At 48.6% G+C, this 57671-nt stretch carries 57 protein-coding genes (2 of these 57 cut by a window edge); 44 read left to right on the top strand and 13 right to left on the bottom strand.

The annotated features are described in order from the left end of the window. Positions 1-839 carry the 5' portion of a DUF1700 domain-containing protein gene (locus tag LI015_RS08200; RefSeq protein WP_227124525.1) on the bottom strand. It extends 118 nt beyond the left edge of the window, so 839 of the gene's 957 nt are visible here — the first part of the coding sequence; its start codon is at positions 837-839; its stop codon lies off the left edge, out of view. Then, positions 832-1152: a PadR family transcriptional regulator gene (locus LI015_RS08195; protein ID WP_002567580.1), complete on the bottom strand. Its 321-nt coding sequence runs from the start codon at positions 1150-1152 to the stop codon at positions 832-834. Before LI015_RS08195 ends, LI015_RS08200 begins: the two co-directional genes overlap by 8 nt. Positions 1153-1318: 166 nt before the next feature. On the opposite strand from LI015_RS08195, the gene LI015_RS08190 reads away from it, so the two are divergent. Next, complete coding sequence (locus LI015_RS08190) at positions 1319-3406, top strand: EAL domain-containing protein (protein WP_227124523.1); 2088 nt, start codon at positions 1319-1321, stop codon at positions 3404-3406. A 52-nt stretch (positions 3407-3458) separates the two neighbouring features. On the opposite strand, the gene LI015_RS08185 is transcribed toward LI015_RS08190, so the two are convergent. Then, a complete protein-coding gene (locus tag LI015_RS08185; RefSeq protein ID WP_054354856.1) occupies positions 3459-3893 on the bottom strand; it encodes a MarR family winged helix-turn-helix transcriptional regulator in 435 nt (144 codons plus the stop codon). Between the two features lie 234 nt (positions 3894-4127). On the opposite strand from LI015_RS08185, the gene LI015_RS08180 reads away from it, so the two are divergent. The 4 genes from LI015_RS08180 (at position 4128) to LI015_RS08170 (ending at position 6325) form a co-directional block, all read left to right on the top strand. Then, positions 4128-5138, top strand: a complete 1011-nt coding sequence (locus LI015_RS08180; protein ID WP_227124521.1) for an FUSC family protein — start codon at positions 4128-4130, stop codon at positions 5136-5138. 68 nt (positions 5139-5206) lie between these two features. Then, positions 5207-5332 carry a hypothetical protein gene (locus LI015_RS28195; RefSeq protein ID WP_256168804.1) on the top strand — a complete coding sequence of 42 codons (126 nt, stop codon included), beginning with the start codon at positions 5207-5209 and terminating at the stop codon, positions 5330-5332. After that, positions 5322-5882, top strand: coding sequence for an RNA 2'-phosphotransferase (locus LI015_RS08175; RefSeq protein WP_118018781.1), 561 nt, complete (start codon positions 5322-5324; stop codon positions 5880-5882). Before LI015_RS28195 ends, LI015_RS08175 begins: the two co-directional genes overlap by 11 nt. A gap of 71 nt (positions 5883-5953) precedes the next feature. Further along, a complete protein-coding gene (locus tag LI015_RS08170; protein WP_007037279.1) occupies positions 5954-6325 on the top strand; it encodes a hypothetical protein in 372 nt (123 codons plus the stop codon). An 11-nt stretch (positions 6326-6336) separates the two neighbouring features. Here LI015_RS08170 and LI015_RS08165 read toward each other — a convergent pair whose 3' ends face one another. Then, the gene (locus LI015_RS08165) at positions 6337-7788 is read right to left on the bottom strand and encodes a DUF2079 domain-containing protein (protein WP_119205158.1); all 1452 of its coding nucleotides are present in this window, start codon (positions 7786-7788) and stop codon (positions 6337-6339) included. Beyond that, positions 7785-8093 carry a hypothetical protein gene (locus LI015_RS08160; RefSeq protein ID WP_002567587.1) on the bottom strand — a complete coding sequence of 103 codons (309 nt, stop codon included), beginning with the start codon at positions 8091-8093 and terminating at the stop codon, positions 7785-7787. The genes LI015_RS08165 and LI015_RS08160 overlap by 4 nt, the downstream gene beginning before the upstream one ends. Positions 8094-8215: 122 nt before the next feature. Between LI015_RS08160 and LI015_RS08155 the strand changes: the two genes are divergently transcribed. Then, on the top strand, positions 8216-8839 hold the full coding sequence (locus LI015_RS08155; RefSeq protein WP_054354858.1) for a hypothetical protein: 624 nt from the start codon (positions 8216-8218) through the stop codon (positions 8837-8839). Positions 8840-8987: 148 nt separating this feature from the next. Here the strand turns inward: LI015_RS08155 and LI015_RS08150 are convergent, their stop codons facing one another. From LI015_RS08150 to nadA, 5 genes are all read right to left on the bottom strand, one after another. After that, entirely contained in the window at positions 8988-9794 is an 807-nt protein-coding gene (locus LI015_RS08150; RefSeq protein WP_002567589.1) for a metallophosphoesterase, read from the bottom strand. 13 nt (positions 9795-9807) lie between these two features. Further along, positions 9808-10356 (bottom strand): transcription repressor NadR, encoded by a 549-nt coding sequence (locus tag LI015_RS08145; RefSeq protein WP_002567590.1) that lies wholly within the window; start codon positions 10354-10356, stop codon positions 9808-9810. A 33-nt stretch (positions 10357-10389) separates the two neighbouring features. Then, positions 10390-11247 (bottom strand): carboxylating nicotinate-nucleotide diphosphorylase, encoded by an 858-nt coding sequence (gene nadC, locus LI015_RS08140; protein ID WP_054354859.1) that lies wholly within the window; start codon positions 11245-11247, stop codon positions 10390-10392. After that, entirely contained in the window at positions 11216-12433 is a 1218-nt protein-coding gene (locus LI015_RS08135; RefSeq protein WP_002567592.1) for an L-aspartate oxidase, read from the bottom strand. The genes nadC and LI015_RS08135 overlap by 32 nt, the downstream gene beginning before the upstream one ends. Before the next feature lie 64 nt (positions 12434-12497). Beyond that, entirely contained in the window at positions 12498-13403 is a 906-nt protein-coding gene (gene nadA / locus LI015_RS08130) for a quinolinate synthase NadA (RefSeq protein WP_002567593.1), read from the bottom strand. Positions 13404-13667: 264 nt separating this feature from the next. Here nadA and LI015_RS08125 point away from each other — a divergent pair, with 264 nt between their 5' ends. The 3 genes from LI015_RS08125 to LI015_RS08115 all read left to right on the top strand — a co-directional run bounded on the left by LI015_RS08125 (position 13668) and on the right by LI015_RS08115 (position 18894). Continuing rightward, the gene (locus LI015_RS08125; protein ID WP_227124519.1) at positions 13668-15410 is read left to right on the top strand and encodes a hypothetical protein; all 1743 of its coding nucleotides are present in this window, start codon (positions 13668-13670) and stop codon (positions 15408-15410) included. 165 nt (positions 15411-15575) lie between these two features. Beyond that, complete coding sequence (locus LI015_RS08120; RefSeq protein ID WP_117625844.1) at positions 15576-17798, top strand: penicillin-binding transpeptidase domain-containing protein; 2223 nt, start codon at positions 15576-15578, stop codon at positions 17796-17798. Between the two features lie 82 nt (positions 17799-17880). After that, positions 17881-18894, top strand: a complete 1014-nt coding sequence (locus LI015_RS08115) for a class I SAM-dependent methyltransferase (protein ID WP_117625845.1) — start codon at positions 17881-17883, stop codon at positions 18892-18894. 96 nt (positions 18895-18990) lie between these two features. On the opposite strand, the gene LI015_RS08110 is transcribed toward LI015_RS08115, so the two are convergent. Next, a complete protein-coding gene (locus tag LI015_RS08110) occupies positions 18991-21375 on the bottom strand; it encodes a hybrid sensor histidine kinase/response regulator (RefSeq protein WP_227124517.1) in 2385 nt (794 codons plus the stop codon). A gap of 172 nt (positions 21376-21547) precedes the next feature. Here LI015_RS08110 and LI015_RS08105 point away from each other — a divergent pair, with 172 nt between their 5' ends. Further along, a complete protein-coding gene (locus LI015_RS08105; RefSeq protein ID WP_002567598.1) occupies positions 21548-23281 on the top strand; it encodes a putative bifunctional diguanylate cyclase/phosphodiesterase in 1734 nt (577 codons plus the stop codon). After that, a complete protein-coding gene (locus LI015_RS08100; RefSeq protein ID WP_002567599.1) occupies positions 23268-24038 on the top strand; it encodes an SseB family protein in 771 nt (256 codons plus the stop codon). Before LI015_RS08105 ends, LI015_RS08100 begins: the two co-directional genes overlap by 14 nt. 94 nt (positions 24039-24132) lie before the next feature. On the opposite strand, the gene LI015_RS08095 is transcribed toward LI015_RS08100, so the two are convergent. Further along, complete coding sequence (locus tag LI015_RS08095; RefSeq protein WP_054354861.1) at positions 24133-24585, bottom strand: helix-turn-helix domain-containing protein; 453 nt, start codon at positions 24583-24585, stop codon at positions 24133-24135. 383 nt (positions 24586-24968) lie between these two features. Here LI015_RS08095 and LI015_RS08090 point away from each other — a divergent pair, with 383 nt between their 5' ends. The 19 genes from LI015_RS08090 to LI015_RS08000 all read left to right on the top strand — a co-directional run bounded on the left by LI015_RS08090 (position 24969) and on the right by LI015_RS08000 (position 42878). Then, positions 24969-26219: a polysaccharide deacetylase family protein gene (locus tag LI015_RS08090; RefSeq protein ID WP_319638721.1), complete on the top strand. Its 1251-nt coding sequence runs from the start codon at positions 24969-24971 to the stop codon at positions 26217-26219. 257 nt (positions 26220-26476) lie between these two features. Next, a complete protein-coding gene (locus LI015_RS08085) occupies positions 26477-26878 on the top strand; it encodes an effector binding domain-containing protein (RefSeq protein WP_227124513.1) in 402 nt (133 codons plus the stop codon). A 297-nt stretch (positions 26879-27175) separates the two neighbouring features. Further along, positions 27176-27670 (top strand): hypothetical protein, encoded by a 495-nt coding sequence (locus LI015_RS08080; protein ID WP_002567603.1) that lies wholly within the window; start codon positions 27176-27178, stop codon positions 27668-27670. Between the two features lie 564 nt (positions 27671-28234). Beyond that, a complete protein-coding gene (locus LI015_RS08075; protein WP_002567604.1) occupies positions 28235-28870 on the top strand; it encodes a GNAT family N-acetyltransferase in 636 nt (211 codons plus the stop codon). Positions 28871-29351: 481 nt separating this feature from the next. After that, positions 29352-31220, top strand: coding sequence for a TIGR03960 family B12-binding radical SAM protein (locus LI015_RS08070; protein WP_002567605.1), 1869 nt, complete (start codon positions 29352-29354; stop codon positions 31218-31220). A 5-nt stretch (positions 31221-31225) separates the two neighbouring features. Next, positions 31226-31981 (top strand): TIGR03936 family radical SAM-associated protein, encoded by a 756-nt coding sequence (locus LI015_RS08065; RefSeq protein WP_002573631.1) that lies wholly within the window; start codon positions 31226-31228, stop codon positions 31979-31981. Continuing rightward, the gene (locus tag LI015_RS08060; protein ID WP_227124511.1) at positions 31981-33138 is read left to right on the top strand and encodes a ribonuclease E/G; all 1158 of its coding nucleotides are present in this window, start codon (positions 31981-31983) and stop codon (positions 33136-33138) included. The genes LI015_RS08065 and LI015_RS08060 overlap by 1 nt, the downstream gene beginning before the upstream one ends. Positions 33139-33173: 35 nt before the next feature. Then, positions 33174-34529, top strand: a complete 1356-nt coding sequence (trkA, locus tag LI015_RS08055; protein ID WP_227124509.1) for a Trk system potassium transporter TrkA — start codon at positions 33174-33176, stop codon at positions 34527-34529. Positions 34530-34545: 16 nt separating this feature from the next. Next, positions 34546-35985: a TrkH family potassium uptake protein gene (locus LI015_RS08050; protein WP_002567609.1), complete on the top strand. Its 1440-nt coding sequence runs from the start codon at positions 34546-34548 to the stop codon at positions 35983-35985. A 133-nt stretch (positions 35986-36118) separates the two neighbouring features. Next, positions 36119-36727 carry a hypothetical protein gene (locus tag LI015_RS08045; RefSeq protein WP_227124507.1) on the top strand — a complete coding sequence of 203 codons (609 nt, stop codon included), beginning with the start codon at positions 36119-36121 and terminating at the stop codon, positions 36725-36727. A 184-nt stretch (positions 36728-36911) separates the two neighbouring features. Then, the gene (rplU, locus tag LI015_RS08040) at positions 36912-37220 is read left to right on the top strand and encodes a 50S ribosomal protein L21 (RefSeq protein WP_002567611.1); all 309 of its coding nucleotides are present in this window, start codon (positions 36912-36914) and stop codon (positions 37218-37220) included. A gap of 11 nt (positions 37221-37231) precedes the next feature. Continuing rightward, complete coding sequence (locus LI015_RS08035) at positions 37232-37570, top strand: ribosomal-processing cysteine protease Prp (RefSeq protein ID WP_054354862.1); 339 nt, start codon at positions 37232-37234, stop codon at positions 37568-37570. A 3-nt stretch (positions 37571-37573) separates the two neighbouring features. Continuing rightward, positions 37574-37864, top strand: a complete 291-nt coding sequence (gene rpmA, locus LI015_RS08030) for a 50S ribosomal protein L27 (RefSeq protein WP_002567613.1) — start codon at positions 37574-37576, stop codon at positions 37862-37864. A gap of 61 nt (positions 37865-37925) precedes the next feature. Further along, the gene (gene obgE, locus LI015_RS08025; RefSeq protein WP_002573634.1) at positions 37926-39215 is read left to right on the top strand and encodes a GTPase ObgE; all 1290 of its coding nucleotides are present in this window, start codon (positions 37926-37928) and stop codon (positions 39213-39215) included. 11 nt (positions 39216-39226) lie between these two features. Beyond that, the gene (yhbY, locus tag LI015_RS08020; RefSeq protein WP_002567615.1) at positions 39227-39526 is read left to right on the top strand and encodes a ribosome assembly RNA-binding protein YhbY; all 300 of its coding nucleotides are present in this window, start codon (positions 39227-39229) and stop codon (positions 39524-39526) included. Between the two features lie 42 nt (positions 39527-39568). Next, positions 39569-40213 carry a nicotinate-nucleotide adenylyltransferase gene (nadD, locus tag LI015_RS08015; RefSeq protein WP_002567616.1) on the top strand — a complete coding sequence of 215 codons (645 nt, stop codon included), beginning with the start codon at positions 39569-39571 and terminating at the stop codon, positions 40211-40213. A 4-nt stretch (positions 40214-40217) separates the two neighbouring features. Continuing rightward, complete coding sequence (yqeK, locus tag LI015_RS08010) at positions 40218-40856, top strand: bis(5'-nucleosyl)-tetraphosphatase (symmetrical) YqeK (protein WP_002567617.1); 639 nt, start codon at positions 40218-40220, stop codon at positions 40854-40856. Next, positions 40807-41157 carry a ribosome silencing factor gene (gene rsfS / locus LI015_RS08005; RefSeq protein ID WP_002567618.1) on the top strand — a complete coding sequence of 117 codons (351 nt, stop codon included), beginning with the start codon at positions 40807-40809 and terminating at the stop codon, positions 41155-41157. The genes yqeK and rsfS overlap by 50 nt, the downstream gene beginning before the upstream one ends. A gap of 272 nt (positions 41158-41429) precedes the next feature. Next, complete coding sequence (locus LI015_RS08000) at positions 41430-42878, top strand: GntR family transcriptional regulator (protein ID WP_054354863.1); 1449 nt, start codon at positions 41430-41432, stop codon at positions 42876-42878. Positions 42879-43150: 272 nt separating this feature from the next. Here the strand turns inward: LI015_RS08000 and LI015_RS07995 are convergent, their stop codons facing one another. Next, a complete protein-coding gene (locus tag LI015_RS07995; protein ID WP_227124505.1) occupies positions 43151-44197 on the bottom strand; it encodes a hypothetical protein in 1047 nt (348 codons plus the stop codon). 235 nt (positions 44198-44432) lie between these two features. Between LI015_RS07995 and LI015_RS07990 the strand changes: the two genes are divergently transcribed. The 14 genes from LI015_RS07990 to cooS form a co-directional block, all read left to right on the top strand. Further along, entirely contained in the window at positions 44433-46745 is a 2313-nt protein-coding gene (locus tag LI015_RS07990) for a sensor histidine kinase (protein WP_119205223.1), read from the top strand. After that, positions 46732-47544 (top strand): response regulator, encoded by an 813-nt coding sequence (locus tag LI015_RS07985; RefSeq protein ID WP_227124503.1) that lies wholly within the window; start codon positions 46732-46734, stop codon positions 47542-47544. The genes LI015_RS07990 and LI015_RS07985 overlap by 14 nt, the downstream gene beginning before the upstream one ends. 210 nt (positions 47545-47754) lie before the next feature. Beyond that, positions 47755-48456 (top strand): prepilin peptidase, encoded by a 702-nt coding sequence (locus tag LI015_RS07980; protein WP_117625854.1) that lies wholly within the window; start codon positions 47755-47757, stop codon positions 48454-48456. 4 nt (positions 48457-48460) lie between these two features. Then, the gene (locus LI015_RS07975) at positions 48461-48646 is read left to right on the top strand and encodes a Flp family type IVb pilin (RefSeq protein ID WP_117625855.1); all 186 of its coding nucleotides are present in this window, start codon (positions 48461-48463) and stop codon (positions 48644-48646) included. A 91-nt stretch (positions 48647-48737) separates the two neighbouring features. After that, positions 48738-48908, top strand: coding sequence for a Flp family type IVb pilin (locus LI015_RS07970; protein WP_054354231.1), 171 nt, complete (start codon positions 48738-48740; stop codon positions 48906-48908). 123 nt (positions 48909-49031) lie between these two features. After that, positions 49032-49823, top strand: a complete 792-nt coding sequence (gene cpaB, locus LI015_RS07965; RefSeq protein ID WP_117625856.1) for a Flp pilus assembly protein CpaB — start codon at positions 49032-49034, stop codon at positions 49821-49823. A gap of 5 nt (positions 49824-49828) precedes the next feature. Next, a complete protein-coding gene (locus LI015_RS07960; protein WP_117625857.1) occupies positions 49829-51031 on the top strand; it encodes an AAA family ATPase in 1203 nt (400 codons plus the stop codon). Between the two features lie 15 nt (positions 51032-51046). Beyond that, on the top strand, positions 51047-52351 hold the full coding sequence (locus LI015_RS07955; protein ID WP_330417910.1) for a CpaF family protein: 1305 nt from the start codon (positions 51047-51049) through the stop codon (positions 52349-52351). Between the two features lie 12 nt (positions 52352-52363). Beyond that, a complete protein-coding gene (locus LI015_RS07950) occupies positions 52364-53308 on the top strand; it encodes a type II secretion system F family protein (protein WP_117625859.1) in 945 nt (314 codons plus the stop codon). 17 nt (positions 53309-53325) lie between these two features. Then, complete coding sequence (locus tag LI015_RS07945; RefSeq protein WP_117625860.1) at positions 53326-54051, top strand: transglutaminase domain-containing protein; 726 nt, start codon at positions 53326-53328, stop codon at positions 54049-54051. A gap of 1 nt (position 54052) precedes the next feature. Then, a complete protein-coding gene (locus tag LI015_RS07940) occupies positions 54053-54958 on the top strand; it encodes a type II secretion system F family protein (RefSeq protein WP_117625861.1) in 906 nt (301 codons plus the stop codon). An 11-nt stretch (positions 54959-54969) separates the two neighbouring features. Further along, entirely contained in the window at positions 54970-55317 is a 348-nt protein-coding gene (locus LI015_RS07935) for a DUF192 domain-containing protein (protein ID WP_227124501.1), read from the top strand. A gap of 18 nt (positions 55318-55335) precedes the next feature. Next, a complete protein-coding gene (locus LI015_RS07930; protein WP_227124499.1) occupies positions 55336-56568 on the top strand; it encodes a hypothetical protein in 1233 nt (410 codons plus the stop codon). Positions 56569-56589: 21 nt separating this feature from the next. Then, positions 56590-57671 carry the 5' portion of an anaerobic carbon-monoxide dehydrogenase catalytic subunit gene (gene cooS / locus LI015_RS07925; RefSeq protein WP_227124498.1) on the top strand. It continues 796 nt past the right edge of the window, so only the first 1082 of its 1878 coding nucleotides appear in the window; its start codon is at positions 56590-56592; the stop codon falls past the right edge of the window.

The raw sequence follows: 57671 nt of genomic DNA, 5'->3' as shown, positions 1-57671 counted from the left end.
CAGAGAACAACACCCAGGCTTAGCAGGGCAGGGCCTGCAAAGGGATATCCCTGAACCGTCCATACCAGAAATACTGCCAGAAGATATAATGAAAACAGGGTAAGACATCCATTAAACAATGTCAGGATAAAAAGCAGAATGTTCCAGGTCCAGCGCAAGCAGAAGTACATGCACCACAGGGCCAGGGAAAGGCAGGAGGAGAAAAGAACTCCCAGACCGCATAACATACCCTTTATCACGCGGCATATGGATGATCCGGCGCGTTTAAATGCGTTTCGCACCGTATTTTGGACAGTGCTTTGGTCATGGACATGGTCTGTCCTTGGAACAGGCGGTATCCTGGGAACGCCTGTCTGGGAGTGTTCGGATGATGGTGTGAAGTCTGCTCCGTTTATATTTACAACCTCCATCTTTGTCCTGAGATGACGGAGGAAGCGGGGCCGGCGGGCCGGAATCCGCGAAAAGAAGTTCCGTGTTCTTCCGAACAGGACACCGGTATTCCGTACAGCTGCCGCTGCTATTCTATGTAAGAACCGTCCGGCTGCCCGGGCAATACCCAGAAAGCCGGATCGGGCCCTGCGGATTAAGTCTCTGACTCTCAAAACGGGGGATAGGGTCCGGTTTCCGTTATAATCCGGGTTTACGTGGTATGCCTCCAGAATCTCTGCCGCCAGCTGGCCGAGATCACCGAAATCCCCGATGGCTTCCTCCTCGCTGAGGCCCCTTTCCATCTTCATGTCAATATGCTGGGTGTATTCCTCCAGAATATCCTGCTGTTCCTTTTCTTCCAGCACAGCCAGGCCGTTCTTAAGTTCATCTAAAAACTCTGTTTTATTCATCTCCATGCTCCTTTAAAAATGTACATACTTTCTGCTGGAACTCGTCCCATTCCCGCTCCAGAACATCCCGGTACAGGATGCCGGCGGCAGTCAGATGGTAATATTTTCTGGGAGGCCCTTCCGTGGATTCCCGCAAGTATGTTTCAAAATAATGTTCATTGGTCAGTCTCTTTAAGAGAGGGTAGATGGTCCCTTCATTGACATCAATGACCTTGGATACTTCCTCTACCAGTTCATAGCCATACATATCCCTTTTTCGTACTGATTCAAGGACCACCAGCTCAAGGACTCCTTTTTTAAATTGTGGATTCATGGTCAGTAACCCTCCTTGTGATTACTATATTATACATACTACTATGTATTGTCAAGTACTATAAATAAATTAATACTTAACTTATCCTTAACAAATCTTTCCAAAGCCTGTATAATGATTACGTAGCTGCATTTTTAGAACAATAAGACCTCAGGGGAGGGGAGACATGGAGAGAATCCGTCAATTTCTCAATAAGAATATTTATATATTTTCAGTGCGTCAGGGGCTTTTGCTGACCATTCCATTTTTGATTCTCGGCTCCTTTTCCATGGTCATTATGCAGTTTCCGCTGAAGGCCTGGCAGGAGCTTTTGCCTGGGTTTGCAGGGGGCAGTGTGAAGCTGCTGCTCATGGCTGTGTACCAGGCCACCTTCGGCTCCCTTTCCTTTATCTTTGCATTAATGATATCCTACTCCTACGGGGAAGAGCAGACTGTGTATAAGAATACCCATATATTTTTCCCGGCAGTGGCCCTGTGCTCATTCATTGCATTTACCTATCCATCAGGCGGGCTGTCCATATGGGGGCCGGAGTGGAGCTTTACGGCCATATGCATTACCCTCATCAGCTGCTTCCTCCTGACCGGAATTTACCATTGGGTGGAGGGATACCGTCATCTGTATACCATGGGAGTGGCCTATAATTTCAACGCCTCTATGCAGAGCATGATTCCTGCTGTTGTCACGATTGGGCTGTGCGGGCTTTCCGGCCTGGTTCTGAGTCTGGCTTTTGACGATGTGAATATCATGAATTTCGGTTCTTATCTGTTTCTCAAGCTGTTCGGCCAGATGGGAAACGGCCTGTTTTCCATACTTTTATATATCCTGTTGTCCCATGTGCTGTGGTTTTTTGGAATACACGGGACCAATACGCTGGAGGCTGTATCCCGCAGGCTGTTTGAGTCAGAGGTGACGGCCAACCAGGCTATGGCAGCCCAGGGGCTGGTGCCCACCCATATGTTCAGCAAAACGTTTCTGGATACCTTTGTGTTCATCGGAGGCAGCGGATGTGCCCTGTGCATGGTTCTGGCCCTGTTTCTTGCTGCCAGGAAGAATAATAACCGCAGACTGGCCAAACTTTCCCTTCCTGCGGTTGTATTCAATATCAATGAGTTGGTATTGTTTGGATTTCCCATCATATTCAGTGCAGATATGATTCTGCCTTTTATACTGACTCCTATGGTTCTGTCGGTCATCAGCAGTTTTGCCATGTGGTTTGGCCTGGTGCCCGTGGCTTCCCGGAGTGTGGAATGGACTGTGCCGGTGCTTGCCAGCGGCTATCTGGCAACAGGAAGTGTAAGCGGAAGTCTGCTACAAGCCTTTAACCTGATTGTGGGTACCATGATTTATATTCCCTTTATTAAACAGAGCGAACGGGTCCAGGACCGTGAATTTCTGGGAAAAATCAAGAGACTGGAGGCATCCATGAATGAGGATGAACGCTCGGTTTGGGTCAGGGATTTCCGCTGGAATACCTACGAAAACCAGCAAACAGCCAAGCTGCTGGCGTCAGACCTGGAATATGCCCTGTCCAAGGGAGCTCTGGAGTTATACTACCAACCCCAGGTGAAACGTGACGGAACCCTCTATGGATGCGAGGCACTGCTGCGTTGGAACTACATGGGCCAGGGCTTTGTGTATCCGCCCCTTATCATTGCGCTGGCTGTCCAGGGGGATTTCATCGGATCTCTGGGCATGTATATTGTAGAGAAGGCCTGCCGTGACATGGCGGGGACGCACACTCAGGCAGGCTGCCCGGTATCCTTTTCCGTAAATATCCTGCCTCTGGAGCTGGAGGATCCGTCCTTTGCAGATCAGGTTTTGAGAATTTTGAAGGATACCGGTGTGGAGGGCAGTAATTTGACCATTGAACTGACAGAGCAGGTGGCGCTGAATCCCGGCCCCAATCTGGAACGCCAGTTGGAGAAACTGAGAGAGTCCCGGGTGCGTATCAGCATGGATGACTTTGGAATGGGCCATGGTTCCCTTAACTATCTGAATTCTGCCCATTATGACGAGGTTAAGATTGACGGCTCCCTTATCCGGCGCCTGCCGGAACATACCCAGACATGTGAACTGGTGGGCAACATTATGAACATGTCCCGGATTCTGGGAGTCAGCACAGTGGCTGAGTGCGTGGAGACGCCGGAGCAGATTCAGATGCTGGAGAAGCTGGGATGCAGCATTTACCAGGGATACTATTACAGCAGGCCTCTGCCGCTGGACGCATTCATTGAGTATGTGAAAGGTCTGTAGTGTGTGTCTGGAGCTGGTGGTTTCCGGCAGCCTGGGAGTACAGCTGAGCGTGTCAGTCCAGCCTGGAGAGCACGTCTGACAGTGTCAGCACAGCCTGCTCCAGCCGCTCCATATCTTCAGACCCCAGTTCCTGTTTCAGTTTATCTGCAAAAGAGGTGTCTTTATAAATCGTATTTATCATATAATCCTTGGCGCGGCCAGTCACTTCTATGACGATGCAGCGCCGGTCGTGTTCTGTTGGAAGCCTTCTGACAAAGTCGTGGCTGCACAGGATTTCTATGAGCTTGGTTGCCTGTTGTTTGCTGACATTTAAGTGCCGGGTGAGCTCTGTCATGGTCATGGGACCTTTGCGGAGCAGTACCTGCAGACAGTAATAGGTTTCCAGACTCATCTTATCCTTCATAAATGCCTTGAAGGGTTTATCAATCCTGTAATGCCAATAGGGGAGCAGACGGAGCAGTTCCTCGGTGAAGTTTTTGTTATTCATTTTCTGACCTCCTTGATCCATCTGCAGCCATTCTGCTGAAGGCCGGGATAAAGCCGGCGGGATAAAGCCATCCTGCGCAACCGGATAGGGCCGCCTTATCCGGTCATTGACAAACAGACTGGATATGTTTATAATAATTAGTAAACCAAAGTAGACTATCTATTAAAGTGTACTTAATGACTGCTTTTAGATTACAACATTTTTAAAACAGAATCAAGGGGAAGAAGGATAAGAATGGCGGAAAATGAAAAGAAAAAGAGAACTTTATGGGAACAGGCCGTGGAAAATGCGCTCCATTTTGCATTTAACCTGGCCTTTGTATTTATATTTCAATCCATATTTGGTGTACAGAATGTGCTTCCGGGGGTGGCTATCAGTGTGGGCATGACCATGTTCCCGGATGGATATATCGGGGTGAGGCCCGTGACCATGGCGGGGATTATCATAGGATTGTACTGCGGCTGTGTTATTGCCGGGCAGACAGCCCTGATGCTGCCGGCAGCAGCCCTTGTGATTGATTTTCTTTTTGTCCTTCTTATTATGGCCCTGACCTGTGAACCCACCATGTACAAACCAGCTATCAGTTTCCTGCTGTGCTTCGTGTTCGCACAGTCCACACCTGTACCGCCAGCGGCATTTCCTATGCGTCTGGCAGGCGCAGCAGCAGGTGCTGCAGCGGTGGCGGTTACTACGGTTATCAAGTGGTATTGGCAGGGACACGGGAAGGAAGGACGCGGTTTAAAGGAACAGATAAGGCTGTGCACGGTACGGAAAGGCTATATATTGCGGATGTCTATGGGGATAGCGGCAGCTATGTTTATAGGTATGGTCCTTCACCTGAGAAAGCCCCTGTGGATTAGTATTGTGGTAATGTCCCTGACTCAGCTGCATTACCATGAAACATTGGAGCGCATACGTCACCGCTTTCTCGGAAATGTCCTGGGCATTCTGTTCTTTGTGGTGGTATTCCGCATGCTGGTGCCTGAGAGCTGGGCTTTTGGCATGGTATTGTTTTTGGGATATATCAGTTTTTTTACCTCAGAATATAAATATAAGCAGATTGTCAATGCAGTGTGCGCCATCAATGCGTCTCTGGTGCTCTTAGATACATCCACGGCCATTGAAAACAGGCTTCTCTGTCTGGCAGGCGGGGCATGCATTGTGCTGATTCTGTATCTGGCGCAGAAACTCGGAAGGGGAATCATGGGCCATACAGGAGCTGCGGCGGCCTGCCGTACAAAGTGATGTGGGAGTGTGAACCTGAAGGTACCTGCAGCTTGGCTGTTATATCGGAATCACAGGATGGATATGCGATGATCGGAGGAACAGGGAATGAGGAAAGCATAGATGTACAGGGTACGTTATCTGGTGGAAATAGAAGACAGAGGGGATTGCCGGTTTATAATCATTTGAAAAACAGGAGAGAATATGGGAAATAAAAAAGCAGGAAGCAGCGAAGAAAGGCTGAGCGTATTCCTGAGTCTTGTGCTGCGGCATCAGCCGGAAGCAGCCGGTATCACATTGGACGAACACGGCTGGGCAGATGTGGAGGCTTTGATTCAGGGCATCAGCGGCACAGGCAGGCCGATGGATATGGAGCTGCTGGAGGATATGGTCAGGACGGATGAAAAGGGCCGGTACAGTTTCAATGAAGACAGGACTCTGATACGCGCCAACCAGGGGCACAGTATACCAGTGGATGTGGAGCTGACAGAGACAACACCGCCTCAGGTCCTTTATCATGGGACTGCCAGCCGTTTTGAGCAGGCCATTCTGGAACAGGGCTTAAAGCCTATGAGCCGTCTTTATGTACACTTGTCCGGGGATGCCAAGACAGCATTAACGGTGGGAAGAAGGCATGGAAATCCGGTGGTATTTGAGGTGGACTCCGGCCGCATGAGCCGTGATGGTGAACATTTTTACATATCACAAAACGGGGTATGGCTGACAAAACGTGTAAAGCCGGAATACCTGAAACGGAATATCTGAAATGGAATACCTGTAACCGATGAGTAAAGACGGATGACTGTAAAAGGTCCAAAACATGAAGGTGATGCATTATGAAGAACCCGAAGCGCCGCCGACAGGGATATTTGAGGAGATGGCTGCGGGCCGGTGTCTATGCAGGCGGACATTGTGAATGCTGCAATCAGCCGCTTGTCCTTATTTTCAGATACGATGCTGTCTGCTGTCCCCAATGCAACCAATGGATTGATGAAAAATGCGGTGACCCGGACTGCTGTTTTTGCGGCAGCAGACCGGATACACCGGCAGAATCATTGATATATGAATGCCCGACTATAGGCAAAGACTACTATATAAAAAAGTATGAGAAGAGAAAGCGGCAGTATTTTAAAGGCATGGGGGACCGTGGGCAGGCCGGATGGGACCGCCCTCCCTCACACCCGCTGCCCGTAAAAAGGAACCTGTGAAAATTGAACCATCATTCCACATCCTGCTTTAACAGGGCCACATAGCCGTCCACGGTTCCTGCGGGCTCATATCCCTGTTCCCGGCAGTCTGCCAGAATCTGTTCCAGGTCCTTTTCATAACCCTCTCTTAAGTCCACCACCATATAGTCCGCCGGATGGCTGCTTGTGAGAAGATAGACTTCATCCCGCATGGAAAGCTGGGGGAGGAAGAAGGTGGAGGATTTTACAGAGGCATCCGTGGGAATCTGGTCCAGAAGAGTCCTGGCCTGGGCAGCTTCCTCATGATGGCGGTGATACAGGACGGCATATTTTGACTTACTGTACATCACGCCTCCCATGAGGACGAGGCCGCACAGCAGGCCCCAGGCACAGACAGTGGCCGGAAGCCGTCCGTCATACCCGTCACCTCCTTTGCGCCTGCGGCCGGGTGCATTTTTTATATCCCGGAAATTCACCAACGCCAGATAAATGAGCAGGGCTCCTGAACCGTAGGTATACTGAAAGTATATGGAGTGCTGGTATATATAATTGGACATCAGGTTGATGAGTACAAAGGGGATGAGCAGTGTCCATTTCTGCCAGTCTTTTGTCATGAGCGGAAGGAAACCCAGCGGAAGGAGCATTTCAAGGAAGAACATGATTTTATCCTTCACCGCAATCTGGGACAGCACATAGGCAGGATTGACCAGTATGGTTTTAAACATGCTGGCCAAGCCCAGACGTTTATCCGATATGAAATTGTCAAACCGGTTAATCATGGCCCCGTCCCCAAACCGGTTGATATACCAGACAGCCATGCAGAAATATGCGCATGACGCAAGAAAGACAATGGCTCCCCAACGGTACTGTTTTTTCCAAAGGAACAGGTAAAGTCCGATACAGGCCGCATAGACAGGAGCATCCTCCTTCACCATAAGGAGAAGTGCGGCAGAGGCCAGCATGGATTTAAAATGGCCTGTTTCCAAAAAGTACATGCACCAGAGAATAATGACGGCCAGGAATTTATTTTCGTGGAAATCGTAAAAACATCCGCCCATAAACGCTGGGTAAAAACAGTACATCAGACCGAAACACAGGGTTTGCAGGCGGGTGAAGCAAAATGTCCTGGCCAAAAGACACAAGGGAACCATTCCGCTTATGACAACAAGGGACTGGAGCACCAGCAGGGTCTCAGGACGGGGGACTAATTTGTAAAAGGGCAGCAGTACATAAAAGACAGGTGAGAGATGGACCGCAAAATGGGATAAAAGCCCGTCGCGCTCACATGTGGTAAGAGGAGACAGGCCTTTATCCATGTAGTAATACATCTGTGAAAAGATTCCGAAATCATAAGCAGACGCGTAATTCAGCCGGTACCGCAGCACGGTCATGACGGCGGTGAACGAGAACCAGACAGCCGCTGCCATGGTGAGGATTATCAGCAGCCTTTTGCCGGTCAGCCATTGTTCTATGGTTTTTATCATAGTATAAATGTTTCCTTTATCATCAGAGTGGCAATGTACATGAGCACGCTGGGAGTCAGGGAAAAATGAATCCGGGAGCGGCCGCAGGGAAGTACATAGGGAATGGCCATGCAGAGAAAGATTCCGAGCCAGATGCCCAAGAAGCTTTCCAGTGAAATCTGTCTCACAAAGTCCAATGTCACAAAGGGCACATGACTGGCCAAAAGAAACATGGTATTTGTCAACAGCCAGCTGGCCATGGTCAGTTTTCCAAGGCAGCAGCAGAACAGGGACAGCTGGAAATCGCGTTTCATCATTTGAATCATAGGTTCTCCTCCTTTAAACTGTATAGTAATCATCCCATTGGAAAATGTAAAGATGCCTGAGGCAACTGTAAGAAAAATTAGAAAAACCTTAATAAAATCTGCCGTTCCGGGGAGATAAGAACATGAGGAAAAGGACCCGTATCATCCAGGACAAGAGACGCAGAACCAGATGTGCACAGCTGGCAGCGGATGCCTTTGACGAAAAACTGATTTCTGTCAGGGAAGAAGATGGGAGAACAGAGATTATCATGGAGGGCGATGCGGTTACTGACATGTGCGGCAGCACCCTGTTTATTCAGGAGCCGGATACAGGGGATATCTTTTCGGAGAATTTAAAAATCAATCTCTATTCCTATAGGCCCGGGGAGGGGAAGAAACTGGCTGTTCCTGATATCTATGGCTTTAATCCTGCACAAAAAGGTGAGAGTTTCTGCTTTACCAGGCTGGGTGAAAATACGGATGGACAGGCCCTGTACCGCTGTCAGGAATATTCCTGGAATATGACAGAGGGAATCGGAGCTCAGTATATGACGGTGGCAAAGGTGGACGATGTGTTCCAGCCGGCCGAAAGCCGTATGTACAGATTTGCTCTGACAGACAATAAGCTCAGCAGTCTCCCGGAATGCGCGGCAGAGGGATATGCAATTGGGATGACTATTGTCCGGGAACCTTGTTTGTGTCGGGAGACAAAGAAGAGGAATATTTTGCATTTTGCGGCAGTTCTCAGGAGGCGCCTGATCTTGTGAGGCTGACTAAAGCAGGTTCTTCCAAGGTGCTCATGGAGAATGTGGTCTAGTGCGAACCATATGCAGGCGTCACTGGTTTTTTCCAGCATGGCGGGGAGAGGTTCATGGATGCAGTTCCAAAGGAATGGGACTGGAGCGGGCGGGCGTTCTATGAAATGGGCTTCAGGTCCACCAGGACCAATTCCGGAGGATTATAAATGCGGGGCAGCCTGTTGATACACAGCCCCCGGCTGACAATCAGAGATGTGGAACCCAGGGCATACTGTCCCCCTGCATATCGGGGAAAGAAGCCTTGGTGAGGCGCCAGAAGCCCGCCAGGGCAGCCGGGCATGCGGAACTGCCCCCCATGGGCATGACCGGCCACAATCAGGTCAAACCCGCTGTCCCTGTAATATTTGGTGAGCTCCGGCCGGTGTGACAGCAGGATGGAGTAAATGTCAGGGGAGGTGCGGGAACAGCAGCGCCAGAACTGTTCCTTCCATCGGGAGTCCAGTTTAACGGAGTGGTGGGAGTCGGTAAATGCATGAGGGTCATCCACTCCTCCTATGATCAGAGGCTGCCCTTTGATGGCTGTTCGGATTGTCCGGCCTCCAAGGACAGTGACCCCATATCCGGTGAACATTTTCTTGATGTCAGGTATCTGGTGAATCCAATGCTCATGATTTCCCGTAACATAGTAACAGGGGTACTGTCCCTTTAAACCCTCTAAAAGCAGTAAAGTCCCTTTGTGGGGGACTTTGTGATCGGCAATATCGCCTGCCATGAGAATCAGGTCGGGGCTGTGGCTGTGTACGGCCGTCAGCAGCGGCTCCTGGGCGCTGCCGTATATGGTGCTGTGCAGATCTGTTATCAGCGCTGCCCGCAGGTGTTTTGTAATCTTTTTAGAGTATTCCGTATAACGGTGTACGGTAAGACCGCAGTAAAATGGGTTTACAGCATGTGTTTTTTTCTGCATATCAGGCTCCTGTTTACTCATCATCGGACATCTCATAGGGCAGCAGCTCTGCCAGATAGTGCTTTTTCCTCAGAGCCTCCTCTATCTCGTCCAGTATCTCCTCCTGCTCGGCGCAGACATGGTGGAAGTGGTAGCCGGAAGTGACATTCATGAGCGGGGTGGATTTTCCGGTTTTTATATTGTTCATGAACAGCTGTACGTCGCGGCGGTTCTTGATGTTGAGAGGAGCTGACATTTTTCCGTATACCCGGTGATTGACCATGACATCCACCACGGTCCCGCCCAGGTCCACGATGGTGACCAGTTCATCCTCTGTCTGCTCATTGGTGTGGCAGACCTTAAAAAAACGTGACGCATGCTTGGATACATTGAGAACATACCCGCGGGCAGTGGAGAGAATGGGATACCCCATGGTGCGCAGGAGAGCAATATCCTGGACCACCACCTGGCGGCTGACACCTGTTTCCCTGCCAAGGGCCCCGCCGGATAAAGGGGCGGAAGCCAGCCTCATCATATCCAGAAGCTTCCTGCGTCTCTGCGTTCCGTTCATCGCATTTTCCATTTCTCATTCCCTCCTGCAAAACATAGTTACGATTTAATCCGTCAGCACCTTCAGGTGCTTCAAACTGATATCCAGAATCGGGGCAGAGTGGGTCAGTGCGCCGCTGGATACATAATCCACGCCCAGCTCCGTGACGGTCCGGATATTTTCTTTTGTCATGTTGCCGGAGCACTCGGTTTTGGCCCGGCCGTCAATTAAGCGTATGGCTTCAGCCATCTGTTCCGGAGTCATGTTATCCAGCATGATAATGTCGGCGCCTGCATCCACTGCGTCCTTTACCATGTCAAGGTTCTCTGTCTCTACCTCAATCTTACGGACAAAGGGAGCGTATGCCTTTGCAGCGGCAACCGCCTCCCTGACGCCTCCGGCTGCGTCAATGTGGTTATCCTTTAAGAGAACGCCGTCAGACAGGTTATAGCGGTGATTCTGTCCGCCGCCAATCCGGACAGCATATTTTTCAAAAACACGCATGCAGGGAGTGGTTTTCCGGGTGTCCAGAAGCTTTGTCCGGGTCCCTTCAAGCATCCCTGCAACCGTATGGGTATAAGTGGCAATGCCGCTTAAACGCTGCAGATAATTTAACGCGGTCCGTTCGCCGGATAAAAGGACGCGCACATCTCCTGTGACCGTGGCCAGATGCTGGCCCTTTTTTACTTGTTCTCCGTCCCTGACATCAAATACCACCTTGGTTTCAGGATCCAGAAGCGTAAATACGCGCTCAAAAATCTGTAACCCGGCAATGATGCCGTCTTCCTTGCAGATAAGCTGTACCTGACCCTTTTTATACTCAGGCATGACTGCGTTGGTGGATACGTCCTCGCTGCTGATATCCTCCTCCAGGGCAAGACGTATGTATTTGTCAGCAATAAGCTGCATGGTAATTGGATTCATAATGTATTCTCCCTTTCTGGCTGTTCTCTATTCTTTTTGCGGCTTTTCCGGCAAACACCAGGCTTTCCAACAGGCTGTTGCTGGCCAGGCGGTTCTTTCCGTGAACCCCGTTGCAGCTGGTTTCACCCACTGCGTACAGATGCTCCATGGAGGTTCTGGAATCCAGGTCCACCCACACGCCTCCCATAAAATAATGCTGGGCAGGCACCACCGGGATAGGCTCTTTTGTGATGTCATAACCCTCCTCAAGACATGTTTCATATATGTGGGGAAAATGTTCCAGTATGGTTTTTTGGGGTATGGGCGCAAATGACAGCCATACATGGCAGCTTCCCTCTTTTTTCATCTCTGCTTCAATGGACTGGGATACCGCGTCCCTGGGCAGCAGCTCATTGACAAAGCGTTCGCCTTTGCCGTTTAAGAGCACAGCCCCTTCGCCGCGGGCTGATTCCGAGATGAGAAAGGACCTGCCGGGCTTTTCCGTGTAAAGGCTGGTGGGATGAATCTGGACGTAATCCAGGTGTTCCAGCTTTACGCCATGCTTTTGGGCAACGGTCAGTGCGTCGCCTGTGAGACAGGGAAAATTAGTGGAATGCTGATAGAGCCCTCCAATGCCTCCGGTGGCCATGACCGTGTCACGGGCATGGATGAAGAGGGAGCTGTTGTCCCTTGTCCTGGCCTGGATGCCGGCACAGGCTCCGTTTGCGGTCAGAATATCTGTCATAACGGTATATTCCATGATATCCACATTGGGGAGCGCGGCTGTCCGTTCCTGGAGTACCGTGGTGATGGCCTTACCGGTGATATCCTCATGAAAACAGATTCTGGGCCTGGAATGGGCGCCTTCCTTTGTATATTTTAAACTACCATCCGGGTTCTTGTCAAACCCTACCCCAAGCTCTAACAGATGCCGGATGATACCGGGGCTGGTGCGTATCATCAAATCCACGCTTTCCTTCCGGTTTTCGTAATGACCAGCTCTCATGGTGTCCTCAAAGTACGGCTCATAGTCATCCTCTCCCCGGAGCACACAGATGCCTCCCTGAGCCAGCATGGAATCACAGGTATCCATATCCTCCTTGCATATCATCAGGACATGCAGGTCCTCCGGCAGGTTCAGGGCAGTGTATAATCCTGCCACCCCGCAGCCTGCAATCACCACATCACAGTATATATGTTTTGTCATTTCCTATGCCTCCTTTTGGAATCGGCTGCCTGGAATCGGCTGCCTGAAATCTGCATCCCGGCAGCTACCGTGCAAGCTTAAGCATCTGCTCCAGCGCCCTGCCGGCTGACGGGACATAGGCTTCGGGGACAAATGCCTGGTTTTGCCCTGTGCGCAGGACATGGATGATTTTGTCCAGGGTTATCTTTTTCATATCCCGGCAGATTGGTTCTGTATCAGGAAAATAAAACTGTTTGTCCGGATTCTGCTGTTCCAGCTCATGACGCACGCCAATTTCTGTGCAGATAATGAATTCCCGGGAGGTGCTGCCGGCAGCATATTTGAGAATCCCGGTGGTGGAACCGATATAATCAGCCAGCTCAAGCACCTGGGCATTGCATTCCGGGTGGGCCAGTACCAGGGCATTTGGATGTATTTTCTTTAAGCCGGATACCTCCTTGGGGGACATTTGGTCGTGGACAGGGCAGCAGCCTTTTACCAGCATCACATGCTTTTCAGGTACCTGGCTGGCCACGTACCGGCCCAGATTCTTATCCGGTATGAAAAGGATGTCCTGGTTTGGCAGGTTCCTTACAATCTGTACCGCATTGGCAGATGTGACGCACACATCGGACCAGGACTTGATTTCGGCTGTGGAATTGATGTAACAGACCACTGCAAGGCCGGGATATTCTTTTCTGTATTGCTCCACTTCCTCCTTGGTTACCATGTGGGCCATGGGGCAGTCTGCCTGGGCGTCGGGCATCAGGACCACCTTGTCGGGACTCAGGAGCTTTCCGCTTTCGCCCATAAAGGAGACTCCGCAGAACACAAGCGTTCTGTTTTCAAGACCGGCCGCCACCTTGCTCAAATAGAAAGAATCTCCTATGTAATCCGCCAGTTCCTGTACCTGGGGATCCACATAATAATGGGCCAGGATGACGGCATCCTGCTCTGCTTTTAACTGTTTTATTTCTTCCTGCTTAGTCATAATTTCCCCTGTTCTGCCGGTATTGCAGCGCCGGCCTTTTTAAATTGGCTTTTTGTTTACGTCCGCAACAGTATAACACATATATTTACATGTGACAAGACACATAGGGCGTTAAAATTTTAGCATAACAAAGCGGTCGGCGTAATTGTAAGGATTATTAAAGAAAAGTTCAGCACTGGAAAATGGGGATATGGTAGAATTAGGATAGGAATTATGCCGGACGTTTTCTGACGTGGCGCAGCGTTCTAAACGAGGAGGATTAATATGAAAAAAATCCATGAAATATTAACTCACAGAAAAAGAATCTGCAAAATACGAATTCACAGAATGACAGCTCCGGGACTTGCGGCATGTCTTGTGTTCATGGCTGTAAGCCTGGCGGCCTGCCAATCAGCGGACAGCGGGACCGGGGGACAGAAAGAGAACATCGCGGCTGTCCGGGAACAGGACGGCGCAGGACAGACAGACCAGGAGAATCATGCCGCAAAAGGAGAAAACGCCCAGGACACAGGGACACCCCGGGGGCAGGAAGCTGTACCGGATACACCGGATATGGAAGCCGGACAGGAGACAGCCGCGGAGCAGCAGGGGGAGGACGGTTTGATGACAGCGGACCAGTGGCAGATGGTTCCTGGATACGGCATATGCAAAAAGGGAGAACCAGTCCTGTATGTATTGGACATGGACGCAAGCCAGATGAAAACAGATGAGAAAGGAGTCAGCGCCAGGCTTCTTTCTGCGGTGTTTCAGGACAATGTAATCAGCGTCAGGGTGAAATTTAAGGATGATACCGTGACACTGATACCGGATGAGAAGGTAAAGGAGATTCTGAAACAAGAGGAGGAAAACCGAAAAAAACAGGATCAGGGAATTAGCGTACAATGGGATGACAGTTATTTCTGTATTGACAGCGAAAAGAACATTTACGGCCGCAGTGCGTTTCAGGACAGAATCCGGGCGGAGAAGAAAGAGCAGAAGGCGCAGGGCGCAAGGGCCGTTACCTTTGACCGGATTAAAGGAAAGGGTATAGACGGACTGGGCTTTACCCGGCAGAGGAACAGCACATCTTACAAAGATAATGGAAAAGGCGGCTTCTATATATCCCAAGTGTCGGAGAATACCATAGGTAAGGACAGGTTTACACTGGATGAACCGGAGGGGGTCTATGAACTCTGGCTGAACGGCTTTAAAGACCCCATAAAAATCGTCTTTAAAAAAGCGCCTGCCTATGATTCACTGGAGGATATAAAGGGAATGGTGAACCATGAAGGATTTTATGGGATGGCAGAGGGAATCGTGGAGGAGGACGGACTCAGGCTTACCACCTATACCTACTCAGAAGATGGATATAGGATTGGGTTCAGCCGCGGAAAACTGATGGCTACACTGTCAGACGGAAGGACTGCCGAACTGGTCCCTGTGCTGGGGGAACAGCTGACCACATCCCTGGACCAGCTGTCCGGCATACAGCCCAGAAGCATCCAGGAGACACTTTACAGGAGACCGGAGGGTACTGTGGTTACGGAAGCATCCCTGCATGCAGAGAAACCTGTTGTCATATCGCCGGAACAGGGAAGTGTGCTGGAAATTCCCATTCCCGGAGAGCGGCAGCCTTTGGATATGGTGGTGGAATTCAGGGACTGCAGGATATATCTGACCGGCATCAGTCCCATGGATGAGCTTTATGAATATGGTACGGATGACAACGGAGACCCTCTTACCAGGCATATGGTCTACATCAATGCCAGGGCAGAGATGAGGGATGCGGATAAGAATTTGTACTACGTAAATGCAGTACAGCCGGAGGAAGGCCAGGAGGGCAGCTCCGGTGATCCCATAAAAACCGTATACGCACTGGCGGATATGGCGGGGGCAGATAAATATAACGCAGGTGAGCTGGCCGGGTTCAAGGCATTATATGAGGAGGGGGAATCTGTAATCCGTCTGCAGCTTCAAAGGCCCACCTACGGATGGAACCAGGAGTTTGTACTGCCGGTACAGATGTGACCGGATAAAAAGGAGGAGACTGTTTGCAGAATCTTCTTCCTTTTTTCTTAATTATCCGGTTGTGCTATTGATTTTGCCTGCTTCATGTGCAACAATTTATAGATGGATTCAGCGGCAGTATGTCTGGGCCGTTATCATGATGGATATTTAAGAGAGGAACATAAAATGAGAAGCAGAAGGAGACGGAGAAGATCAAGGGCGGTTATTATCATTCCCCTGGTTTTGGTGTGTCTTATGGCCGCTGCTGCGGGCATGGCATTTTTATGGTTTGCAAAGGGACAGGCGGGTGTAAGGCAGGCTGCGCCGGATGAACGGTTCATGGAGTATACAGGATATCTGACCGAGGGGAATTACGAAGCCATGTACCGGATGCTGGATTCCGGGAGCCGAATGGACATCAGCCAGGAGGATTTTATCACCAGGAATAAGAAGATATATGAGGGCATCGGCGCCTCCTCCATCCGGGTGGATATTACCGGAGTGGAGGAAAAGGAGGACCAGGGTATTCAGACGGTCAGCTATGAGACCAGCATGGAGAGCCTGGCAGGCACCATCCATTTTTTCAACCAGGCGGATTTTAAGCTGGAGGCATCCTCAGGGGCTGCCGGGACAGACAGCCATGACAGTGAAAAGGCAGGAAAGAAAAGGAAGGAAGCAAAAGACGAAGAATACAGATTGATCTGGAACGACCGCGTCATATTTCCCAACCTGAGCTGGAACGATAAGGTAAGGGTCACCACGGATAAGGCCGTAAGGGGAAGCGTCCTGGACCGAAACGGTATATTGCTGGCCGGAAAGGGAAGCGCGTCCATGGTGGGACTTGTGCCGGGAAAGATGAGCCGTGAGGCAGACAATTATTCAGAGGACGAAATAAACATGCTTTCAGAGCTTTTAGGTGTTTCCGCTGACAGTATCCGCAAAAAGCTGTCGGCTAACTGGGTGAAGGATGATTCCCTTGTTCCCATTAAAACATTAAAGAAGGTGGATGAGCTCAATCTCCAATCCGCTCTCCCTGAGGATGAGAATGTACAGAACAGGGCGCTTCAGGACGAACTTCTGACCATTCCGGGCGTCATGATCACAGATACGCCTGTCAGATATTATCCCCTGGGCGAAAAGGCTGCCCATCTGGTGGGTTATGTACAGAATGTAACGGCAGAGGATCTTGAGGAGCACAAGGGAGAAGGATACCTGTCGGACAGCGTCATCGGCAGGAGCGGCATGGAAGGTCTGTTTGAGAAGGAGCTAAAGGGACAGAATGGCCGCATTATATCCATTGTTACATCCCAGGGAGAAGAAAAGCAGGTTTTGGCAGCCATTCCCAGAATTGACGGTCAGGATATCACCCTCACCATAGACAGCAGCCTGCAGGAGTTGGTGTATGATGCATTCCGGGACAGTAAAAGCTGCACCGTGGCCATGAATCCCTACACAGGAGAGGTTCTTGCTCTGGTGAACACGCCCAGCTATGATAACAATGACTTTATCCTGGGCATGTCGGAGGAAACCTGGACCGAACTGAATGAGGATGAGAGAAAGCCTATGTTAAACCGTTTCAGGCAGCGCTTTGCCCCAGGCTCCTCCTTTAAGCCCATCACAGGCGTTATCGGCCTTACAGCAGGCGTCCTTACGCCGGATGAGAATTTTGGGGAGGACGCAGCAGGACTAAGCTGGCAGAAGGATGCCGGCTGGGGCGGCTATCACGTTACCACCCTTCACGGTTACAGTCCGGTCAACCTTAAAAATGCCTATATCTACTCGGATAACATATATTTTGCTAAAGCAGCCCTGAAAATCGGATATGATGATTTCATGGCAGGACTGGACCGGCTGGGCTTTAACCAGAAGCTTCCCTTTGAAATCTCGGTGGCTGAATCCCAGTACTCCAATGCTGACCGGATTGAAACGGAAATCCAGCTGGCGGACAGCGGATACGGTCAGGGCCAGGTGCTGGTGAATCCCATCCATCTGGCATCCCTTTATACCATGTTCCCCAACCAGGGAAAGGTTCTGAAACCCTATCTTATATATAAGGATACACCGGTGCCGGAGATCTGGATTGAGGACGCCTGTACACAGGAAACAGCAGAGACCGTGGAGGACGCAATGAAGGCTGTAATCAGTTCGGAACACGGCACAGGACATGCAGCCATGCGTTCAGACATTACTCTGGCAGGAAAGACAGGAACGGCTGAGATAAAAGCATCCAAGGAAGATACAAGCGGCACGGAACTGGGATGGTTTGCCGTTTACACGGCGGATAAGGACATACAGAAGCCGGTTCTTATGGTCAGCATGGTGGAAGATGTGAAGAATGCCGGAGGAAGCGGCCTGGTGGTCAGAAAATCTAGGGATGTGCTGGGAGCCTATATACCGTCAGGCCAGTAGGACAATCCGAAGATACAGACATATACTATTATGGAGGAGGGAATCAGCATAAACTGTATATGGGGGATTGGAGGGGAAATCAATGCCTATGGATTCATTTTCATCAGAAGGGATTTTGCGGAGGCTTATCAGGCTTCCCTATCTCCCGCTGTATGTGGGAGTATTGAACGCGGCGGTAGAGCTGGACGTTTTTTCGGACCTTACCCAGCGTAAGAGCGTCAGGGAGCTTTCAGAGGAGAGAGGGTGGAATGAAGATAACACGCGGTATTTCCTGGACGCCCTTTACTGTCTTGGATTTATTTGGAAAAGGGATGGAATGTACTGCAACTGCAGGGAAACGGACCGTTATCTTGTAAAAGGCAGACCGGAATACATCGGAGGACATCTGGCTTTTCACTGCGCAGAGGATTGTATGGGATGCAGGGATATTAAGAGGCTGGTTGAAGAGGGGCCCGGCGGAGACAGCCAACCGGAGGGGCAGCTGGCCTTTGAGCAGTACGTACAGAACATGCGGGATTCCCAACTGGGCTTCCGCCAGACCGAGATACAGAAAATGGTAAAGGAACTTCCGGAATATCCGGAAATCCGGAAGATTTTGGATTTAGGCTGTGCAACGGGACTGCTGGGCCTTGGCGTGATTGGAGAACGGGAGGATGTGTACGGTATCCTCTATGACCGGCCAGCTATGGAACCGGCAATCCGGGAGTCCATCCGTCTGTCAGGCCTGGAAGAGAGAGCGGTACCTATGACAGGAGATTATCTGACGGATGATATAGGAAGTGGCTATGACCTGGTTTTGGCCATTGCCACCTTAAGCTTTGTTGAACAGGAGATGGCCGGCCTGATGAAGAAACTTTACAAGGCCATGAATCCGGGCGGCGTGCTGCTTTGCTATTCAGAGGGAATCGAGCGGGATGGCTCCGGACCATGGGACATGATGCTGGGCTGGCTTCCGTATAATATGCAGGGATATAACCTTGGAGTGAAGAAGAATGAAATAACAGAGGCTGCCATGGCAGCCGGCTTCAGGAGTGCTGAGAAACGGACCGGGATCTATTCCACAGGCAACGTGGATGTGGATATATTCAGAAAATAACATTATAAGAGCCAGATATGAAAATAAGCTGGATACGAAAAAACAGAGAGGCTGCCGGACTTTGCGGGTACAGCCTCTCTGCCTTTGTGTGAGCTCTCAGCCCAGCCAGCGAAACATGATGGTCTCCAGCTGTCGGATATCAATGGGCTTTGCCATATGCTGGTTCATACCGGCTTCCAGAGCTAGCTTAATGTCTTCGGTAAACGCATTTGCAGTCATAGCCACGATGGGGATGGAGGCTGCGTCCGAACGTTCCATGGCACGAATCCTCCGGGTGGCCTGGTAACCGTCCATGTGGGGCATCTGTATATCCATGAAGATAAGGTCATAGTATCCTGTAAAGGAGGCCGCGAACATTTCAACTGCCTCCCGGCCATCCATGGCTGTCTCTACATGGGCCCCGGTGTTCTGCAGGAAAGCCATGGCTATTTCCTGGTTCAGGGGATTGTCTTCCGCCAGCAGAATCCGCTTGCGGGAAAAATCAGCGTTGGGAAGCCCGGGAAGGGAGGCTGCAGCGGTTTCTTCCTCCTCATGGAGGGCAAAGCGTCGCAGCATGCATATGAGCTTGGAGGGAAACAGGGGCTTGGAAATGAATCCGTTGGCTCCGGCTTCTTTTGCGGCGGCCTCGTATTCAGCAGTGTCATAGGCTGAGATAACGATAATGGGAACGTGACAGCCTGCCTGGGCACGGATTTGTCTGGTCACCTCGATGCCGTCCATGTCAGGCATACGCAAATCCACGATGACAGCAAAAAATCCTTTTAGGTCACGGTGGGCGGAAACCACTCTGGAGACAGCCTCCTTGCCGGATGTCACAAAGGAGCTGTTCATGCCAATCTGGTTCAGACACCGGCATGTCTCCTCGCATACGATTCTGTCATCATCCGCCACAAGGACCGGGAGCTCGGTAAGGACCGAGGAATCTGGCAGAATCTGGTTTCTCAGTCTCAGGTTAAAGGTAACTGTAAAACGGGAACCACGGCCGGGCGTACTCTCTACCCAAATGTCGCCGTCCATCATCCTGGCTATGTTGCGGGTGATAGCCATACCCAGGCCGGTTCCCTGAACACTCCGGATTCGTTCATCCTCAGCTCTTTCAAAAGGCTCAAAGACGCGATCTATGAATTCAGGCGATATTCCCACCCCGTTATCCTCACATACCAGCCGGTAGGTGCCGTAACCCTGCTGCGGACTGCGTGTTTCTGACAGCTCCAGCGTAATGGTCCCGCCGTGGGGCGTGTATTTGATGGCATTGGACAGAAGATTATTGATGATTTGCTGAAGCCGCTGCATATCACCGCACACAGCCTCGTGTTCCAGTGTTTCAATATGGATATTGAGAGTGTGGCCTCTGCGCTTTAAGTCTGGCTGTATCATGGAGATAACATCCTTAAAGAGGGAATCCAGAAGAAAGTCCTCCTCAGACAGGACGATACGCCCGCTTTCTATCTTTGACATGTCCAGAACCTCATTAATCAGTGAGAGAAGAAGCTTGGAGGAACTGGTGATTTTTCCTAGACAATCTATCACCCGGTCCGGATCATCGGCGCAGGAGGCAGCGATGGCTGTCAGCCCGATGATGGCGTTCATGGGGGTGCGGATATCATGGCTCATTCTGGACAGAAAGGTGCTTTTGGCCTGGTTGGCCACCTGGGCAGCGTTGAGGGCATCCTGCAAAAGCTCCTTCTGTCGTTTTTCCTCCCTGATTTCCGTGATGTCGGAGCGGGTCAGAAGGATGATCTTCCGCTGACGGTTGTAGTAACTGTAGCGCAGCTTTTTATCCCTGAGGATACCATTCTGGATGGTTCGGGAGTAGAGGATGTATTCTTTGTTTTGTTCCAGCTCCTTTATTACATTGTCAAGGCTCATAAGACGGGTAGTTTCTTCCCATTCATCCACAGGAAGATAGGCCCGGTTATATTCCATGAGCTCGTTTTCGTAATTGTCTCCCACCTCCGGGGGAAGCAGGTTTTCTGAACTGTGGGAAGACAGGTACCGGATATGGTGGTTTGTATTTGCATCTATGTAAGTCACATAATCATAGTCATCCTGGGCCGCCATCTCCACCAGATGGGACCTCATTTCTGACTCAATCCGGCGGGCGAATAAAAGAAGCCTGTCACTGCTGCATCCGGAATGGGGACAGGTACTTAAATAAATTTCATGCCACTCGAACCCATAGGGCGCTCCGATAAAGCGGATTTCTATGCGTTTGTGCTTCCGGCCGCTTGCAAAAAAGCTGCGCAGGGATTCTGTACAGAAGAATTCATTCCATATGGCCTGGTCCGGACCATATACATTATGCTCTGACAGCTCCCTCAGCGTTTGCTCCAAATCAAGGGTCTGCCCTGTGGTGGAGGGGAGGGTACGGTCCCTCCAGACATATACTTCCTCCTCCTTCAGACGGAGTTCCCAGATGGTATCAATGATACCATCTGTTGCATCAATATAATCATTTAGTGACAGACCGGTCGATTTCATTTTTATATTCCTTTCCCGTTTCATGCTTACAGCATACTGTGCATTTATGATAATAACAGAAATATCCGGAAAACACAATGAAAGTAACAGCATCGTCAGGGATTACTTGGCAAGGGTTTTCAGATATGGTACAATAGACAAAGCTGTGTATCATTTGAAAAGAGGGAAATTAATGTTCACACAAAGAAAAATTTTAGTTGTGGAAGACAATGAGATAAACCGTATGATGCTGAGCGCCATTCTTTCGTCGGAATATGAGGTGCTGGAAGCGGAGAACGGACAGGCTGCCCTGGCGGTTCTGAGAAAATACAGGGATGGAATCGCGTTGATTCTTCTGGATATCATTATGCCTGTGATGGATGGGTATACCTTCCTTGCCCGTATGCAGGAGGATCCGGCGCTGGCATCCATACCGGTCATCGTAACCACGCAGAGTGATGATGAATCCGATGAAGTGACTGCTCTTTCCCACGGGGCCACAGACTTTGTGGCAAAGCCTTATAAACCCCAGGTTATTTTGCACCGTGTTGCCAATATCATCAAGCTCAGGGAAACAGCCGCCATGATAAATCTGATCCAGTATGACCGGCTGACCGGACTCTACTCAAAAGAATTTTTTTACCAGCGTGTAAAGGAAACCCTGGCCGCTCATCCTGAGCAGGAGTATGACATTATATATTCCAACATAGAGAATTTTAAACTTGTCAACGACATATTCGGAGTGCCTTCCGGGGACAGGCTTCTGGTCAATGTGGCCGCCATGTTTTCAAAGCAGGTTGGCAGATGGGGTATCTGCGGCCGGATTAATGCGGATCAGTTTGCCTGTCTTTCGGAGCGCCGCCTTGACTACTCAGAGCAGCTGTTTGCGGAGGCGGGCAATCAGATTAATGCCATGTCCAATGTGAAAAATATGGTGATGAAATGGGGAGTTTACCATATTGATGACCGCTCCATATCTGTGGAACAGATGTGCGACCGCGCACTGCTGGCGGTCCGCAGCATTAAGGGGCAGTACAGAAGGCATTTTGCAGCCTATGATGATGCCCTGCGCAGTAAGCTGCTTAGGGAACAGGCCATCACGGACAGTATGGAAGATGCCCTGGCTCAGGGGCAGTTCATTGTGTACCTGCAGCCAAAGTACAGGCTGAAGGATAGGGAATTGTCAGGAGCAGAGGCTCTGGTAAGGTGGATTCATCCGGAATGGGGGTTCCAGTCGCCCGGGGAATTCATTCCTCTGTTCGAGAGAAATGGATTCATCACACAGCTGGACCAGTATGTGTGGGACCGCACCTGCGCTTTTTTGCGTGACTGGGACAGTAAGGGGTATCCGCAGATACCTGTGTCCGTGAATGTGTCCAGGGCTGATATCTACAATGCGGACCTTGCCAACATCCTTCTGAGGACTGTACATAAATATAATCTGCCGCCGTCGCGCCTTCATCTGGAAATTACAGAGAGTGCTTATACTGAAAACCCGGGACAAATCATTGATACGGTAACCCACCTCAGGGAGCTGGGATTCATCATTGAGATGGATGATTTTGGAAGCGGTTACTCCTCCTTAAACATGCTGAACCAGATGCCTCTCGATATACTGAAGCTGGATATGAAGTTTATCCAGAGCGAGACAGCCAAGCCAGTGAATCAGGGAATCCTGCGTTTCATCATGAGCCTTGCGCGGTGGATGAACCTGAGCGTGGTGGCGGAAGGCGTGGAGACAGATGAACAGCTGGAACGGCTCAGAGAAATCGGATGTGATTACGTACAGGGCTATTTTTTTGGGAAGCCTATGCCTGAGGATGTCTTTGAGGAGCTGATGAAAAAGACGGACCGGGAAAAGACCGGGGGGAGGGAACCGGCAAATTATAATAACATAAAGGAGAAACAAACAAATGAAACCGAATGAAGCTGCAGAAAAACAGGAAATCATGTACCGTCTTAAAAATGCAGGGGAGCTATATGTTCTGCTTTCCATGTGTACAGGAGAACCCTATGTGGTCTGCGACCAGGAAACATATGATGATGAGATCATAGTTTTCTTTGACTCCCAGGCAGCTGTAGAGGAGGCAAAAGAACAGACAGAAGCGGGAACGCCTGTCAGGCCCATGAAGCTGGAGAATAAGCAGTTTTTAATCTTTTACACCAGCCTTTACACCCTTGGGGTTAATGCTCTGCTGGTGAAAGACGGTGGGAGGAACAGCCTGATTCAGCTGCAGGACTTTGTGAAGCGCAATAAGCAGCAGGGACAGGAGACAGGGGAGAAGGTGTGGGTGGAGAATCCGTCCCTTCATCTGACGATGCTGTATTATATGCAGGAACTTAGAAAAAAACCGGGACAGGAGAATCTTCCGGAAATAAAAGAGTGGCAGGATGAGATTTCCAATGGTTTCAGCAAGGGCAGTTTTATTGTTCCTGTGGAGAAGGAGGGAAAGGGGCTGGCTGCTGTCAAAGTCAACGAACAGTTATTCCAGGCTATCTTTACAGATATATTGGAATTTCAGAAATTTAACAGGGAGGGAAAACTGCGTCCCCTTGTGGTAACAGCTGATAAAATACCTCAAATCATGACAGAAGAGGCAAAGGGCGTGATTCTCAATCCCATGGGGGTCAGAATGCCGCTGCAAATTAAGAGGGCGCCCAGTCAGCCAAAAAAAGATGCTTAAGGCATGAGAAAAAAACTCTATATAAACCGTGAAGCGAAAATAAAAAAGGTAAATACAGAAAGGCTGCGATGAGATTTAATTCATCGCAGCCTCGTTACGTTCTGAGTTCAAGGGACAGTTGGTCGAAATCACTGGGATTATCTTTTGGTTTATCAAGAGAAGTTACTTTTTTTAATATTTCGTTTTGTGTTTTGTTATATTCTTCCTTGGCCCGTTTGAGGATAGCCGCTTGACCTTCCCGGTATGTGTTCTGGAACCAATAAATGAGCAGCGATTCATCTGAAGTCAGCAGCTTGGTGACAGATGCCCCTGCCTCGTCCGGGCGCAGCGCTGCGGCAAGAGGCGTTTCCAACGGAATGTCGAAAATGGAATGGACGGAAGTGCCAAGTGCCTTTGCGATGGATTCCATGTGAACCATTTTATCCTTTTGATTTTCTCCGTTTATGATTCTCTTTAAAGTGCTGGCAGGTATGTGTGTCTCCTTTGATAAGGTTGCCTGGGTCATGCCCTTTAAATTCATAAGTGCAATCAGTTTCTCGTTTCTCACAGTACGTCCCCGTTTCCTGGTAATCCCATATGATATATGTCTCTAACCCCGTAGTATTGCCATAAAATACCTCTTATGGATAATTCTACCATATAAATGAAGATTCTTCAAGAAACGACATTGATTTAAGGATATTTTTTCTCATGATATTTTTTCTCGCAAATTTTTCGGTCTGTTTTACCTTGCGAAGTTTTTTCTCATAATGTTCAGTGCGGTTATGATGTACGATTTATTCTTACATAGAGGGAGCTGTTCCTGTATGAATTTTTGTTACATATTCTTTCAATTTCTTTAAATCCATGGACAGCGCCGCTTAATTTGTTTACAATAGACGGGCTGGTCAAAGGCTGGCTGCATTTAAAATACACAGGAGACCAGAATTTATGTCTAAAGATACCAAAAAAAATATAAAAGGGACTGACAACAGAAAAAATACAAACAGTAAAATTCCTAAAAACTTAAAAACACAGGACAGGCAAAATGCAATGAAGCGAATCAGTAAGACCAGGCAGGCAAAGATGCGGGAGGAGGAAGTAAAGTCCACTCTGAAGTTTGGTGTGAAACTGGTTTTGGTTCTGGCAGTTGTGATTGGATGTGCACAACTGTTTTTTTATGGAAAGAATGTGATGGCGGACAGGAGCAATGGTCCCGCTGCCTGGATAGCGGCAGAAAGCAGTCAAACAAAGGACAATTCGTCCGATTCATCCGGTTTATCAAAAACAGGAGAACCGGAGAAAGAAGAACAGGAAGAGACAGCAGGTCCTGAAACAAAAGAAGGCATAACAGGAGGTCTGGCTTCCAAAGAAATACAAACAGGAGAACCGCCGTCCGGAATCGTCCTGGAGCCGTTTCTGCCTGATTCTGAAAAGGGTCAGCAGCAGACACCGGAGACCATTGCACCCTTCGCGGTCTCCAGCGATGGACCGGGTAACGTGGTGCAGGCAGCACCGCCTTTAGGAGAAGCGTCTTTAGGCCCGGCAGGCGGCGGAAATGAGCTGTTCCCTGTTTCCGGGCCTGCGGACGCCTCCAAGCCCATGATTGCATTTACCTTTGATGACGGTCCTTATTACAGTGTGGACAGCAGAATTCTGGACACGCTTCAGGCTTACGGGGGCAGGGCTACCTTTTTTATAGTAGGAAGCCGCGTTAATGACTACAAGGACACTCTTAAGAGAATCCGGGATTCCGGGTCCGAGATAGGAAACCATACATTTAACCACAAGAATCTGGAAAAAATTTCTCCCGAAGAAGTGACCTCCCAGATTGAGATGACCAACGATGCGGTGGAGGCTGTAACAGGTTTCCGGCCAAAACTGGTACGTGTGCCTTACGGCGCCTTTAAGGGCCAGGTGCCGGGCCTGGTATCTTACCCCATGATTCAGTGGAACATAGATACACAGGACTGGTCCAGTAAGGATAAGGATGCCATTGCAGCCTCTGTGCTCTCCCAGGCAAGGGATGGGAGCATCATACTGATGCACGACCTTTATTCCGCCACGGCTGAGGCATTTGAGACGGTCATCCCCCTTTTGGCTGCCCAGGGCTACCAGTTTGTTACGGTCAGTGAGATGTATGCGGCCAAAGGAGTGCCGCTGGAGGCTGGTCAGGTCTATTTTAATATTCCTAAGGGTTGATGATTAGAATACCTTATTAACTTCCACAGGAATCAGCGCGCAGATGAGGATTGTAAATCTTTTCTGCCGGCAGTTAAGTTCCGTGGAAAGTTTTTCTTGACACGAACACCGTGTCGTGCTTTATACTTAATTTAGGAGAAAAGTATAAACACTATGGAACAAATGCAGACTGTCAGCATGGTATCAAAAAATTAATCCCGGAGACAGCTCGGTTTTCAGGGGAAGCTGAGTATGGAGTGGGGCCGGAAGCCACCGGTATGATTGAGAAATTTGTTTACGAAACGGAATTGCTGAAACTAAAACCCGATGCCAGAGGGATGGGATTTGATTGTTCCAGAGCAGATTTAAGAGTGGAAGCCGGAGCAGCTCCCACCGCATATGAAGCATGGGTATCAATCCCTGAGGATATGGAAGTTAAGCCGCCTCTGGTTAAAAAAACGTTTGGCGGCGGGATGTATGCTGCCCATGTATTGAGGGACTGGAGTTTTCAGGATTGGCGTTTGCTTCAGGAGTGGGCCAGAGAAAGCGAAAGATACGAAGAGGCCGGCGGTCCATGCTTTGAGGAAATATTAAATTATTACAACCTTATGAATAATGGGGCGAAAATGGAAGATACACAGATTGATCTGCTGCTGCCTGTTAAGGAAATGATAAAGTAGAGGACGCAGGAAAAAGTACAGGCATTCTTTGCTTTTAGTCCAGAGAACAGTTTATAGCAGCAGGAGGATTTACATATGGAACATTTCAAATTTGACTTATATGCCTGACGCATGTGATGCGTATTTTATTTATGGCGTAATCTTAGGGTGAGACACCGCCATATTTCCATTCCTGCCACACAACGGATGGGATTGATTACGGAGGATGCAGCAGAAAAAGCGGCTGCCTTGAACAGCAGGCAGGGCTGGATGGGGATATTCGTCTGACTAATTTGTATTTAAGAAAGGGAAAGGATAATGGCAAAGACTTCATTTAATGAATTTCTATTGGCAGTTGCGCCGGAGCATCGTGTATTTGTGGAGAAGCTGAATGACAAACTTTTGAAACAGGGGTGTGAACTTGTAATCAAGGAAGTCAAAAGCGGATACACTGCCACATACCAGCTGGAGAAGAAAACCGTAATGAATTGGGTGTTTCGCAAGACCGGTATCTGGGCACGCATTTACGGAGATAATGCCGGCAGGTATGAGGAGGTCATTGCCGCTCTGCCTGCCCACATGCAAAAGAAAATGGCGGCTTCCCGTGATTGCAAGAGACTTATTGACCCTGATGCATGCAGTGATACATGCGTGAAAGGTTTCGTCTATTCTCTGAATGGAGAGACACAAAAAAAATGCCGTAATGACGGAATGCTCTTCCTTCTGACAGAGGAAACAGCAGAGTATATTGCCGGGCTGATCTGTGCTGAGGCTGCTGCGCGTAAGCCGGCTTTGCAGCAGCTGAATCGTTAAGAACGGCATATAGATTAATTTACTAATTGTCAAGTATATCCCTCCTGCTATTGGCTTATCCTAAAAGCGGTTATCATAATATCAGTTATCATAATATCATGAGTTTTCTGCAATGTATTAGAAAATTTTACAATATGATATTTTTTCGCCTGTATATATGGTAAAACGAAAGAACAATCAAAGCTTCGGCTTTACAAGCATTACAAGCCCGCATATATTGCGGGCATTGGCGTATTAACAAGGGTGGAGGGGAATTAACGAGAGCATCGCAGGTTGAACACACTGTCACAGATGGAGCACGTTTTCTGTTTATAGGCAACAGCCATACATTTACCAATGATTTGCCGGGTACATTTTGCGAACTTGCTTGGACAAGAGAAGGCTGGTGAATTGCAGACAGTGGCCTGGAGTTATATGCAGACACAGCGAAGGCTGAAGAAACAGAACGGGCTGACGGCAGTTAGACAGAGTTTTATCATTATATTTCAGGAATGCGGGACTGATTAAAAAGATATGATTAAAGGGATAACCAATTCTAACTAAAGGTATAGAGGAGCAGTTGATATGATAACGATACGAAATGAAGAAGAACGTGATTACAAGGTCGTTGAAGAAATTACGAGAAAGGCATTTTATAATCTATATATACCGGGATGTGCGGAACATTATCTGGTTCACATCATGCGCGGACATGAGGATTTTATACCAGAGCTGGATTTTGTGATTGAACTGGACGGACAGGTGATTGGGAATATTATGTATACAAAAGCCCGGCTGGTTGATGAAGCCGGAACAGAAAAAGAAATCCTAACCTTTGGTCCGGTCAGTATTGCTCCTGAGTATCAGAGAAGAGGGTACGGAAGGATGCTGATTGAGCATTCCTTTGAACAGGCTGTTCTGCTTGGCTATGATGTGGTTGTCATACTGGGAAGTCCGATGAACTATGTGGGCTGCGGTTTTAAAAGCAGCAGGAAATTGAATATCTGTATGGAAAATGGGAAGTATCCGGCTGCGATGATGGTGAAGGAACTGGTCCCCAATCAATTGGACGGCAGAAAATGGTTCTATTACGACAGCCCTGTTATGGCAATCTCTGAGGAAGAAGCACAGGAATATGATAATACCTTAGAGAAAATGGAAAAGAAATATCAGCCGAGCCAGGAAGAGTTTTATATTATGAGCCATGCTTTTATTGAGTAAGAAACTAGGTCCGGGCTATCAGTCACGAAGTAGTGAACCAAAGGTTATGCCGTGAAAATGCATATGGTAAAACGAACCGTGGAAGAGTGACAGCCTGAAGCTTTCGTATGAAAATATGGATTGCTTTATAAGGGAAGTAAGGGAAGCAGGGTAAAATAACAAAACAGGAAGACTCATATCGCATGAGTGCTTATAATGAAATTAATCATATGAAATGAAACTACTGCCGAATGGTGTTGCTTAATACTGTGAAATGCCTTATAATTAGGCATTGTGGCATAATGTTTTAACCCGTGTTATATAGTTGGGGTAAAAAATGTCGTAATTAAAATAAAGGGGCCTGATTTTCTTTGAAAAAGGGGTGAAAAAGGAGCAGAAAAGAGCAAAATAAGGACCTGAACTCCGGCTCTTTTCGATTTGGACCGGCCCTTGCTACAAGCCAAAAATACTGTGTAAACAGCACAATAAATAAGGAAAAACCATGAGAAAACTAGCTTTAAATGATGAGATATTACTAAGCATTCAACAACCCGCCCGCTATATCGGAGGCGAGGTAAATATGGTGATTAAGGACCCTGAAAAAGTGGATGTCCGCTTTGCCATGTGTTTCCCGGACGTGTATGAAATCGGTATGTCCCACCTGGGCATTCAGATTCTGTATTCCATGTTCAACAGCAGGGAGGACATCTGCTGTGAGCGCGTTTACTCCCCGTGGACAGACTTAGACCCCATACTCAGGGAGAAGAAGATACCGCTATTTACCCTGGAAACCCAGGAGCCGGTAAAGAATTTTGATTTTCTGGGAATCACTCTCCAGTACGAGATGTGCTACACCAACGTGCTTCAGATTCTGGACCTTTCACAGATTCCGCTCCATACATGCGACAGAACGGAAAATGACCCCATTGTTATCGGAGGCGGGCCCTGCGCATACAATCCGGAACCGCTGGCTGACTTTTTTGACCTGTTTTATATCGGAGAGGGCGAAACCGTATATTTTGAGCTTATGGACCGCTACAAGGAGAATAAGAAGGCCGGCGGCACCAGAAAGCAGTTTCTGGAAATGGCGGCGGAGATACCGGGCATCTATGTGCCTGCTTTTTATGATGTGACCTATAAGGAAGACGGTACCATTGAATGTTTTCTGCCGAATAATGAACATGCCATGCCGGTGGTTACCAAACAAGTGGTAACGGACATGGACAGTGTGGGATATATTGAAAAGCCGTTGGTGCCATTTATCAAAGTGACCCAGGACAGGGTAGTGCTGGAAATTCAGCGGGGCTGTATCCGCGGGTGCCGGTTCTGCCAGGCCGGGGATGTGTACAGGCCTCTCAGAGAGCACAGCCTGGAATATCTGAAGCACTATGCCAGCGACATGTTAAAGAGCACGGGCCATGAGGAGATATCCCTAAGTTCCTTAAGCTCCAGCGATTACAGCCAGTTAGAGGGCCTGGTCAATTTCCTTATTGACGAATTCAAGGGCAAAGGCGTGAATATATCCCTGCCTTCCCTGCGCATCGACGCATTTTCTCTGGACGTCATGAGCAAGGTGCAGGATGTGAAAAAGAGCAGCCTTACCTTTGCGCCGGAGGCGGGTTCCCAGAGACTTCGTGACGTCATCAATAAGGGGCTGACCGAAGAAGTGATACTGAAGGGAGCAACAGATGCCTTTGAATCAGGCTGGAACCGGGTAAAGCTGTATTTTATGCTGGGTCTGCCCACGGAGACAGTGGAGGATATGGAGGGAATTGCGCTGCTTTCTGAAAAGATTGCGGAAGCCTACTATGATATCCCCAAGGACCGGAGAAACGGAAAGGTACAGATTGTAGCCAGTTCCTCCTTCTTTGTGCCAAAGCCCTTTACACCGTTCCAGTGGGCCAGGATGTGTACAAAGGAAGAATTTATTGAGAGAGCCAATATCGTCCGGGGCAAGTTCCGCGAGATGAAAAACTTCAAGAGCCTTAAATATAACTGGCATGAGGCGGAGCTTACCGTGCTGGAGGGCGTGCTGGCCAGAGGCGACCGCAGGGTCGGGGCCGTGATAGAAGAAGCCTACCGCACAGGGGCCATCTATGACTCCTGGTCTGAATATTTTAAGAATGATGTATGGATGAAGGCCTTTGAGACCTGCGGCGTGGATATCGGATTTTATACCACCAGGGAGAGAAGCCTGGATGAGGTATTCCCGTGGGATTTCATTGATGCTGGCGTATCAAAGGAATTCCTGATCCGTGAGTGGAACCATGCCGTGAAGGAAGAAGTGACGCCTAACTGCCGTCAGAGATGTTCAGGCTGCGGAGCCAGGGATTTTGGCTGCGGCGTCTGTTATGAAACCGTAAAGGAATAGGATAAATGAAAATTCGGATTAAATTCAGAAAATATGGAACAATGAAATTCATCGGTCACCTGGACGTGATGCGTTATTTCCAGAAGGCCATACGCAGGGCGGATGTGGATGTATGTTACAGCGGAGGATTCTCCCCTCATCAGATCATGTCATTTGCGGCCCCTCTGGGAGTGGGAAATACCAGCAACGGGGAATACGTGGACATAGAGGTGTCCTCCACCAAAGATTCGGAAACCATGAAGAAATGTCTGAACGGGGTGATGTCGGAAGGCTTTGAGGTCGTAAGCTACAGAGGTCTGCCGGATGACGCGGCCAATGCCATGTCCATAGTCGGGGCCGGGGATTATACCCTGGCCTTCAGACCGGGATACGAGCCAGAGGACATGGATAAGGAAACGTGGTTTCAGGGGCTTATTGCCTTTTTTGAGCGTCCCAGCGTCATGGTGACAAAGAAAACCAAGCGCGGTGAAAAGGAGATGGATCTAAAGCCCCTGGTTTATGAGCTCAGAATCTGTCCTGAGGGGGATGGCGAAATGGAAGGCCCCCGTCTGTTTATGAAAATATCCGCAGGCAGCGCTGCCAATGTGAAACCGGAACAGGTGCTGGATGCGTATTACGGGTTCCTGGGAAAGGAGCGGCCGCCCTTTGCCTTTATGGTACAGAGGGAAGAAGTATATGCGGACAGGGCCTCTGATGCTGAGAAGGAAGCCGGTATTCACTCCTTTATCTCTCTGGAACAGCTGGGTGAGGAAATCAGATAATGGACAAATTAGTAGTGACCCGGCGGGGGGATAAGGTCTGTACGGCCGTGGTATCAGACGGAAAGGTAAGCCAGCTGATGCTGGAGCCGGATACCGCCGACTCCCTGCTGGGCAATATTTATATCGGCAAGGTGCAGAAGGTGGTAAGCAATATCAATGCCGCCTTTATTGACATAGGACCGGGATGTACCGGATATTACAGCCTGCAGGAACGGTGGAAGCCGGAACGTCTTAAGACCGGCGACGAGCTGGTGGTGCAGGTCAGCAAAGATGCTGTGAAATCAAAGGCCCCGGTGGTCACGGAACGTCTGTCCTTTACGGGGCGGTACTGTGTGCTGACTGTGGGAAAGACCGGAATCGGTTTTTCCGCGAAAATACGTGATGCCTCCTACAAAGCCAGGCTTCGTGAACTTCTGGAATGTGACCTGGCAGGAACTAAGGACCTGGGCGTTATTGTCCGGACCAACGCAGTTACGGTGGAGGAATGTGCTGTGCGGGAGGAACTGGCTGAGCTGATGCGGACATGGCAAAGGCTTTCGGCGGAAGCTGGGTGCAGAGTCTGCTACAGCTGCCTTTACAGGGCGCTGCCGGGCTATATAGCGGCTATACGGGATTCCTTCGGCGGGACCCTGGAAGAAATTATTACAGATATTCCTGAGTACCACAGGGAGCTGAAGGCATATCTGGAAATGTGCCAGAGGGAAGACGCGGGACGCCTGACCCTTTATGAGGACAGCCTTCTGCCCCTTGGCAAGCTTTACAGCCTGGAAACTGCTTTTGAAAAGGCACTGGGTAAGAATGTATGGCTGAAGTCCGGGGGATACCTGGTCATAGAGCCCACAGAAGCCATGACGGTTATTGATGTTAATACAGGGAAGTACTCAGGCAGGAAAAAGATGCAGGACACCATATACAAGATAAATATGGAGGCTGCGGATGAGATTGGACGGCAGATTAGGCTGCGCAACCTTTCCGGTATCATCATTGTGGATTTTATTGATATGGAGAGGGAGGAGGACAGGAAGGCCCTTCTTGCCCATTTAGTAGAAGTTGTTTCGAGAGACCCGGTAAAGACCACGGTGGTGGATATGACGGCTTTGAACCTGGTGGAGCTCACCAGAAAGAAAGTGAGAAAGCCGCTCCACGAACAGGTCTGAATATGACAATACACAGGGGATAAAGGGGAAGAAATATGAAAATCATAATTGTAGGCTGCGGTAAGGTGGGAACCACACTGGCAGAGCAGCTGAACAGGGAAAACCACGATATTACACTGATTGACTGCGACAGCGAAGCGCTCCAATCCATTTCAGACAGTACAGATGTCATGAGCGTTACCGGAAACGGGGCCGTGTACCAGGTGCAGATGGAGGCGGGAATCAAGGAAGCGGATTTGCTGATTGCCACCACCAATTCAGATGAGCTTAACATGCTCTGTTGTTTGATTGCAAAGAAAGCAGGCAACTGCCATACCATTGCCCGTATCCGCAATCCTGAGTACTCAGCGGAAATCAACTATATCAGGGAAGAACTGAACCTTTCTCTGGCCATTAATCCGGAGCTGGCTGCCGCCAGGGAGATTGCCAGACTGCTTCGTTTTCCCAATGCCATCAAGATTGAGCTGTTTGCCAAGGGCAGAATTGAGCTCCTCAAATTCATGATTCCCAAGGATTCCATTCTGGACCGCATGAAGGTAATGGACGTGGTGAGCCGGTTAAAGAGCAATGTGCTGATCTGCGCCGTGGAGCGCGGGGATGATGTGGTGATACCGGACGGCAACTTTGAGATGAGAGGCGGAGATAAGATATCCTTTATTGCACCCCATGCAGACTGTGCTGATTTCTTCCGCAAAGCGGGTATCGAGAACAACACGGTTAATTCCGCCATGTTTGTGGGCGGAGGAAAGCTGACCGTGTATCTGGCCAAGGCCCTGGCTGATACCAAGATAAAAATTAAGATTATTGAGCAGGACGAGGAGCAGTGCAGGATCTTAAGTGAGCTTCTTCCTCATGCAATGATTATACACGGGGATGGTTCGGACCAGAAGCTGCTGCTGGAAGAAGGTATCCGTCAGACGGAAGCATTTGCCTCCCTTACGGGGTTTGATGAGGAAAATATACTGCTGTCCTTATATGCGGCCAGCCAGTCCAGGGCCAAGCTGATCACCAAGGTTAATAAAATAGCCTTTGAAAATGTAATCAACGCCCTGAACCTGGGAAGCGTCATATACCCCAAGATGCTGACAGCCGACATCATCCTGCAGTATGTAAGGGCCATGCAGAACTCCATGGGCAGCAACATAGAGACTCTGTATAAAATCGTGGCCGACAAGGCCGAAGCGCTGGAGTTCAGGGTAAGGGGAGATTCGCCTGTGCTGGGGATTCCGCTGGAGAAGCTGAGGACCAGGAATAATCTGTTGGTGGCATGCATCAACCGCAACGGCCGCATTATCATGCCCCGAGGCAAGGATACCCTGGAGGCAGGGGACACAGTCATCATTGTGACCACCCATACAGGGCTTAATGATTTGAAGGATATCTTAATGTAAAGGCGGGCGGGACGACATGAATCGAAGTATAATCATTTATATGCTGGGCTGGATCATGAATATGGAAGCCATTTTCATGACACTGCCAGTTGTTACAGCTGTTGTCTACAGGGAAAGCATTGGCTTTATTTATCTGGGCGTTGCGGCTGTCTGCGGTCTGCTGGGATTTATGTGCACCAGGAAGAAGCCTTGCACAAAGATGTTTTTTGCCAGGGAAGGATTTGTGACGGTTTCCCTGGGGTGGATTGTATTGAGCTTTTTCGGGTGCATGCCCTTTGTCATAAGCGGGGAGATTCCCCATATCATTGACGCCATGTTTGAAATCGTATCAGGTTTTACCACTACAGGGTCCAGTATTATTCCCAAGGTAGAGGATATGTCACATGCCACCCTGATGTGGAGAAGCTTTTCACACTGGATTGGCGGCATGGGAATTCTGGTGTTCATCCTGGCGATTCTGCCCATGGCAGGGGATTATAACATGCATATTATGCGGGCCGAGAGTCCGGGCCCTTCCGTGGGAAAGCTGGTGCCTAAAATCCGCATTACCGCCAAACTGCTGTACTCCATCTATTTTTGCATGACCATTGTCATGATGATCCTTTTGCTGCTTGGAAAAATGCCCTTATTTGACAGCATATGCATGAGCTTCGGGGCTGCCGGTACAGGAGGCTTTGCCTGCCGTAATTCAGGGCAGGCGGATTACACGGTGTACCAGCAGGCTGTCATCACTATTTTTATGCTGCTCTTTGGCGTGAACTTCAATGTGTACTACCTGCTGCTCATACGCAGGCCCAAGGATGCGGGGCGGTGTGAGGAGCTGAGGGGATATCTGGCTGTGGTGGCCATTGCCATCCTGCTCATCACCATCAATATCAGGAGCCTGTTCCCGTCCCTGTTTATGGCATTCCACCAGGCGGCGTTCCAGGTTTCCTCCATTATCACCACAACGGGATACTCCACCATTGATTACAACAGCTGGCCGGAGTTTTCCAAAACAATCCTGCTGCTCATCATGTTTATCGGCGCCTGTGCCGGCAGTACGGGCGGAGGCATGAAGGTATCCCGTGTCATGATTGCGTTTAAGGAAATAAAAAAGGAGATGGCATCGGTTATCCACCCCCGCAGCGTAAAGGTGCTGAAGTTTGAGGGAAAGCCTCTGGAGCATAATACCCTCAGGTCCCTTAACGCTTATATTATTGTGTATTTCATGATATTCGGCATATCCACCCTGATTGTGAGTCTGGACAATTATGATTTTATGACATCCTTCTCCGCAGTGGCCGCCAACTTAAACAACATTGGTCCAGGAATGTCTGTGGTGGGTCCGGCATCCAACTATTCCATGATGTCCTATCTGTCCAAGACCGTGCTCATATTTGATATGCTGGCCGGAAGGCTGGAGCTGTTCCCCATGCTGGTTCTTCTGTCTCCGGGAACCTGGAAACGCAGTTGAGATTTGTGAAAAACAAGTGAAAAAACAGTGACTTTTATTGACGAATCCGGGCCGGCGGGGTATGATTTCCATAAGAAATTTATGATGGTACGCCTTTGGCGTGTATGGAAATCACCGTGAAGGAGGAGACGGATTGGTAAGATGTATAAAGGGCTTAAAAGGCATAAAGGGCGCCGGCGCCCTGATTCTGGCGTTCTCCCTGACGTTTGCGTATCCGGCTGTATCATGGGCCGTTGAGACGGAGGCTTCGGAAGGCACAGTCACCTATGGACCGGGAAGCTATGTCGTTGGCGAGGATATTTTGCCGGGAGAATATGCGGTTTTTACGGAGGACACATCGGAACAGAACGCCTATTCCACCTGTACCATTACTTTATATAAGGATGATACGGATGAGCGGCGCATTGGAACCTTCCAGTTTCAGCACCACGGACTGATTACCCTTTACAAAGGACAGCATCTGGTAATCACAAAAGGGTACGCGGTGGAGGCGGACCGGGCGGGCATCACCCTGGGAACCACCGGTATGTACAAGGCTGGCCGGGATATGGAACCGGGTACATACCGCATCACGCCCCTTACCTTTGGCAGCGGGTATTACGCCCTTTATAACGACGTGAGATATTATTATGATTATATAGATGAATACGCCGCGCTGTTTGAGCCGGTCACGGTCAACATCGCAGAGGGACAGTATCTGGAGCTTTTTGATGCCGGGTCAATCGAGCGGGTGTCTGACTGAATGAGGCCCGTAAAAGTGACAAAAAAATGACAAAAAAATATGAAAATTCCGGTTGACATCGGAAAAGGAAAATGCTATGATATACCAGTATGCCGCACAGCGGGGTTGTAAGAGTCTGCCAGTATTCCATGGAAGAAAGCAGGTCACCGAAGCTGGCGAGTAATGATAATAGGAGGTGCCTTTCATGTACGCGATTATAGCAACAGGCGGAAAGCAGTACAAGGTAGCAGAAGGCGATGTCATTAAGGTAGAGAGACTGGGCGCAGGCGCAGGCGAGACCGTAACATTTGACCAGGTGCTGGTTGTAAATAACGGCGAGCTGCAGATTGGATGCCCAACCGTTTCCGGCGCAACTGTTACAGCAACAGTTGAGAAGGAAGGTAAGGCTAAAAAAGTGATCGTTTACAAGTATAAGAGAAAAACTGGCTATCACAAGAAGAACGGCCACAGACAGCTCTATACCCAGGTGAAGATTGAAAAAATCAACGCTTAATTGTAAATGATATGATTAAAGCAACCGTATTCAAGAATTCCACAGATTCAGGCAATGCTGTTTACACAGGGATTGTGATGGAGGGACATGCCGGTTATGCCGATGAGGGTGAGGATATCATCTGCGCGGCGGTTTCGGCTCTGGCTCTTAACTTTTTCAATTCAGTGGAGGCATTTACGGAAGATGGATTTGAAGGCGGGGCGGGAGAGAGCGGTTTGTTTGAATTCCGTTTCACTTCAGATATAAGTCCTGAATCAAAACTCCTGATGAACTCTCTTATTCTGGGACTTCAGAATATTGAGAGGGATTATGGGAAATCATATATTAACGTGAAGTTTAAGGAGGTGTAACACATGTTAAAGATGAACCTTCAGTTATTCGCTCATAAGAAAGGTGTTGGTTCTACCAAGAACGGTAGAGACTCCGAGGCCAAGAGACTTGGCGCTAAGAGAGCCGACGGACAGTTCGTACTGGCTGGCAACATTCTGTACAGACAGCGCGGAACCCACATTCATCCTGGCAACAACGTAGGCAGGGGTGGCGATGATACCTTATTTGCTTTAGTAGACGGAGTTGTTAAGTTTGAAAGAAAGGGCAGAGACAGAAAGCAGGTTTCTGTATACCCAAGGGCAATCAACGAATAATTTCGAAGGGCTCCATACTTAGCGTATGGGGCTCTTTTTCACACCACAGGAGGTACTGTGTATGTTTGCCGATAGCGCAAAAATATTTATTAAATCCGGTAAGGGCGGAGACGGCCATGTGTCCTTCAGACGCGAGCTGTATGTTCCCAACGGCGGTCCTGACGGAGGTGACGGCGGCCGTGGAGGCGATGTCATTTTCCAGGTAGACAAAGGAAAAAATACCCTGGTAGATTTCAGGCATGTGCGTAAGTATATTGCAAAGGATGGCCAGGAGGGCGGAAAGAAACGCTGCCATGGAGCGGATGCCGATAACCTGATTGTGAAGGTGCCTGAGGGAACCGTGCTTAAAGATTTCGAGACGGGTAAGGTCATTGCCGACATGTCAGGTGACAACCAGAGGGAAGTCATCTTAAGGGGCGGCAGGGGCGGTCTTGGAAATATGCACTTTGCAACATCGACCATGCAGGTGCCCAAGTACGCGCAGCCCGGGCAGCCCGGTGCCGAGCTGTGGGTGCAGTTGGAGCTTAAGGTCATTGCGGACGTGGGCCTGGTGGGCTTTCCTAATGTGGGAAAATCCACGCTGCTGTCTGTTGTCAGCAACGCAAAGCCGGAGATAGCCAATTACCATTTTACCACCCTGAATCCCCATTTGGGCGTGGTGGACCTGGGAGACGGAGCCGGGTTTGTCATGGCTGATATTCCGGGCCTGATTGAAGGCGCCTCTGAAGGCATCGGCCTGGGACATGCGTTCTTAAAGCATATTGAGCGCACCAAGGTCCTGGTCCATGTGGTGGACGGCGCTTCCGTGGAGGGCAGGGATCCTCTGGAGGACATAAGGACCATTAACCGGGAGCTGGAAGCCTATAATCCGGAGCTGTTAAAGCGTCCCCAGGTGATTGCCGCCAACAAGATGGATGCGGTGTATGCAGAAGAAGACACTGAGATTATACTTGACGAGCTGAGAAACGAATTCGAGCCAAAGGGAATCAGAGTGTTCCCCATATCCGCTGTCAGCAGACAGGGAGTGAAGGAGCTTCTGTACCATATTAATGACCTGCTTAAAACAGTGGATGATGCGCCTGTTGTGTTTGAGAAGGAATTCGAGGTCCAGTACCAGGGCGACAGAAACCTGCCTTATACGGTTACCAGGGCAGATGACGGAGCTTATGTGGTGGAAGGTCCCAGAATCGACAAGATGCTTGGATACACCAATCTGGATTCTGAGAAGGGATTTGATTTCTTCCAGAAGTTCCTTAAGAATACGGGAGTTCTGGACGACCTGGAGAAGGCCGGCATAGAGGAAGGCGATACGGTCCGTATGTATGGGCTGGAGTTTGATTATTACAAATAGAAGGAGTTATTATGACAAGCAAGCAGAGAGCCTATTTAAAAGGCCTGGCTATGAACATCGATCCTGTGTTCCAGATTGGTAAATCCAGCCTTACGCCTGAGATTACCCAGGCCGTGGACGAGGCACTGGAAGCAAGGGAACTGATTAAGGTGACAGTGCTGAAAAATTGTCTGGACGACGGCGGTTCCATCGCGGATGTCCTTGCAGAGCGCACACACTCACAGGTGGTACAGGTCATTGGCAGGAAAATCGTTCTTTACCGTCCTGCCAAAGAGGAAAAGAAACGTAAGATTGTGCTGCCGGAGAAATAGACAGGCAGGTATCCGGTAAAGGTATGTGAAGAAGGGATTTGTTTGGCAAAAATAGGAATATTGGGCGGCACCTTTGACCCCATCCACAATGGTCATCTGCGGCTGGGCAGGGAAGCTTATGAGCAGTTTGGACTGGATGCAGTCTGGTTCATGCCCACAGGAAATCCGCCCCATAAAAAAGATCATAAAATCACTGAGGGAGAGATGCGTGAGCGTATGGTTAAACTGGCCATTGCAGATACTCCCTATTTCCTGTATTCGGATTTTGAACTAAGGCGTAAGGGTAATACCTACACCGCCCAGACCCTGTCCCTGCTGCGTGAGGAATATAGGGAGGACGTGTTCTATTTCATCATAGGAGCAGATTCCCTGTATCAGATCGAACAGTGGTTCCACCCGGAGCTGGTCATGAAGCTGGCAGTGCTTCTGGTGGCCGGGCGTGCCTATCATGATGACCACCAGCCCTTTGACAGGCAGATTGAATACCTGACTGCCAGGTATGGGGCAAAGATTTACCCCATCCGCTGCCGTGAGATGGATGTGTCCTCGGAGGAAATAAGGGCATCCGTGTCTGACGGACATTCCATCCATGGATTTGTGCCGGATGCAGTGGAAGAATATATTAAGGACCATGGACTGTACGGTGGCGGCGTCAAGACCCCGGTCCTGGCCGGCAAAGGAGAATGAATGTATGGAAAACCAATGCAGCCAGATTATGTTATACAGGAAAAGCCTTAAGAGAAAGCTGGCGCCCATGCGCTACGAGCATTCTCTCAGCGTGTCATACACCTGCATGAACCTGGCCATGCGTTACGGCTGCAGCCTGGACAAGGCAGAGCTGGCCGGACTGATGCATGACTGCGGGAAGCGGTATTCGGATGATATCATATTGAAGAAATGCCTGAAACATGGTCTGGAAGTGACGGACGCGGAGTACAAGGCCCTGCCTGTGCTCCATGCAAAATACGGGGCATGGCTGGCGGAGCACAAGTACCAGATTACGGACCGGGAAATACTGGATGCCATCGGCTGCCACACCACAGGCAGGCCGGAGATGACGACTCTGGATAAAATCCTCTATATAGCGGATTATATAGAGCCCAGGCGCTACAAGGCCGATAATCTGCCAATGATAAGGCGGATGGCGTATGAGGATCTGGATGAGACCATGTATGCCATATTGGCGGGAACTTTAGATTACCTGGAAAAAAAGGGCGGAAGTATTGACCCCATGACAGCCCAGGCATATGAATATTTTAAGAAAGTGAAGGGAGAACGCGATGAACTCAAAGGAAATGGTGAAACTGGCATATCAGGCTCTCAGCGATAAAAAGGGAGAGGACATTAAAATTATTGACATCCAGTCCGTATCAGTTCTGGCAGATTATTTTATAATCGCTGACGGCAGCAACCCCAATCAGGTGCAGGCCATGGCTGATAATGTGGAGGAAATTCTGGAAAAGGCAGGCTGCGAGTGCAAGCAGATTGAAGGCTACCAGAACGCAAACTGGATTCTGATGGATTACAAGGATGTGATAGTCCATATCTTCTGCAGGGAAGACAGATTGTTCTATGATTTGGAGCGAATCTGGAGAGATGGAAAGACATTTGTGGATGTAAATGAGCTGTAATGTGTAAGAGTTGGAAATGAATGAAAATGAATTAAATCCAATGAGGGACGGATATATGAGGTCTGGAATGATAAGACCTTCGTATATCCGTTTTTTATTGGAGTTCTTTCATCCGGGTTTCACTTTAAATGATAATTGGATGGTGTAAGTATGTAACGCTTTCATTGACAATTACTTATAGCAATGTCTTTCTGTACATGTTATTATAATAATAAAAAAGAGCGGAATACTGAGTGATTAACAGCAGGGTTTTTACGGAGGAGGATGGACGGATGGAGAAAGTGTTGGAATTACATCAAATTATTTACGGTTTATTCGCAGCACAAATTGAATTTGGCACCTACGGATATAAGGACCCGCTGCCTAAAATGGAAGATGTCAGTCACTGGTTTTCTGTTTCTCTGGATACAGTGAAAACTGCTTACCATCAGTTAAAAGTAGAGGGATATATTACTTTGACTAAAAAAGCGGGGGCCGCCGTGGCCATACAGTTTCAGAGGACAGAGCTGGAAAGAAATATCGAGACTTTTTTTTCTCTGCGTAAGGATGCAGTAATGGATTTGTGCCAATCTTTTGGCCCGCTGTTCAGCCGCGCCCAGTGGTACGGCCTGAAAAGCGCGGGGCCTGAGCAGCTAAACGAATTAGAGCGTCTTTGCTCACAGCCGAAAATACTTAGACCATATGTTATGGTTCAGCACATTCGGCTAATCTATGGATCACTCAACAATGACCTGCTGTTACGGCTTATATGGCAGGCATTCCTTTTTTACCAAGCTCCATTTTTAAGCCTGCCGGCAGATTTGGTGGCTTTCGAGGACAGCGACGATCCCTTGCTCGATATGATTAGTCTTTGTCGCCAAAAGGATTGGAAAGGGCTTTGGGAAACTGTGGCATCCTGCCAGGAACAGATTACGTCCGCAATCAATTGGTTTTATGCGGACCGCATTACCATGGAGCCGCCTGGGGAACCTGTTTCCTTCCATTGGAGCGCCTATCAGAGTACGTCTCAGTGTTGCTATTCCTTAGCGATAGATTTACTCAAAGGAATACGCCTGGGCTATTTTGCACAGGATGGATATTTGCCATCCCCTGCAAAAATCGCGAAGTATGAGCGGGTATCTACCATAACTGTCCGCCGTACCCTGACACTGCTCAATCAGCTGGGCGCCACTCGGTCTGTCAATGGGGTTGGAACCTATGTTCTAAGTATGGAGGATAGTACGAAGGACTGCGATTTTTCTCAGCCTGTAATTAGAAAACGACTTCTGGACTTTGTACAGAGCTTGCAGATTCTGGCTATGACATGCGGATCGTGTGCTAAGAGTGTCGGTATAAACCATTCCGCTGTTGAACTGTGGAAAGAACGGTTGGCATATATAAAAGATAATTTTCGGTATGAATCGGTAGTATATGCTTCTCTTGAAATAATTTCCCTATTTGCCCCCAATCAGACAATCAGGAAAATATATGATCAATTACTTCGTGTTCTGCTTTGGGGCTATCCTCTGCGCAGTATGCACGGTTCCAGGGAGAAAATCAATGAATTTTATTTTCCTTATGTCAACGTTCTGCTGGATAGCTTAGAACGCTGCGATTGGGACAGATTGGCTGCAGAGTTGGAGGACCTGTTATTTTATGAACTCGATTTTGCAGCATTCCGCCTGAATGAACTGGATATTAGAGAAGCAACCAGTCTTGTGATTGTAAGGCATGGAGCGTAAGTGTCCATAAAAGAGAAGATTAAGCAGCTCTTCTCCATATAGAGCGCTGAACCCTTTTAGGTTTCGGCGCTCTTTTTTGAACAAGGAATGACTTGCTATTTTTTTAATCGCATGTTAAACTAAAACAAATAAAGATGTTTATGATAAAGGTGGGAACATGAAATTAAGAAAGACCTGTTTTCAAGGGTCTGCTTTGTAACGTCATTTCAAAGGGGCAACAATTGACAAGCCGGCACAGATATAGTGTGCCGGCTAAAAATAGTTTCTAACAGTTATTTGTACTGAGCATAGATATATTGGTCTGTTTCATTGGTCCATATAACTCCGCTAATCCGGTTTCCTAACTTTGAGGGATTATACAAGTTCTGCTCTTGCCAATGAGAGAACTTTTTTCCTTCCAGGTGAGGTGCTCTGTCCGCCTTGGGCAGGGTATTGAGTGTATTCTTTAAGCTGACAACGCCTTTTCTGGCATTTTTAGGTACTTCGAATTCTGCAAATACATCACCTGGATCGTCCGGGCTGGAGCCGGTCATGAAATATAAAGTAACGGTATTGCTTTCAGCCTCAGCGGGAGCAGTCTCTTCCGGGGCAGTCTCAGCGGGAGCAGTCTCTTCCGGGACAGTCTCAGCGGGAGCGGTCTCTTCCGGGACAGTCTCAGCGGGAGCAGTCTCTTCCGGGGCAGTCTCAGCGGGAGCGGTCTCATCCGGAACGGTCTCAGCAGGAACGGTTTCTGATTCACCTTCATTTAGCAGGGTTTCAATCACACAGTCTACTTCAGTCAGAGAGAATCGGTTATTGGCCGCGTAGCGGATCTGGTTGTTGCCGTCCAGAATAATAGTCACGGGCACAACATTTGACGTGGTACTCAAATTCAGTTCAGAATAATCGACATATTCCCACATGGAAGTCTGATTTGGATAAGATGTGGGACTGAAGAAAATCTTGTCACTGACCTGGCTGAGACCATATCCTGCAATCATGTTTTTGATATCATTCTTAGAGGATTTGATTGTGTCGATGAACTCAATTTCCACATTTTCATGGTTTAAGTAATCACTGTTTGTCATTGACTGGATTGCGTTGACACTGGGAGAACAGTTGTGAGAGAAGAACAGCAGTACTTTGGCCTTTGTGGTATCCTTAAGGATATAATTGGCCCCCCAATCTTCACCGGTGTAAGGCTGGAATTCATTTTCATGCCAGTGGTTTCCGTAAGAAATGGTCTGACATGTCTGTGCTGAAACTGGAACGGCCGCAGAGATGCATAATAGTCCGGTGGTCAGAATGACGGTTGCCCATTTTTTTTGTCGCTTTTTCATATTACCTCCTAAGATATAGTGTAGTTTTGTTACAAAATAATTATATTACTGCAGGCGTTACGGATGTGGGATAAAAGTGTGATGAAAAGGATGTGAAAGTGTTGCAGAAGAGTGAAAAATAAAAATAATTACTTTTAAGGCATGAAGAAACGATTGACATCATGGAAAAAAAGTGTATATAGTAAGGACTATTAGATTAAAATGATAAAATTTTTTAGCGGAGGGACGGTAAGAGATGTCATATATTTCAGTTTATAGAATTGAGCTAGACAAAGACATTATGGTGCTCTTGTCCGGCAGGGAGATACGCAGCGATGCAGATATGCCGTATTCCCGATGGTATGAAGAGCAGCTTTCTCGGTGTAAATACGTTGGCATGGATGAGAGGGACTGTTCGCCCGCGAATCTTAAAAATGTTATTACACAAGGGAAAGATATTTTCATCCGGGATCGTAATGAAATTAATGGACGTTGGATTGAAATGGAATTGACGGGCAGTCCAGATGAAAGGGCTGTGATTTTGGTTGTAAAGGATATTCATGACAATATAGTAATGGAACGAAAAAGACGGCGCATGGAGGTATATCATTTTTACAGAAACAGAGTTAAACAGATGCGGGACAAGGGTTTTTATTGCGGACTGCTGGTATTAGACATGGACAGAGGCGGAGAGGTCTGTTTTGCTGAAAAGAACATAAGGCAGTATCTGACTGATAATGAGAATAGTGAAACATTTACCAGACTGCGTAAATATATTACACGCCCTTCTTTTGAGGTAAAGACAGAAAACGATTGGAATGATGGGGGGGAATGCCAGAATGTTAATTTGGGTAACCGTGGAGAAGAGCGCTGGATTCAACTATATGGGAGTATGATTACGACGGAGAGCGGACGGCATTTCAAATATCTGATGTACATGGGAATGAGAACTGGGATAAACAATATATTGAATGGGGAGGAAAAAGGGGATACACAGCTGGTAGAGCGTTCGGAAGGATATATGTTTGAATGGAATATCCGGGATAACATTCTTATATTAGGTGATAATTGGGACAGCAAATTCCGTATAAATACCCAGGGAATACATGATAAGGGATTAAAGCAAATGGAGGAATATATCTGGCGGGATGATTGCCCGCGTCTGCGCAGGTTCTTTGACTCTGCCTTATACGGAGAAAAACAGGATAACATGCTGATTCGTTTTAGAACATATCAATCAGGGAACAGCTATGCATGGTGCAGTCTGAATCTGCTCAGCGTGTTGTGCGATAAAGAGATGCCGGTCTATGTGGTGGGGATTGTCAAGGATATCAGTCAAAAGTTAAAATATCTTTCTGAGAAGGCTCTGGAAGATTATGGCGGTTCAGTTGGGAATAAGGTGGTGGCTGCAAGGGATTATGTGGATGGGATTTTGTGTGAAAAAAAACCGGAAAGTGTACATGCCCTGCTTCTGATTGGAATGGAGAAAATCATTCCTGAGGAGGATCCGGTGGGACTTGACATACTGACATACCAGTTCATCGAGATACTGACGAAGATGATGTATCCACGGGACAGAGTCTGGATAGAGGACGGAAAGCTGCTGCTGTTTCTCAATCAGATTGGAAGCAGGGAAAATGCCAGAAATAAGTCCAACCGTATCGCAAAAGTTATTGAACGGATGACTGGCTACAACATGGCTACGGACATAGGCATGGCTCTTTATCCGGAGGATGGAGGTACATATGAATTACTGTTTAAAGTTGTCAGAAATGAGCTGTGGAGCGGGACACGAGTAGATCGCGGGATGAATGAGATGGAGGAGCAAAGCCTATCTGGAGATGATGGGCACTCTCTGTCTGTGGTTGCTGACATAGTCGATGAGTGGTACCGTATGATTCGGGTCAACAACCTGTTAGAGAAGAAGATGAGGATGACGCAGGCCCAGCTGATGCTGAGCCAGATTAAGCCGCATTTTATTTACAATGTCCTGGCTAATATTAAATCCTTAATTCATAATGATCCCAATCGGGCGGAAACAGTCCTTGTGGCATTCACAAGATTTCTGCGGGTACAGTTGGATGCCATTGGTAAGGATGAGATGGCTCTGTTTTCAGAAAATCTGAGCTTTGTTTCCAATTATCTTGAAATTGAGGCCAGCCGTTTCCCAGGAAAATTTGAGACCTGCTATGACATTCAATATCAGGACTTTTACATGCCCCATTTTATATTGCAGCCGCTGGTTGAGAATGCCATTAAACATGGCATATGCAAACGCAGTGATACAGGACATATAACCATACGTTCGCGGTTGGAAAGGGATGAGATTATCGTGGAAGTGGAAGATGACGGTGTTGGCTTTGATATGTCATACTCCCCGGAGAATAAGATTGTTTGCGGGGGGGATAGGTGGGGCAGCGGGGGCGTTGGGTTAGAAAATGTACGTGCGCGTATATCGTATTTGACCCATGGCTGTCTCCGGATTACCAGTGTACCGGGAAAGGGTACTGTGGCTTCTGTGATTATGCCCAAAACAGTTGAAGCTAAAGGAGTAAATGATGAGTATTAGTGTAATTGCGGTAGATGATGAAATCAATATTTTGGAGGATTTGAAGCGGATTTTAGAAATGATGAAGGGGGTACGGCTGGTTGGAGCTTTTATCTCACCACTTGAGGCACTGAAATTTGCTCACCGAAACCATATTGACGCGGCTGTACTGGATATTAATATGCCGGAATTAAATGGGATAGAGCTGGCTGAGATGTTTAAGGATATCAGCCCGGATATGCAGGTGATTTTTGCCACAGGCTATGACGAATATGCGCTGGCAGCCCACCATCTGGATGCCATGGGATATCTTCTGAAGCCATATACCTATGATGAGGTTTCCAGAGCAATGGACCGGGTGGGGCTTCTGGTAGAAGGTTTGAGGGGGCGTCACATGGATAAGGATATCGAGGTTCGCTGCTTTGGGAAATTTGATATTATAAAAGATGGACAGCCTATATTTTTTAAGTACAATAAAGCCAAAGAGCTGTTTGCGGTGCTGGTGGATGCCAGGGGAGGGATGGTTTCCATGGAATATGCAATCACCCTGTTATGGGAGGACAGGGAATATGACAGCAGGGTGAAAGGACTGTATAGAAAGGCGGTATCAATGATGCGCGCCGCTTTCAGGGACGCTGGATGCGAGGACCTGTGCCTGTATTACAGGAGCAGCCTGGCAGCTAATATAAGAGCATTCTATTGCGATTATTATGAGTATATGAAAGGGGATGCCGAAATGCGGCGCAGTTTTTTTGATAATTATATGACGGACTATAGCTGGGCAGAGGAGACCAACGCCATGCTGCATAATATGCGCTGACAAAAATACTTACTAAATTATAAAGAACGGTGGATGCATTCCACCGTTTTTTGTTGAATAAAGTCTGTTAGACTGAAAGGAAAAATAAAGAAAAAATTAATATTTATAAAATAATGATGGATTTTTCACACTTTCGTAACACTATGGTGCGATATATGTGACACAGCGAGTGCTATTATGTAGACACATTACAGAAAGGAATCAGATAAAATGTCACTGATAGATTTAATCCCTGTCATTTTAGCAGGAAGCGCCGGTTTGGCGGCAGGCGGTCTTGTTCCAACATCTGGGGAAAAGCTGATGGCATACAAAGTGAAAAAGCAAATGAAGAAATTCGTGGTTTATGGATTTTGCGGTTGGACGCAATGGCTGTATCCTGTGGGGGTAGGTGCATCGTGGATGGCTGCGGCATTGGAAGCGTCTGTTCTAAAAGCGTTATTTTTCATGATAATTTCTTATGTGATGTTTATTGTTACCTATCTGGACAACCGGTATCGGATTATACCGAATGAAATTACCTTTGCAGTACTGTTGTCCGGTCTTGGATATGGCTTAGCGGCAAAAGGGCTGTCTGGCCTTGGCGGTGCGGCGGCAGGGGCAACAGCAGGATTCATCATTTGTCTTTTAGCAGCAGCTTTGACTAAGGGAAAAAATGCAGTTGGGGCGGGTGACGTAAAGATGCTGGCCGCATGCTGCTGCCTGGGAGGTGTGCCTGGATTCATGGATGTGCTTTTGTACATGGCGGCCGCCCTGGGAGTATACTGCGTGGGCGGGCTGTTGCTTAAACGGCTGAAGCTGAATAGTTTTTTTCCTATGGGAGGTTTTATTGCAATGGGGTTGGTACTGTCTTTGTATCCGCGGCAGGTGGAGATGGGGGTAACGATTTTTAACAGACTGCTGGTGGGGGGATGAAGAAATGATAGGGAATATAAAGTGGAAAAAGACTGCGGCCAGGTGGTTTGCAGGGGAAGAATCCGGCCAGGGGCTGGTGGAATACGCGTTGATATTGCTGCTGATTGCTGTGGCGGTATCGGCTGGGCTGCGTGGAATAGGGCCGGCGGTAGCCGGGGATTTTGACAGGGCAAGGGATGCGCTGAACTAGGTATGGCTGAACGGCAGTTGAGAGAAAGCCGGGATTTCATATTTCGGTTTATCTATAGATAACAAATGACAAAAAGACGGAGGAAAAGAAAATGGATTTTGCAGAGATGAAGAATTGGATGCTGGAGGAAGAGAGCGGCCAGGGTATGGTGGAATACGGATTGATTATTGTGTTGATTGCCATCGCTGTTATTACGGCTCTTAAGGGCATAGCAACTGCACTCGATACTAAGTTCCAGGAAGTATCAGACACATTACAATAACCTGGTCCCATAATTTTGTAATACTATAACATGGCTACATATGCATAAACAAAGCAGAGACGTTGCAGGTGGGAAATTGGTCCTCTGTAGTGTCTCTGCTTTAATGAGAGGGACTAACTGACGATGAAGCACAGGAAATTGATTGCCTTTTTGGCTGCCATCATAGCCACCTTCGCCATATGGCAGATCTTGAATACACAGAATAAAAACAAGGAAGCGCAGATGGATTACCGTGAGGTGATTGTGGCTGCCGGCGAAATAAAAAAAGGTGAAGTGATACCAAGAAGTAAGCTGACATTGAAAAAAATACCAAGGCAGTATACTCCTGAGGATGCGCTGGAGGATGGTAATAGTGCAATTGGCAAAATGGCTCAAAGTGGTATTTTGTCAGGAGAAATCCTGACGACAGCTCGTCTGATGGACACCGAGAACGGCCAGGCTGGTCTTGCTTATAAGATACCAGAGGGAAGCAGAGCCATTACTTTGAACGTGGATACTGAGACTGGCGTATCCGGCATGGTGATGCCGGGGGATGAGGTGGATTTAATCGTCAGTCTGACGGGGGCAGGCAGGGTGGAAAATGTGCATCCGGATGGCGCGCCGCCTGGAGGAGACGGCTTGGATGAACAGGCGGAAGCGCTGGTGTCGGGAGGGGCCAGTGTAAATACCGGTTATCTGATGGAAAAGGTCCGGGTGCTGGCCTGCGGGAGCGAACTCAGCAGGGAAGCTGCCGGACAAATAGAATCAGAGACCGGCAAGATGTATGATAGTGTAACACTCTCTGTAACCAGGGAAGAGGCGCTTCAAATTGAATTCTATACCTATCTTTCAAAAAATTATAATGGAAATATCAGGATGACTCTACACCCGGCGGATAAGCAGGCAGAGTCTTCCGTGAATGATACCAGGGAGTAAAAACAATGGAGATTAGAGCGATTATAGCAGGCAGTGGAATGGAAGAAGAGACCCGGCTGGAATATCTGCTGGAGGATACAGAAATTCATATCTGCGGACGGATTACCGATGTATCCAGGGGAATAGATACATTGGATCGTGAAAAGCCCGGACTACTCATTATAACTGGTGCCTATGACCGAAAGATGCAGATGTTCTGTCAGCAGGTATATATACTGTATCCCATGTGCGCTATGGTTCTTCTGGCAGCGGAGGCGGATAAGGCACTATATGGGCAGGCTATGGAGAGCGGAATTCGCCGGGTCATTACATCGAGTCCTGACCGGCTTGCTCTTGTGGGGATGTTAAAAGAGTCCTATATCAATGAAAAGACGCATCGGGAACACATAACCGGAGAGGAGGGCGGACGTCCTAAGACGGAGGTTATCCTTGTGACTGGGGCAAAGGGCGGAATCGGTAAGACTGCCTTGGCAGTAAACCTTGCGGCCAGACTGGCTATATCCAAGCGCAAGGTAATTCTTCTGGATTGTAATCTGCAGTATGGCGACACGGGTGTTTTTCTTGGAATGGAACCCAAGGAAACCATGGCAGAGCTTTTACAGGAACAGAGAACTCCCACCCTTGACACGCTTAATGCTTATCTTGCATTTCACCAGTCAGGCCTTCGTGTGCTGTTTGGACCTAAAAGTCCGGAATACGCGGATGTTATTGGCGGAAAAAATATTGACAAGATCATTTCTATTCTGCGTAATTATTATGACTACGTTATAATTGACACGGCTGTCGGATTTTCCGAGGTTAATCTGGCGCTTTTAGATCTGTGTAGCCGTATTCTGTTTGTGTCCCAATCTGATTTATGCACATTGAGAAATACGAAAAAGGCGTTTTTGCTTCTACGGTCCCTGAATATGGAGCAGAAATTAAAAGTAGCCATTATGGAACAGCCGGCAAAGAACAACGGGGTCGGCATGGCAGATGTGGAACGGGTGCTGGGACACAAGGTGGATCTCACTGTTTCCAGGGACGATAAGACGATGACCGCATGCCTGAATCAGGGAAGACCCGTGGTGCTGGCTGCGGGCAAAAGTAAGCTGGCCGCCGACTATATTGCCGTAGCCGAATTGGTTGAACGGGGGTTCGGTGCGGACAAGTCCCAGAAACTGAAAGTTCCCTTATTGTCGAAAAAGGATAAGAGAAAGTTGAGGTAGCATAGCATGGGCCTTATGGAACGTTTGGAACGGGCAAAGATGGCGAAAGTGGCCAGCGAGAAGGATGTAAGCCTGGAAGAGCTGGAATACTACGATGAATATGAATCCTTTAAGGAGAGCATACACGCGGAGCTGGTGAAGACGGCAGCATCAGAGGAAGGCCTGGGGCTTCAGGAGGTAATCTCCAGGCTGGTGGAGGAGAAAGGGGAAGAAATTCCTAAACCAACTCAGAAGCGGCTGATCCAGCAGATTGTGGATGAGGCAGCTGGCCTTGGACCATTGGAGCGTCTCCTCAAGGATGATACGATATCGGAGGTCATGGTCAACGGGCCTTACAGTATCTATGTGGAACGCAGCGGTAAACTGGACCTGACGGAGATTAAACTGCGGGATGATAAGCATGTGCTGGATTTAATCAATCGGATTGTTACCCCGATTGGACGGCGCTGTGATGAGGCCAGCCCCATGGTGGATGCCAGGCTAAAGGATGGTTCCCGTGTGAACGCAATCATCCCTCCTTTGGCGCTGAGCGGGCCCACCATCACCATACGTAAATTCTCCAAGGTTCCGCTGCGGGCTGAGAACCTGATTGATTTTGGGTCCGCTTCTTTTGGTATGCTGGGTTTTTTGGATGCCTGTGTTAAGGCCAGGGCTAATGTGGTGGTCTGCGGCGGCACGGGCAGCGGCAAAACAACCCTGCTGAACATACTATCTAATTTTATTCCTGAGGACGAGCGCATTGTGACCATAGAGGATTCAGCTGAGCTTCAGCTAAGCCAGCGTCATACCATTACCCTGGAAAGCCGCCCTGCTAACGCTGAGGGGAGCGGCCGTATTACTATCCGGGATCTGGTGCGAAACTCCCTGCGTATGAGGCCGGACCGGATTATTGTAGGTGAGTGCCGTTCGGGCGAGACTCTGGATATGCTCCAGGCACTTAATACAGGGCATGACGGTTCCATGACAACCGCCCATGCCAACTCCTCCAGGGATCTGATTGCGAGGTTGGAGACAATGGTGCTCATGGCAGGAATGGAACTGCCGGTGCGGGCAATCCGGGAACAGATTGCTTCTGCTATCGACATTATCGTGAACCAGTCCAGACTGAAGGATGGAAGCAGAAAGATAGTAGAGATATCTGAGGTGGTAGGTATGGAAGGTGAGGTGGTAACTCTGCAGACCTTATTCCGTTTTAACGTGGAAGGATATGACGCCACAGGAAAGGTGATGGGCAGATTCCAGTCTACCGGCATACGTCCCATGGTTTTATCTAAAATGGAGGACAGAGGTATACATATATCGGATACATGGTTTGCATAAGGGGAATACACAATGAATGAATTAATGAAAGCAGTCATATTTGGAGTTTATCTGTTTGGGGTACTGCTCGTTCTGGATAGTATTCTGTTTTCGAAACAGAACACTCTGAAGAAACGTCTGGACCGTATTCAGGCCATGGGTAATCCAGGTGAGGAGTTGTTGAGGGAAGAACCTGTACAAAAAAAACAGTTCAGGCGGCCGGCATGGTTTGATGTATCCGGCCGTCTTAAGAAAGAACTGGATGGAGCGGGGATTGCGCTGAATCCTGTAGAGTTCATTGCTATATGGCTGGCATCAGCAGCAATCCCGCCGGCAGGCGGGTATATTGTCACAGGCAGTGCCTTAATTGCAGCCGCATGTCTTGCGGTGGGAGCAGCGATTCCGACACTGGTGGTAAAGGCTACAAGAAAGAAACGCCTGAATCAATTCTCGGTTCAGCTGGGGGACACGTTAATGACAGTGGGTAACTGTCTGCGCAGCGGATTTTCCATTGGACAGTCAATTGAACGAGTTGCCACGGATATGCCGGATCCCATAGGTATGGAATTCCGCATGGCAGTTATGGAGATGAATTATGGGGAATCACTTGAAAATGCACTGACCGCTGTAGCGGTAAGGATGGAGAACAAAGACCTGGAGCTGGTAACCACGGCCATCCGGATTCAGCAGCGGGCGGGCGGAAATCTTTCAGAGATTATTGACAATGTGTCCGAGACCATCAAAGACCGAATAAGAATCCGCAAGAATCTAAGGACACTGACTGCCCAGGGACGGGTATCGGGAATGGTGCTGGGCGGCCTGCCTATCGTGTCGCTTGCCGCTATCACCATTATGAATCCTGAATATACAAGCGCCTTTTATACTACAAGCTTCGGCGTAAAGGCCCTGCTCCTGGCAGCCGCTATGGAGGCGGCTGGATTCCTGGTAATTAATAAAATTGTAAACATACAAATCTGATAATAGGAGACCTGCCTATGAAAAAAGAGTTTTGCCTGACTATCGCTGTCTTTGTATTCAGCCTGGTACTGGGGACAGACATGTCATTTGGCCTGGACAGGGAATTATATCTGCAGTATACGGAACAAATTATAGAACGTATGGAAGCGGGGGACGGGGCACAGGAGACAGAAACAGGAATATCCTTCAACTCAGAGGCGGAGGCAAGGGATTTTGCAGACTATTTTTATAAATTAGGATATCTGGGTGAGGTACAGGTCAATCTGCTTATGCGTACGTGGCAGGATTGCCCGTCCTATGTAGAGATTAGTGTACGGTCTTCAGATACTAAACTTGCCGCAGCCCAGCAGAGGCAGGCAGAGCAGATTTTCACAGGCATATCGGATCAAATCGCTTCCCGGACAGATGAGCAGATGGCAAGGGCGGAGGCTGCTTATGATTGGCTTTATGCGAATTACGCCTATGATTACAGCTATGAAAGCAAAAAGATATATACAGCTCTGACCACTGGTAAAACAGTATGTTTTGGCTACGCAGGTTCCTATAAGGTTTTATGTGATTATCTGGGACTGGAATGTGAGATGCTGTATGGCTCTAATCATGTGTGGAACCGGGTAAAGGTGGATGGACATTGGCGGTATGTTGATATTACCTGGGATAAGAACCTGGAAGAGCACAGGTGGAGACTTGTATCGGAGGATGAGTGGAAAAGCACCCATCCTTTAGGGAAGGAGGGCAGCTGATATGTGGATGTTGATTGCGGCGGTTGGTGCAGGTGTATTTATCTACCAGTTTCTGACCGAGCTGCTGAAGGGCAGATATTCCATACTGGAGACGCGTCTGAATGAGATAGCCGGTATAGGGGAGACCAGCCAGAAGCAGGTAAAGCGGTGGGAAGGCTCTCTTATGAGCAGGATGGGCAAGGCAGCATTGGAACGTCTGTCATCTACAGTGGGAACTGTGCTTCCGGTCAGCAGACGGGAGAAACAGAGAATCAGTTTCCTTATGGCCAGAGCTGGTTTGAGAATCCAGCCGGAAGAATACATGGTTCTGCAGATTCTGTCTTTGATTGGCGGTGCGGTACTGGGCATGTATTTAGGTTTTATGTTTGATAGGGATATCCTGTTTTTAGCTGTAGCGGGTCTGTATGCCGGTTACACCGTGTTCCGGCTTTTTTTTCGGCAGAAAATGCGCCGGCGCCAGAATTCTATTCTAGAACAGCTGCCGGAATTGCTGGATTTGCTTAGTATCAGTGTGGAGGCAGGTCTCAGCTTCAACCAGGCGTTTCAGTATATTGCGGAACAGTGTGAGGGCCCGCTTGTGGATGAATTCATATTTGCGGGACGGGCGATGGTGTTAGGAAGAAGCCGGAGGGCCGCTTTGGAAGATATGTCCTGCCGCTGCGGCCTGGATGAAGTGCAGACCTTTGCCAGCGCTGTTATACAAGCGGACGAGATGGGAATATCCCTTAGAAATATTCTGGTGTCACAGGCAGCAGAAGCAAGAAACGCCAAGCGGATGAGAATAGAGGAAAGGGCTCAGAAGGTTCCAATTAAAATGCTCCTTCCCATGGCGTTATTAATCTTCCCGGTTCTTTTAATTATACTAATGGCACCTGCGGTGCCTCAGATTATGAATGCACTGATGTAGGAGGAAGGCCCATGGTATGCCAGTTATATGATGAACAAAATAGAACGAAGCTGTTAGAGCGGGTAGGACTTGCGGACGATTTCCGGCTTAGATTTCTGGGGCTGATGGGAAGATCGCATCTGCCAAAAGGAGAAGGACTGTTTCTTAAAAAGGTGGGAAGCGTCCATACCTGTTTTATGCGTTTTACCATTCAGGTTATATATCTGGACAGGGATTACAGGGTAATTGCAAAGGAAGTTCTTCAGCCATGGAGATGCGGAAAGCTGTATAAGAGAGCCGCACATGTATTGGAGACAGGTATAACAGATGGAGACAACATCCATATAGATATGATATTAAGGCTGGAGAGCTGTAATTAGGAAAGGAGCTGTGCCATTATGGAAGATTATGGAGAGAGGGAGCTGGAAAAAGAGGGAAGAGGCGATGAATTCAGCCTGATCCGGGAACGGCTTGACAGCGCAGGCGTGGAGGGACAGCTAAAGACCTCTTTGTTCGGCGGTTATGCAAAAAAGGGAGTGGAGGAAATCATCAGTACCTATAAGGATATGGTTTCCATGATGCAGGATAGTTTTGAATACCAGCTCAGGGAGCTGACTGCTGAGAAGGAACGCATTGGAACAGAACGAATGGTACTTAAGAAGCAGTTGCAGGATGAACTGGACAAGAACAGAGAGACCATTCAGCTTCAGCAGCAGTACGAAGAATTGCTGAGAGACCATGAGAGGGCGATTAAAGAGCTGGAGGTGAATTGCTTTGAGAGACAGCGGCTGGAGCAGGAATACAAAGAGCTAAGCAGGGAGTATGAAGAATTTAAGATTAGGCAGAAGGAAGAGCTTAATAATAAGCAGGAATCCGTATCCGAAGGAGTGCCGGAAGGAGAGTCTGTCAGGCGCATGATGATCCAGCTGGAGGAGATGACACGGTACTGTGAGGTGATGGAGGAGGAACAGAAGAATCTGGAGGATCAGCTTCGCAGCATGAAGACAATTGGAGAAGAACTGTCGCGCATGTCTGAGAAATACGATCAGAGCCGGTCTGAACTGAACGAAGCCAGGAAGAAGTATATGAGTCTGCAGAGAGAGAACCAGTCCATGAACCAGGAGATGGAGTCTGCCAGCCAGATTATTGCTGAGATTATGGAGCAGTTTGAGCGCAAAGAAAAAGAGAATACAGAGCTCAGACAGCAGCTGCGGGAATACAAACAGCAGCTGATGACAGTGAAGAAGGAAAAATTAGAGAGTGATACGGCGTATGTGCTCCTGATGGAGCTGAATAACAAGCGGGAAGAGGAACTGCAAAAGAGCATTGAGGAACTGGAGGCGGCCAGAAGTGAGGCGGCGGATTTGAAACGCCGCAATAAGGAGCTGGAAAATAATAAGATTATCAGGATACAGGCAGGTCCGGGAGCCGGGGGTACCAAGCAAGAGCAGCCGGAAGTTGATAACCAGACAATAAATGACCAGGAGACCGATATGCAGAAGATGAAGGCGTTACTGGAGCGGGCGGAGAGTGTATCAAAGCGTCTGTCAGGAGAGGAAGTATCGAATACGAAAGTGGACGGTGCGGACAGTAAGATAGAATATCCAATTATAGAGACGGAAGTTTTGTAGACGCGCAGTTAGGAGGATAAAATGTACAACGATTGTAATATATGTGAAAGCAGTGATAAAGAGCTGGAGAGTTATGTAAAAACACTGCCTTATGAAACCTCCTTCCACAGGGTAAGCCCCCAGGAAGTGAAGTGCGGATTCGGGCTGCAGGGAATTTGCTGCCGTCTGTGTTCCAACGGACCCTGCCGGATTATGGAGGACAGACCCAGAGGCGTCTGCGGAGCAGATGCCGACACCATTGTCTGCCGTAATTTCCTGCGCGCAGTGGCCGCGGGCTCTGGCTGTTATATCCATGTACTGGAAAACAGTATAAAGAACTTAAAGAAAGCCGCTGTGAGTAAGGAAAAATTGGGAAGTACGGAGGCGGTTCGGCGGCTGGCGGGTATACTTGAACTTCCATATAGTGGTGATCCGCATGAGACCGCCTTTCAGATAGCCGGGGCAATCCGTGACGATCTGATGTTGGACTCAGATGAACCGATGCACATTGTGAAAAAGCTGGCGCTGACGAAACGGTATGAACTGTGGGAGAAGCTGGGAATCTTGCCGGGAGGCGCAAAAACAGAGATTATTGACGGTGTGGTGAAGACCTCCACCAATCTTTCCAGCGACTGCACGGATATGCTCCTCCACTGTCTGCGTCTTGGGATATCCACAGGGATGTATGGACTTCTTCTCACCAATCTGGTCAATGACATACTGATTGGAGAGCCATCCATACATATGGGAGAGGCTGGGCTGCATATCATTGATCCTGCTTATATAAATGTAATGGTAACCGGGCATCAGGAGAGTCTTTACAGCAGGATTGCGCAGGAGATGAGAAGCAGTGGGATGCAGGCCAGAGCAGAGGCCGCAGGAGCCAAAGGCTTCAGACTCATTGGCTGTACCTGCGTCGGACAGGATATGCAGGGGCGCCAGAAGTTCTATGGGGCCACATTCGCAGGACATGCAGGGAACAACTTTGTGAGTGAAGCCGTGCTCTCCACCGGAGCGGTGGACGCTGTAATTTCAGAGTTTAACTGTACCCTTCCTGGAATTGAAGCGATTTGTGACAGTATGGATATATGCCAGATCTGCCTTGATGCGGCGGCAAAAAAGAC

Origin of the sequence: Enterocloster sp. 210928-DFI.2.20 (genome assembly GCF_020554465.1) — a bacterium.
GTDB lineage: Bacteria > Bacillota > Clostridia > Lachnospirales > Lachnospiraceae > Enterocloster > Enterocloster bolteae.
Note: the sequence above shows the minus strand (reverse complement) of the source record. Positions and strands in the feature narration are given on the sequence as shown.

Bases quoted from the DNA above. Each gene is read 5' to 3' on its own strand.
- LI015_RS08150 (WP_002567589.1), bottom strand. From the start codon at position 9,794: ATGCAGAAAAAAACACATGCTGTAAACCCATTTTACTGCGGTCTTACC.
- LI015_RS07990 (WP_119205223.1), top strand. From the start codon at position 44,433: ATGTCATATATTTCAGTTTATAGAATTGAGCTAGACAAAGACATTATG.
- nadC (WP_054354859.1), bottom strand. From the start codon at position 11,247: ATGAATCCAATTACCATGCAGCTTATTGCTGACAAATACATACGTCTT.
- LI015_RS08085 (WP_227124513.1), top strand. From the start codon at position 26,477: ATGATTGAGAAATTTGTTTACGAAACGGAATTGCTGAAACTAAAACCC.
- rplU (WP_002567611.1), top strand. From the start codon at position 36,912: ATGTACGCGATTATAGCAACAGGCGGAAAGCAGTACAAGGTAGCAGAA.
- LI015_RS07935 (WP_227124501.1), top strand. From the start codon at position 54,970: ATGGTATGCCAGTTATATGATGAACAAAATAGAACGAAGCTGTTAGAG.
- LI015_RS07930 (WP_227124499.1), top strand. From the start codon at position 55,336: ATGGAAGATTATGGAGAGAGGGAGCTGGAAAAAGAGGGAAGAGGCGAT.
- LI015_RS08155 (WP_054354858.1), top strand. From the start codon at position 8,216: ATGAGGAAAAGGACCCGTATCATCCAGGACAAGAGACGCAGAACCAGA.
- rsfS (WP_002567618.1), top strand. From the start codon at position 40,807: ATGAACTCAAAGGAAATGGTGAAACTGGCATATCAGGCTCTCAGCGAT.
- LI015_RS08170 (WP_007037279.1), top strand. From the start codon at position 5,954: ATGAAGAACCCGAAGCGCCGCCGACAGGGATATTTGAGGAGATGGCTG.
- LI015_RS08185 (WP_054354856.1), bottom strand. From the start codon at position 3,893: ATGAATAACAAAAACTTCACCGAGGAACTGCTCCGTCTGCTCCCCTAT.
- LI015_RS08065 (WP_002573631.1), top strand. From the start codon at position 31,226: ATGAAAATTCGGATTAAATTCAGAAAATATGGAACAATGAAATTCATC.
- LI015_RS07955 (WP_330417910.1), top strand. From the start codon at position 51,047: ATGGAACGTTTGGAACGGGCAAAGATGGCGAAAGTGGCCAGCGAGAAG.
- LI015_RS08180 (WP_227124521.1), top strand. From the start codon at position 4,128: ATGGCGGAAAATGAAAAGAAAAAGAGAACTTTATGGGAACAGGCCGTG.
- LI015_RS28195 (WP_256168804.1), top strand. From the start codon at position 5,207: ATGATCGGAGGAACAGGGAATGAGGAAAGCATAGATGTACAGGGTACG.
- LI015_RS08125 (WP_227124519.1), top strand. From the start codon at position 13,668: ATGAAAAAAATCCATGAAATATTAACTCACAGAAAAAGAATCTGCAAA.
- LI015_RS08165 (WP_119205158.1), bottom strand. From the start codon at position 7,788: ATGATAAAAACCATAGAACAATGGCTGACCGGCAAAAGGCTGCTGATA.
- LI015_RS08135 (WP_002567592.1), bottom strand. From the start codon at position 12,433: ATGACAAAACATATATACTGTGATGTGGTGATTGCAGGCTGCGGGGTG.
- cpaB (WP_117625856.1), top strand. From the start codon at position 49,032: ATGAAGCACAGGAAATTGATTGCCTTTTTGGCTGCCATCATAGCCACC.
- LI015_RS08105 (WP_002567598.1), top strand. From the start codon at position 21,548: ATGTTCACACAAAGAAAAATTTTAGTTGTGGAAGACAATGAGATAAAC.
- LI015_RS08195 (WP_002567580.1), bottom strand. From the start codon at position 1,152: ATGAATCCACAATTTAAAAAAGGAGTCCTTGAGCTGGTGGTCCTTGAA.
- LI015_RS07980 (WP_117625854.1), top strand. From the start codon at position 47,755: ATGTCACTGATAGATTTAATCCCTGTCATTTTAGCAGGAAGCGCCGGT.
- LI015_RS08145 (WP_002567590.1), bottom strand. From the start codon at position 10,356: ATGGAAAATGCGATGAACGGAACGCAGAGACGCAGGAAGCTTCTGGAT.
- nadA (WP_002567593.1), bottom strand. From the start codon at position 13,403: ATGACTAAGCAGGAAGAAATAAAACAGTTAAAAGCAGAGCAGGATGCC.
- LI015_RS07985 (WP_227124503.1), top strand. From the start codon at position 46,732: ATGATGAGTATTAGTGTAATTGCGGTAGATGATGAAATCAATATTTTG.
- LI015_RS07945 (WP_117625860.1), top strand. From the start codon at position 53,326: ATGAAAAAAGAGTTTTGCCTGACTATCGCTGTCTTTGTATTCAGCCTG.
- LI015_RS08160 (WP_002567587.1), bottom strand. From the start codon at position 8,093: ATGATTCAAATGATGAAACGCGATTTCCAGCTGTCCCTGTTCTGCTGC.
- yhbY (WP_002567615.1), top strand. From the start codon at position 39,227: ATGACAAGCAAGCAGAGAGCCTATTTAAAAGGCCTGGCTATGAACATC.
- LI015_RS08120 (WP_117625844.1), top strand. From the start codon at position 15,576: ATGAGAAGCAGAAGGAGACGGAGAAGATCAAGGGCGGTTATTATCATT.
- yqeK (WP_002567617.1), top strand. From the start codon at position 40,218: ATGGAAAACCAATGCAGCCAGATTATGTTATACAGGAAAAGCCTTAAG.
- LI015_RS07950 (WP_117625859.1), top strand. From the start codon at position 52,364: ATGAATGAATTAATGAAAGCAGTCATATTTGGAGTTTATCTGTTTGGG.
- rpmA (WP_002567613.1), top strand. From the start codon at position 37,574: ATGTTAAAGATGAACCTTCAGTTATTCGCTCATAAGAAAGGTGTTGGT.
- LI015_RS08050 (WP_002567609.1), top strand. From the start codon at position 34,546: ATGAATCGAAGTATAATCATTTATATGCTGGGCTGGATCATGAATATG.
- LI015_RS08090 (WP_319638721.1), top strand. From the start codon at position 24,969: ATGTCTAAAGATACCAAAAAAAATATAAAAGGGACTGACAACAGAAAA.
- LI015_RS08175 (WP_118018781.1), top strand. From the start codon at position 5,322: ATGGGAAATAAAAAAGCAGGAAGCAGCGAAGAAAGGCTGAGCGTATTC.
- LI015_RS07995 (WP_227124505.1), bottom strand. From the start codon at position 44,197: ATGAAAAAGCGACAAAAAAAATGGGCAACCGTCATTCTGACCACCGGA.
- LI015_RS07975 (WP_117625855.1), top strand. From the start codon at position 48,461: ATGATAGGGAATATAAAGTGGAAAAAGACTGCGGCCAGGTGGTTTGCA.
- LI015_RS08080 (WP_002567603.1), top strand. From the start codon at position 27,176: ATGGCAAAGACTTCATTTAATGAATTTCTATTGGCAGTTGCGCCGGAG.
- LI015_RS08075 (WP_002567604.1), top strand. From the start codon at position 28,235: ATGATAACGATACGAAATGAAGAAGAACGTGATTACAAGGTCGTTGAA.
- LI015_RS07960 (WP_117625857.1), top strand. From the start codon at position 49,829: ATGGAGATTAGAGCGATTATAGCAGGCAGTGGAATGGAAGAAGAGACC.
- LI015_RS08110 (WP_227124517.1), bottom strand. From the start codon at position 21,375: ATGAAATCGACCGGTCTGTCACTAAATGATTATATTGATGCAACAGAT.
- obgE (WP_002573634.1), top strand. From the start codon at position 37,926: ATGTTTGCCGATAGCGCAAAAATATTTATTAAATCCGGTAAGGGCGGA.
- LI015_RS08115 (WP_117625845.1), top strand. From the start codon at position 17,881: ATGCCTATGGATTCATTTTCATCAGAAGGGATTTTGCGGAGGCTTATC.
- LI015_RS08100 (WP_002567599.1), top strand. From the start codon at position 23,268: ATGAAACCGAATGAAGCTGCAGAAAAACAGGAAATCATGTACCGTCTT.
- LI015_RS07970 (WP_054354231.1), top strand. From the start codon at position 48,738: ATGGATTTTGCAGAGATGAAGAATTGGATGCTGGAGGAAGAGAGCGGC.
- LI015_RS08035 (WP_054354862.1), top strand. From the start codon at position 37,232: ATGATTAAAGCAACCGTATTCAAGAATTCCACAGATTCAGGCAATGCT.
- LI015_RS08070 (WP_002567605.1), top strand. From the start codon at position 29,352: ATGAGAAAACTAGCTTTAAATGATGAGATATTACTAAGCATTCAACAA.
- LI015_RS08000 (WP_054354863.1), top strand. From the start codon at position 41,430: ATGGAGAAAGTGTTGGAATTACATCAAATTATTTACGGTTTATTCGCA.
- LI015_RS08190 (WP_227124523.1), top strand. From the start codon at position 1,319: ATGGAGAGAATCCGTCAATTTCTCAATAAGAATATTTATATATTTTCA.
- LI015_RS07940 (WP_117625861.1), top strand. From the start codon at position 54,053: ATGTGGATGTTGATTGCGGCGGTTGGTGCAGGTGTATTTATCTACCAG.
- trkA (WP_227124509.1), top strand. From the start codon at position 33,174: ATGAAAATCATAATTGTAGGCTGCGGTAAGGTGGGAACCACACTGGCA.
- LI015_RS08060 (WP_227124511.1), top strand. From the start codon at position 31,981: ATGGACAAATTAGTAGTGACCCGGCGGGGGGATAAGGTCTGTACGGCC.